At 72.4% G+C, this 55,169-nt stretch carries 51 protein-coding genes, 1 tRNA gene and 1 pseudogene (1 of these 53 running past the window's edge); 26 read left to right on the forward strand and 27 right to left on the reverse strand.

Translation table 11 applies throughout. The features are described from left to right. On the forward strand, positions 1 to 595 hold a 595-nt coding region (locus ACFYY1_RS20980; protein WP_388587584.1), incomplete at its 5' end, for an aldehyde dehydrogenase family protein. Positions 596 to 650: 55 nt separating this feature from the next. Then, positions 651 to 1,733 carry a Zn-dependent alcohol dehydrogenase gene (locus tag ACFYY1_RS20985; protein WP_388587586.1) on the forward strand — a complete coding sequence of 361 codons (1,083 nt, stop codon included), beginning with the start codon at positions 651 to 653 and terminating at the stop codon, positions 1,731 to 1,733. A gap of 203 nt (positions 1,734 to 1,936) precedes the next feature. On the opposite strand, the gene ppk2 is transcribed toward ACFYY1_RS20985, so the two are convergent. The 4 genes from ppk2 to ACFYY1_RS21005 form a co-directional block, all read right to left on the reverse strand. Then, entirely contained in the window at positions 1,937 to 2,881 is a 945-nt protein-coding gene (gene ppk2, locus ACFYY1_RS20990) for a polyphosphate kinase 2 (protein WP_388588089.1), read from the reverse strand. A 76-nt stretch (positions 2,882 to 2,957) separates the two neighbouring features. Then, entirely contained in the window at positions 2,958 to 3,938 is a 981-nt protein-coding gene (locus ACFYY1_RS20995; protein WP_388587589.1) for a DMT family transporter, read from the reverse strand. Between the two features lie 33 nt (positions 3,939 to 3,971). Further along, positions 3,972 to 4,694 (reverse strand): ArsR/SmtB family transcription factor, encoded by a 723-nt coding sequence (locus ACFYY1_RS21000; RefSeq protein WP_388587592.1) that lies wholly within the window; start codon positions 4,692 to 4,694, stop codon positions 3,972 to 3,974. Between the two features lie 15 nt (positions 4,695 to 4,709). Beyond that, entirely contained in the window at positions 4,710 to 5,384 is a 675-nt protein-coding gene (locus ACFYY1_RS21005) for a TetR/AcrR family transcriptional regulator (protein WP_388587594.1), read from the reverse strand. A gap of 65 nt (positions 5,385 to 5,449) precedes the next feature. On the opposite strand from ACFYY1_RS21005, the gene ACFYY1_RS21010 reads away from it, so the two are divergent. The 3 genes from ACFYY1_RS21010 (at position 5,450) to ACFYY1_RS21020 (ending at position 7,688) form a co-directional block, all read left to right on the forward strand. Next, the gene (locus tag ACFYY1_RS21010; RefSeq protein WP_388587597.1) at positions 5,450 to 6,601 is read left to right on the forward strand and encodes an acyl-CoA dehydrogenase family protein; all 1,152 of its coding nucleotides are present in this window, start codon (positions 5,450 to 5,452) and stop codon (positions 6,599 to 6,601) included. A 91-nt stretch (positions 6,602 to 6,692) separates the two neighbouring features. Beyond that, on the forward strand, positions 6,693 to 6,983 hold the full coding sequence (locus ACFYY1_RS21015) for a YiaA/YiaB family inner membrane protein (protein ID WP_266736154.1): 291 nt from the start codon (positions 6,693 to 6,695) through the stop codon (positions 6,981 to 6,983). A gap of 81 nt (positions 6,984 to 7,064) precedes the next feature. Then, a complete protein-coding gene (locus ACFYY1_RS21020; protein WP_266736152.1) occupies positions 7,065 to 7,688 on the forward strand; it encodes a TetR/AcrR family transcriptional regulator in 624 nt (207 codons plus the stop codon). Positions 7,689 to 7,735: 47 nt separating this feature from the next. On the opposite strand, the gene ACFYY1_RS21025 is transcribed toward ACFYY1_RS21020, so the two are convergent. Then, on the reverse strand, positions 7,736 to 8,197 hold the full coding sequence (locus ACFYY1_RS21025; RefSeq protein ID WP_388587600.1) for a MaoC family dehydratase: 462 nt from the start codon (positions 8,195 to 8,197) through the stop codon (positions 7,736 to 7,738). Positions 8,198 to 8,328: 131 nt separating this feature from the next. Here ACFYY1_RS21025 and soxR point away from each other — a divergent pair, with 131 nt between their 5' ends. Then, positions 8,329 to 8,802: a redox-sensitive transcriptional activator SoxR gene (gene soxR / locus ACFYY1_RS21030; RefSeq protein ID WP_388587602.1), complete on the forward strand. Its 474-nt coding sequence runs from the start codon at positions 8,329 to 8,331 to the stop codon at positions 8,800 to 8,802. Positions 8,803 to 8,867: 65 nt separating this feature from the next. Here the strand turns inward: soxR and ACFYY1_RS21035 are convergent, their stop codons facing one another. Beyond that, positions 8,868 to 9,467, reverse strand: coding sequence for a hypothetical protein (locus tag ACFYY1_RS21035; RefSeq protein WP_388587604.1), 600 nt, complete (start codon positions 9,465 to 9,467; stop codon positions 8,868 to 8,870). A gap of 228 nt (positions 9,468 to 9,695) precedes the next feature. Between ACFYY1_RS21035 and ACFYY1_RS21040 the strand changes: the two genes are divergently transcribed. Next, positions 9,696 to 12,518, forward strand: a complete 2,823-nt coding sequence (locus ACFYY1_RS21040) for a penicillin acylase family protein (protein WP_388587606.1) — start codon at positions 9,696 to 9,698, stop codon at positions 12,516 to 12,518. A gap of 57 nt (positions 12,519 to 12,575) precedes the next feature. On the opposite strand, the gene ACFYY1_RS21045 is transcribed toward ACFYY1_RS21040, so the two are convergent. Beyond that, entirely contained in the window at positions 12,576 to 13,841 is a 1,266-nt protein-coding gene (locus ACFYY1_RS21045) for an exo-beta-N-acetylmuramidase NamZ domain-containing protein (protein WP_388587609.1), read from the reverse strand. 185 nt (positions 13,842 to 14,026) lie between these two features. On the opposite strand from ACFYY1_RS21045, the gene ACFYY1_RS21050 reads away from it, so the two are divergent. The 3 genes and pseudogenes from ACFYY1_RS21050 (at position 14,027) to ACFYY1_RS21060 (ending at position 15,685) form a co-directional block, all read left to right on the forward strand. After that, the gene (locus tag ACFYY1_RS21050) at positions 14,027 to 14,791 is read left to right on the forward strand and encodes an SDR family oxidoreductase (RefSeq protein WP_388587611.1); all 765 of its coding nucleotides are present in this window, start codon (positions 14,027 to 14,029) and stop codon (positions 14,789 to 14,791) included. 97 nt (positions 14,792 to 14,888) lie between these two features. Next, positions 14,889 to 15,062: pseudogene (locus ACFYY1_RS21055) on the forward strand (long-chain fatty acid--CoA ligase); the annotation flags it as partial. A 29-nt stretch (positions 15,063 to 15,091) separates the two neighbouring features. Beyond that, positions 15,092 to 15,685 carry a TetR/AcrR family transcriptional regulator gene (locus tag ACFYY1_RS21060; RefSeq protein WP_388587614.1) on the forward strand — a complete coding sequence of 198 codons (594 nt, stop codon included), beginning with the start codon at positions 15,092 to 15,094 and terminating at the stop codon, positions 15,683 to 15,685. On the opposite strand, the gene ACFYY1_RS21065 is transcribed toward ACFYY1_RS21060, so the two are convergent. After that, entirely contained in the window at positions 15,624 to 16,568 is a 945-nt protein-coding gene (locus tag ACFYY1_RS21065; RefSeq protein ID WP_388587616.1) for a LysR family transcriptional regulator, read from the reverse strand. The two genes, ACFYY1_RS21060 and ACFYY1_RS21065, sit on opposite strands and share 62 nt — an antisense overlap. 74 nt (positions 16,569 to 16,642) lie before the next feature. Between ACFYY1_RS21065 and ACFYY1_RS21070 the strand changes: the two genes are divergently transcribed. Further along, on the forward strand, positions 16,643 to 16,807 hold the full coding sequence (locus ACFYY1_RS21070; RefSeq protein ID WP_388587619.1) for a hypothetical protein: 165 nt from the start codon (positions 16,643 to 16,645) through the stop codon (positions 16,805 to 16,807). Positions 16,808 to 16,878: 71 nt separating this feature from the next. Continuing rightward, a complete protein-coding gene (locus ACFYY1_RS21075; protein WP_388587622.1) occupies positions 16,879 to 21,615 on the forward strand; it encodes a HEAT repeat domain-containing protein in 4,737 nt (1,578 codons plus the stop codon). On the opposite strand, the gene ACFYY1_RS21080 is transcribed toward ACFYY1_RS21075, so the two are convergent. Both ACFYY1_RS21080 and ACFYY1_RS21085 read right to left on the reverse strand, forming a co-directional pair. Continuing rightward, on the reverse strand, positions 21,599 to 22,813 hold the full coding sequence (locus ACFYY1_RS21080; protein ID WP_388587625.1) for an acyl-CoA dehydrogenase family protein: 1,215 nt from the start codon (positions 22,811 to 22,813) through the stop codon (positions 21,599 to 21,601). The two genes, ACFYY1_RS21075 and ACFYY1_RS21080, sit on opposite strands and share 17 nt — an antisense overlap. Positions 22,814 to 22,822: 9 nt before the next feature. After that, positions 22,823 to 23,845 (reverse strand): phosphotransferase family protein, encoded by a 1,023-nt coding sequence (locus tag ACFYY1_RS21085; RefSeq protein ID WP_388587627.1) that lies wholly within the window; start codon positions 23,843 to 23,845, stop codon positions 22,823 to 22,825. Between the two features lie 178 nt (positions 23,846 to 24,023). Between ACFYY1_RS21085 and ACFYY1_RS21090 the strand changes: the two genes are divergently transcribed. Both ACFYY1_RS21090 and ACFYY1_RS21095 read left to right on the forward strand, forming a co-directional pair. Beyond that, positions 24,024 to 25,313 (forward strand): glucarate dehydratase family protein, encoded by a 1,290-nt coding sequence (locus ACFYY1_RS21090; RefSeq protein ID WP_388587629.1) that lies wholly within the window; start codon positions 24,024 to 24,026, stop codon positions 25,311 to 25,313. A 244-nt stretch (positions 25,314 to 25,557) separates the two neighbouring features. Next, the gene (locus tag ACFYY1_RS21095; protein ID WP_388587632.1) at positions 25,558 to 26,502 is read left to right on the forward strand and encodes an NADP-dependent oxidoreductase; all 945 of its coding nucleotides are present in this window, start codon (positions 25,558 to 25,560) and stop codon (positions 26,500 to 26,502) included. Positions 26,503 to 26,533: 31 nt separating this feature from the next. On the opposite strand, the gene ACFYY1_RS21100 is transcribed toward ACFYY1_RS21095, so the two are convergent. From ACFYY1_RS21100 to ACFYY1_RS21125, 6 genes are all read right to left on the reverse strand, one after another. Continuing rightward, positions 26,534 to 26,845 carry a DUF202 domain-containing protein gene (locus ACFYY1_RS21100; RefSeq protein ID WP_388587635.1) on the reverse strand — a complete coding sequence of 104 codons (312 nt, stop codon included), beginning with the start codon at positions 26,843 to 26,845 and terminating at the stop codon, positions 26,534 to 26,536. Then, the gene (locus ACFYY1_RS21105; protein ID WP_358940987.1) at positions 26,842 to 27,237 is read right to left on the reverse strand and encodes a DUF202 domain-containing protein; all 396 of its coding nucleotides are present in this window, start codon (positions 27,235 to 27,237) and stop codon (positions 26,842 to 26,844) included. Before ACFYY1_RS21105 ends, ACFYY1_RS21100 begins: the two co-directional genes overlap by 4 nt. A gap of 51 nt (positions 27,238 to 27,288) precedes the next feature. After that, a complete protein-coding gene (locus ACFYY1_RS21110; protein ID WP_388587637.1) occupies positions 27,289 to 27,801 on the reverse strand; it encodes an NUDIX hydrolase in 513 nt (170 codons plus the stop codon). A gap of 33 nt (positions 27,802 to 27,834) precedes the next feature. Beyond that, positions 27,835 to 28,608 carry a glucose 1-dehydrogenase gene (locus ACFYY1_RS21115; protein WP_388587640.1) on the reverse strand — a complete coding sequence of 258 codons (774 nt, stop codon included), beginning with the start codon at positions 28,606 to 28,608 and terminating at the stop codon, positions 27,835 to 27,837. Between the two features lie 43 nt (positions 28,609 to 28,651). Next, positions 28,652 to 29,281: a TetR/AcrR family transcriptional regulator gene (locus tag ACFYY1_RS21120; protein ID WP_388587642.1), complete on the reverse strand. Its 630-nt coding sequence runs from the start codon at positions 29,279 to 29,281 to the stop codon at positions 28,652 to 28,654. Between the two features lie 66 nt (positions 29,282 to 29,347). Then, complete coding sequence (locus tag ACFYY1_RS21125) at positions 29,348 to 30,241, reverse strand: DMT family transporter (RefSeq protein ID WP_388587644.1); 894 nt, start codon at positions 30,239 to 30,241, stop codon at positions 29,348 to 29,350. Positions 30,242 to 30,451: 210 nt separating this feature from the next. Between ACFYY1_RS21125 and ACFYY1_RS21130 the strand changes: the two genes are divergently transcribed. After that, positions 30,452 to 32,107 carry an FAD-binding dehydrogenase gene (locus tag ACFYY1_RS21130; protein WP_388587647.1) on the forward strand — a complete coding sequence of 552 codons (1,656 nt, stop codon included), beginning with the start codon at positions 30,452 to 30,454 and terminating at the stop codon, positions 32,105 to 32,107. Positions 32,108 to 32,244: 137 nt separating this feature from the next. On the opposite strand, the gene ACFYY1_RS21135 is transcribed toward ACFYY1_RS21130, so the two are convergent. Further along, positions 32,245 to 32,694 (reverse strand): ASCH domain-containing protein, encoded by a 450-nt coding sequence (locus tag ACFYY1_RS21135; protein WP_266736125.1) that lies wholly within the window; start codon positions 32,692 to 32,694, stop codon positions 32,245 to 32,247. Between the two features lie 216 nt (positions 32,695 to 32,910). On the opposite strand from ACFYY1_RS21135, the gene ACFYY1_RS21140 reads away from it, so the two are divergent. Beyond that, positions 32,911 to 33,576: a molybdopterin-dependent oxidoreductase gene (locus tag ACFYY1_RS21140; protein ID WP_388588091.1), complete on the forward strand. Its 666-nt coding sequence runs from the start codon at positions 32,911 to 32,913 to the stop codon at positions 33,574 to 33,576. Next, positions 33,527 to 34,207, forward strand: coding sequence for a cytochrome b/b6 domain-containing protein (locus ACFYY1_RS21145; RefSeq protein ID WP_388588094.1), 681 nt, complete (start codon positions 33,527 to 33,529; stop codon positions 34,205 to 34,207). Before ACFYY1_RS21140 ends, ACFYY1_RS21145 begins: the two co-directional genes overlap by 50 nt. On the opposite strand, the gene ACFYY1_RS21150 is transcribed toward ACFYY1_RS21145, so the two are convergent. After that, positions 34,196 to 35,593, reverse strand: coding sequence for a gluconate:H+ symporter (locus ACFYY1_RS21150; RefSeq protein ID WP_388587650.1), 1,398 nt, complete (start codon positions 35,591 to 35,593; stop codon positions 34,196 to 34,198). The genes ACFYY1_RS21145 and ACFYY1_RS21150 overlap by 12 nt on opposite strands. An 11-nt stretch (positions 35,594 to 35,604) precedes the next feature. Next, entirely contained in the window at positions 35,605 to 36,114 is a 510-nt protein-coding gene (locus ACFYY1_RS21155) for a gluconokinase (RefSeq protein ID WP_388587653.1), read from the reverse strand. A 144-nt stretch (positions 36,115 to 36,258) separates the two neighbouring features. Between ACFYY1_RS21155 and ACFYY1_RS21160 the strand changes: the two genes are divergently transcribed. Next, positions 36,259 to 36,960, forward strand: a complete 702-nt coding sequence (locus ACFYY1_RS21160) for a FadR/GntR family transcriptional regulator (RefSeq protein WP_388587655.1) — start codon at positions 36,259 to 36,261, stop codon at positions 36,958 to 36,960. Between the two features lie 110 nt (positions 36,961 to 37,070). Here the strand turns inward: ACFYY1_RS21160 and phsA are convergent, their stop codons facing one another. Continuing rightward, positions 37,071 to 38,963: an O-aminophenol oxidase PhsA gene (gene phsA / locus ACFYY1_RS21165; protein WP_388588097.1), complete on the reverse strand. Its 1,893-nt coding sequence runs from the start codon at positions 38,961 to 38,963 to the stop codon at positions 37,071 to 37,073. A 285-nt stretch (positions 38,964 to 39,248) separates the two neighbouring features. Between phsA and ACFYY1_RS21170 the strand changes: the two genes are divergently transcribed. Both ACFYY1_RS21170 and ACFYY1_RS21175 read left to right on the forward strand, forming a co-directional pair. After that, positions 39,249 to 40,334 (forward strand): S-(hydroxymethyl)mycothiol dehydrogenase, encoded by a 1,086-nt coding sequence (locus ACFYY1_RS21170; RefSeq protein ID WP_388587658.1) that lies wholly within the window; start codon positions 39,249 to 39,251, stop codon positions 40,332 to 40,334. Continuing rightward, positions 40,334 to 40,963, forward strand: coding sequence for an MBL fold metallo-hydrolase (locus ACFYY1_RS21175; protein WP_388587660.1), 630 nt, complete (start codon positions 40,334 to 40,336; stop codon positions 40,961 to 40,963). The genes ACFYY1_RS21170 and ACFYY1_RS21175 overlap by 1 nt, the downstream gene beginning before the upstream one ends. A 45-nt stretch (positions 40,964 to 41,008) precedes the next feature. Here ACFYY1_RS21175 and ACFYY1_RS21180 read toward each other — a convergent pair whose 3' ends face one another. The 3 genes from ACFYY1_RS21180 to ACFYY1_RS21190 all read right to left on the reverse strand — a co-directional run bounded on the left by ACFYY1_RS21180 (position 41,009) and on the right by ACFYY1_RS21190 (position 45,110). Further along, complete coding sequence (locus tag ACFYY1_RS21180) at positions 41,009 to 41,944, reverse strand: RluA family pseudouridine synthase (RefSeq protein WP_388587662.1); 936 nt, start codon at positions 41,942 to 41,944, stop codon at positions 41,009 to 41,011. Positions 41,945 to 42,065: 121 nt separating this feature from the next. Further along, complete coding sequence (locus ACFYY1_RS21185; RefSeq protein WP_388588099.1) at positions 42,066 to 44,912, reverse strand: glycoside hydrolase family 2 TIM barrel-domain containing protein; 2,847 nt, start codon at positions 44,910 to 44,912, stop codon at positions 42,066 to 42,068. A gap of 113 nt (positions 44,913 to 45,025) precedes the next feature. Next, positions 45,026 to 45,110, reverse strand: a tRNA-Leu gene (locus ACFYY1_RS21190). 184 nt (positions 45,111 to 45,294) lie between these two features. Here ACFYY1_RS21190 and ACFYY1_RS21195 point away from each other — a divergent pair. The 3 genes from ACFYY1_RS21195 to ACFYY1_RS21205 all read left to right on the forward strand — a co-directional run bounded on the left by ACFYY1_RS21195 (position 45,295) and on the right by ACFYY1_RS21205 (position 47,912). Then, a complete protein-coding gene (locus ACFYY1_RS21195) occupies positions 45,295 to 46,620 on the forward strand; it encodes a M20/M25/M40 family metallo-hydrolase (protein WP_383709296.1) in 1,326 nt (441 codons plus the stop codon). 164 nt (positions 46,621 to 46,784) lie between these two features. Beyond that, positions 46,785 to 47,018 (forward strand): chaplin ChpH, encoded by a 234-nt coding sequence (gene chpH / locus ACFYY1_RS21200; protein WP_342280777.1) that lies wholly within the window; start codon positions 46,785 to 46,787, stop codon positions 47,016 to 47,018. 138 nt (positions 47,019 to 47,156) lie between these two features. Then, a complete protein-coding gene (locus ACFYY1_RS21205; RefSeq protein ID WP_388587666.1) occupies positions 47,157 to 47,912 on the forward strand; it encodes a chaplin in 756 nt (251 codons plus the stop codon). 67 nt (positions 47,913 to 47,979) lie between these two features. Here the strand turns inward: ACFYY1_RS21205 and ACFYY1_RS21210 are convergent, their stop codons facing one another. After that, on the reverse strand, positions 47,980 to 48,168 hold the full coding sequence (locus tag ACFYY1_RS21210) for a DUF5703 family protein (RefSeq protein ID WP_030918345.1): 189 nt from the start codon (positions 48,166 to 48,168) through the stop codon (positions 47,980 to 47,982). A gap of 47 nt (positions 48,169 to 48,215) precedes the next feature. Here ACFYY1_RS21210 and ACFYY1_RS21215 point away from each other — a divergent pair, with 47 nt between their 5' ends. After that, a complete protein-coding gene (locus ACFYY1_RS21215) occupies positions 48,216 to 48,866 on the forward strand; it encodes a hypothetical protein (RefSeq protein WP_388587668.1) in 651 nt (216 codons plus the stop codon). Between the two features lie 92 nt (positions 48,867 to 48,958). On the opposite strand, the gene ACFYY1_RS21220 is transcribed toward ACFYY1_RS21215, so the two are convergent. Then, complete coding sequence (locus ACFYY1_RS21220; RefSeq protein WP_388587670.1) at positions 48,959 to 51,325, reverse strand: helix-hairpin-helix domain-containing protein; 2,367 nt, start codon at positions 51,323 to 51,325, stop codon at positions 48,959 to 48,961. Then, positions 51,322 to 52,305 (reverse strand): aldo/keto reductase, encoded by a 984-nt coding sequence (locus tag ACFYY1_RS21225; protein WP_388587673.1) that lies wholly within the window; start codon positions 52,303 to 52,305, stop codon positions 51,322 to 51,324. Before ACFYY1_RS21225 ends, ACFYY1_RS21220 begins: the two co-directional genes overlap by 4 nt. Positions 52,306 to 52,445: 140 nt before the next feature. On the opposite strand from ACFYY1_RS21225, the gene ACFYY1_RS21230 reads away from it, so the two are divergent. Together ACFYY1_RS21230 and ACFYY1_RS21235 are read left to right on the forward strand one after the other, a co-directional pair. Further along, entirely contained in the window at positions 52,446 to 53,495 is a 1,050-nt protein-coding gene (locus ACFYY1_RS21230) for an LLM class F420-dependent oxidoreductase (protein ID WP_388587676.1), read from the forward strand. A gap of 200 nt (positions 53,496 to 53,695) precedes the next feature. Continuing rightward, on the forward strand, positions 53,696 to 54,484 hold the full coding sequence (locus tag ACFYY1_RS21235; protein ID WP_388588101.1) for a ferritin-like domain-containing protein: 789 nt from the start codon (positions 53,696 to 53,698) through the stop codon (positions 54,482 to 54,484). 25 nt (positions 54,485 to 54,509) lie between these two features. Here ACFYY1_RS21235 and corA read toward each other — a convergent pair whose 3' ends face one another. Then, positions 54,510 to 55,169, reverse strand: the 3' portion of a protein-coding gene (gene corA / locus ACFYY1_RS21240) for a magnesium/cobalt transporter CorA (protein WP_388587679.1). The gene runs 336 nt beyond the window's last position; only the last 660 of its 996 coding nucleotides appear in the window; its start codon lies beyond the right edge, outside the window — the gene reads right to left on this strand; it ends in the stop codon at positions 54,510 to 54,512.

The raw sequence follows: 55,169 nt of genomic DNA on the forward strand, positions 1-55,169 counted from the left end.
CGTGGGCGTCGCCAACGTCATGGGCAACTCCGGCCAGACATGCAGCGCCTGGACCCGGATGCTGGTGCACACCTCCCGGTACGACGAGGCGGTCGAGCTCGCCGCGGAGGCGGCCGCCAAGTACGGCGACCGCATCGGCCCCCTGGTCAACGCCAAGCAGCACGCACGGGTGCGCGGCTACATCGAGAAGGGAGTGGCGGAGGGCGCCCGCCTCGTCGCGGGCGGCCCCGAGTCCCCGCGCGAACAGGGCTACTTCGTCAGCCCGACCGTGTTCGCCGACGTCACCCCGGAGATGACCATCGCCCAGGAGGAGATCTTCGGCCCCGTCGTCTCGCTCATCCGCTACGAGGACGAGGACGACGCCCTGCGCATCGCCAACGGCACCGTGTACGGCCTGGCGGGCGCGGTCTGGGCGGGAGACGAGGCCGAGGCGGTGGCGTTCGCCCGCCGGATGGACACCGGGCAGGTCGACATCAACGGCGGCCGGTTCAACCCGCTCGCCCCGTTCGGCGGCTACAAGCAGTCCGGCGTCGGCCGCGAACTCGGCTCCCACGGGCTCGCGGAGTACCTCCAGACCAAGTCCCTCCAGTTCTGACCGCCCTGTTCGCCCCGCCCCGTTCCTCCGTCGCCCACCGTCAAGGAGCCTGTCCGTGGTCCGCGCCGCCGTACTGCCCGCCGTCTCAGCTCCCCTGGAGATCACCGGCATCGAACTCCCGGAGCCCGGACCCGGTCAGGTGAGGGTCGCCCTCGCCGCCGCCGGGGTCTGCCACTCCGACCTCTCGCTGTCCAACGGCACCATGCGGGTGCCCGTCCCCGCCGTCCTCGGCCATGAGGGCGCGGGCACCGTCGTCGCGGTCGGCGAGGGCGTCGGCCATGTGGCACCCGGCGACGGCGTCGTCCTCAACTGGGCGCCCTCCTGCGGGAACTGTCACGCCTGTGCGCTGGGCGAGGTCTGGCTCTGCGCGAACGCCCTGAACGGCGCGGGTGCCGTGCACGCCCGGCGGGCGGACGACGGCAGCGAACTGCACCCCGGGCTCAACGTCGCCGCGTTCGCCGAGGAGACGGTCGTACCCGCCGGCTGCGTCCTGCCCGTGCCGGACGGCATCCCGCTCACCGACGCGGCCCTCCTGGGCTGCGCGGTCCTCACCGGATACGGCGCCGTGCACCACTCGGCGCAGCTGCGCGAGGGCGAGACGGTCGCGGTGTTCGGCGCCGGGGGAGTGGGGCTGGCCGCGCTCCAGGCCGCCCGCATCGCCGGTGCCTCGCGCATCGTCGCGGTCGACGTCTCCCCGCAGAAGGAGGAGCTGGCCCGCATCGCCGGTGCCACCGACTACGTGGTGGCCTCGGAGAACACCGCGCGTGAGATCCGGGCCCTCACCGGCAAGCAGGGGGTGGACGCCGCCATCGAGTGCGTGGGCCGCGCCGTCACCATCCGGACCGCCTGGGAGTCGACCCGGCGCGGCGGCCGGACCACGGTCGTCGGCATCGGCGGCAAGGACCAGCAGGTCACCTTCAACGCCCTGGAGCTCTTCCACTGGGGCCGCACGCTCTCCGGCTGCGTCTACGGCAACTCCGATCCCGCACGGGACCTGCTCGTGCTGGCCGCCCACGTCCGGGAGGGCCGGCTCGACCTGGGCGCCCTGGTGACCGAACGCATCACCCTCGACGGCATCCCGGCGGCGTTCGACAACATGATCGCGGGCAAGGGCGGCCGGGCCCTGGTGGTCTTCTGACAGCCGTCCGCGATCCCCGCCGGACACGACCGAGTACACCTAAGGGCTGTCCCGTAATCCCTGGTGGATCAGCGTGCGGCGTCGGACGCGGTGCATCGCAAGGCGGAGGGACGCCCGAATACTGGATGTATTCGGGCGTTCCGACAACGCGGCGAGGTGCCGTGGCCGTCGTCGCGCGCCCGCCAGGGATTACGGGACAGCCCTTAGGGTCTGACCGCCCTGTGCGTGGTGAGCAGCCGGGCGTCCATCTCGCCCTGCTCGAAGAGCCGGGAGGCCGGGCCCACGATCAGCGGGTCCGGCTCATGGGCCACCGCGACGTCCTTGTCCGGGTAGTCGAAGCGGTGCAGCACGTGCCGGATCGCCTCCAGCCTGGCCCGCTTCTTGTCGTTGCTCTTCACCACGGTCCAGGGCGCGTCCGCCGTGTCCGTGTGGAACAGCATCAGCTCCTTGGCCTCCGTGTACGCGTCCCACTTGTCCAGCGAGGCGAGGTCGACCGGGCTGAGCTTCCACTGCCGTACCGGATCGATCTGGCGGATCATGAACCGGTTGCGCTGCTCGTTGCGGGAGACGGAGAACCAGAACTTCACCAGGTGGATGCCGTCCCGGGCGAGCATCCGCTCGAAGCCCGGCGCCTGGTGCATGAATTCGAGGTACTCGCGGGTGGTGCAGAACCCCATCACCCGTTCCACACCGGCCCGGTTGTACCAGGACCTGTCGAACAGCACGATCTCCCCGGCCGACGGCAGATGCGCCGTGTACCGCTGGAAGTACCACTGGGTGCGCTCGCGTTCGGTGGGCTTCTCCAGCGCCACCACCCGCGCGCCACGGGGGTTGAGGTGCTCGGTGAACCGCTTGATCGTGCCGCCCTTGCCGGCCGCGTCCCGCCCCTCGAAGAGGATGACGAGGCGTTCGTCGCGCTCCTTCACCCAGTGCTGGAGCTTGAGCAGTTCGATCTGGAGGGCACGCTTGGACTTCTCGTACGCCCGGCGGCCGAGTTTGTGGTCGTACGGGTAGTTCTCCCGCCAGGCGTCCCGGGCCCGGCCCTCGGGCGTCACCAGGACCGGATCGTCGTCGCCGCTGTCGGCCACCCGGAAGCCTTCGAGCCCGGAGCCGCCGTACCGTGCCGCCTCGGTGAGCGCGTCCAGCATGGCTTCCCGGTCCCCGCTCCGCCGCTTCTTCGCGTCCCGCTGCTCCGTCTTCTTCGCGTCCCGCTGCTCCGTCCGCTCAGCGCCGGTCGGCTTCCCGGTGTTCCGCGTCATGTCGGCGTCCCTCCACCGGCGGTGCCGGATTCTTTCGCGTCAGGCCAGTCTGCGGACGCAGCCGGGAGACCGCCACCCCGGCCAGGCAGAGCAGTCCGCCGCCGACGGTGAGCGGCGCGGGCACCTCGTCCAGCACCAGCCAGGACATCAGCACCACCAGCGCCGGCACCGCGTACGTGGTGGCGCCCATCCGGCCCGCCGTGGTCCGGGCGAGGGCGTAGGCCCAGGTGGTGAAGGCCAGCGCGGTCGGGAAGAGGCCCAGATAGACCATGTTCAGGGTGGCGGACAGCGGTGCGCCGGCGGCGTCGGAGACCAGCGCACCGGAGAACGGCAGACAGGCGACGGTGCCCACCAGGCAGCCGTAGGCGGTGATCTGCAGCGCGGAGCCGTGCCGCAGCGCGGGCTTCTGGCGTACCACCCCGGTCGCGTACGCCACGGCGGCCAGCAGACACAGCGCCACTCCTAGCACCGACGCACCGCCCTCCCCCGACATCGAGAGCCCCACCACCGCGGCGCCCGCGAACGACACGGCCATGCCCGCCACCAGCCTGCGGGGCAGCCCCTCGCCCAGCATCCGGGCACCGAGCAGCGCGATCAGCAGCGGCCCGATGTTCACCACCATCGCGGCCGTGCCCGCGTCGACCTGCTGCTCGCCCCAGTTGAGCACCACCGTGTACAGCCCGAACCAGAGCAGCCCGGACCAGATGATCCCCGGCCAGGCGGCCCGCGAAGGCAGCCCCTCGCGCCGCACCACCAGGAGCACGCCGAGCGCCAGCGAGCCGGCCAGCAGCCGGCCGAGGGCGAGCGCACCGGGCGAGTAGGCCTCGCCGGCGCTGCGGATGGAGACGAAGGCGGAGGCCCAGAGCAGCACGGTGGTGCAGGCCGCGGCGGTGGCCCGCCAGTCGCGGCGGGCGGCGGCGGGGGCGGGGATCGGGGGTGTGGTCATGGCCCCGACAGTAGGGCCGCGACCGTTCGGCCCCTACCGAATTGTCGTCGGCTCGATGCCGAGGTGCTCGTACAGCGCCCGTTCCCCGGCCGGGGTGGCCTTCACCGCACGCCCGGACCCGATCCGTACGCACCACCCGGCGTCCAGCGCATGACGGCACAGCGCGGCGCCCGCCACCCCGGCCAGATGCGGCCTGCGCTCCGTCCAGTCCAGGCAGCCGCGTACGAGGGGACGCCGCGAACCCGTCTCCAGGCCGATGCCCAGCTCGTCGAACCAGCGCAGGCCCTCGCCGGTGAGCGCGAAGCCGGTGTCCTGGGCCAGCAGCCCCCGTACGGTCATGGCATCGGCGATCGCGATGCCGATCCGCCCCGCGAGGTGGTCGTAGCAGGTGCGGCCGCGGGCCATCGCGCTGTCCGCGCCCGCCGCGCCCAGGGTGCGCGGCCGCACGGGTGCGGAGCCGGGGACGACGTGCGCCGCCAGGTCCTCGACGAGGTGCGCGATCCGTTCGTCGGCCAGCCGCAGATAGCGGTGGCGGCCCTGCCGCTCCTCGGCCAGCAGCCCGCCCGCGACGAGCTTGCCGAGGTGTTCGCTGGCGGTCGACGGTGCCACGGAGGCGTACCGGGCCAGTTCACCGGCGGTCCAGGCGCGGCCGTCGAGCAGGGCCAGGCAGAAGGCCGCGCGGGTCTCGTCGGCGAGGAGCGCGGCCAGGGTGGCGAGCCGGGGCGCTGCCGGGTCGGGGTGTGCCATGCGTGCCATGGGAACCAGGATGCGTCAGGGACGCTTCGGCGCCGGCCGAACCGTTCTGGCCGGTGCCAGCAGTTCGTACTGGGCCGAGAGTCCGTCGACCAGGGCCCGCAGCCCGGTCTCGAAGGCCCCCTCGTCGACCTTCCGGCCCCGCTCGGCCAGCAGATGGGCCTGGCCCAGGTGCGGGTAGTCGGCGGGGTCGTACGCCGTCTCGTCGTCGACGAAGCCGCGGGCGAAGGAGCCCAGTGCCGAACCGGTGATGAAGTAGCGCATCAGGGCCCCGATGTACGTGGCCTGGGCGGGCGGCCAGCCGGCCCTGACCATCGCGCCGAACACCGCGTCGGCGACCCGGAGTCCGGCCGGGCGGCGGCCGGGGCCCTGGGCCAGCACCGGAACGATGTGCGGGTGCTCGGTGAGCGCCGCACGATAGGAGACGGCCCAGTCGTGCAGGGCGGCGCGCCAGTCGCGGGTGTCCGACTCGTCGAACATCGACAGATCGACCTGCGCGGACACGGCGTCCGCGACCGCGTCCAGGATCTCGTCCTTGTTGCGGAAGTGGTTGTAGAGCGAGGGTCCGCTGACCCCGAGTTCGGCCGCGAGCCGACGGGTGGAGACGGCGTCGAGCCCCTCGGAGTCCACGAGCGCGCCCGCCGTCTCGACGATGCGGTCTCTGCTGAGGAGGGGCTTGCGCGGTCGGGCCATGCGGCACATAGTAGGGCCTGAAAGCGGAAAACTAGCAGTGCTAATTAAAGTGTGGGAGTCGAAGGATGAACCTGGAGCTCAGCGAGGAGCAGGAAGCCGTCCGGCAGCTCGCCAAGGACTTCGTCGCCCGCGAGGTCGCCCCGAACGCCGTGGCGTGGGACCGCTCCGAGAACGTCGACAAGTCGATCGTGAAGAAGCTGGGCTCCGTCGGCTTCCTCGGACTGACCGTTCCCGAGGAGTACGGCGGCTCCGGTGGCGACCACCTCGCCTACTGCCTGGTCACCGAGGAGCTCGGGCGCGGCGATTCCTCGGTCCGGGGCATCGTCTCCGTCTCCCTCGGCCTCGTCGCCAAGACCATCGCCGCCTGGGGCGACGAGGAGCAGAAGCGGCACTGGCTGCCGAGGCTCACCGCGGGCGAGGCGATCGGCTGCTTCGGCCTCACCGAGCCCGGCACCGGCTCCGACGCCGGGAACCTGACCACCAGGGCCGTCCGGGACGGCGAGGACTACGTCATCAACGGCAGCAAGATGTTCATCACCAACGGCACCTGGGCCGATGTCGTGCTGCTCTTCGCCCGCACCAACGACACCCCGGGCCACAAGGGCATATCCGCCTTCCTGGTCCCCACCGGCACCCCCGGCCTCAGCCGTCGCACCATCCACGGCAAGCTCGGCCTGCGCGGCCAGGCCACCGCCGAAGTGGTCCTGGAGGACGTCCGGGTGCCCGCCTCGGCGCTCATGGGACCGGAGGGCAAGGGCTTCTCCATCGCCATGTCCGCCCTGGCCAAGGGACGGATGTCGGTCGCGGCCGGCTGCGTCGGCATCGCACAGGCCGCCCTCGACGCCGCCGTGGGCTACGCGGGCGAGCGCGAGCAGTTCGGCAAGTCCATCGCGAGCCACCAGCTCGTCCAGGAACTCATCAGTGACATCTCCGTGGACGTCGACGCCGCCCGGCTGCTGACCTGGCGGGTGGCGGACCTCGTCGACCGCGGCGAGGACTTCGCCACCGCCGCCTCCCAGGCGAAGCTCTTCGCGTCCGAGGCCGCCGTCCGCGCCGCCAACAACGCGCTCCAGGTCTTCGGCGGCTACGGCTACATCGACGAGTACCCGGTCGGCAAGCTGCTGCGCGACGCCCGGGTGATGACGCTGTACGAGGGCACCAGCCAGATCCAGAAGCTGATCATCGGCCGTGCGCTCACCGGGGTCTCCGCCTTCTGACGCGGGCTCCGACGCTCGAACGGGCGTCTGAGTACCGGGCTGAGTACCCGAGCGGATGTGGCGCACGCCACCTCGGCCGATGCTGGGCGGCATGAGTGAGACAGCACAGGTCAAGCAGCAGGGCACCGCGGCCTTCTATGGGCAGGCCGTCGCCTCCTTCGGGGTGGCGATGGGCGCGGTGGCCCTCGGTATCTACTTCCTGGACGCCGACGCCTGGGTCCGCGGATTCCTCGCGATCGGCGTCCTCTACCTCGTCACCTCCTGCTTCACCCTGGCCAAGGTCATCCGTGACCGGCAGGAGGAGGGCCGGATCGCCAGCCGGGTCGACCAGGCCCGGCTGGAGAAGATCCTCGCCGAGCACGACCCCTTCCAGAAGCTCTGACGATCCCGCCGGACGGACCCTAAGCGCTTGCTCAGGTTCGGGGTATGGTGTTCGTCCTGCTGATGAGAGGGGCGAGTGACGATGAGCACGGCGGAGGAGACCGACGGCGACAGCGCGCCGTGGGCCGAGGTGACGCCCGAGGCGGCCAGGCGGCTGCTCGTCGCCGCCGTCGACGCCTTCGCCGAGCGCGGGTACCACGCCACCACCACCCGCGACATCGCGGGCCGGGCGGGGATGAGTCCCGCCGCGCTCTACATCCACTACAAGACGAAGGAAGAGCTGCTCCACCGGATCAGCCGGATCGGCCACGACCGTGCCCTGTTCGTCCTGGAGGCGGCCGCCGACAGCGGGGGCACGGCGGCCGAGCGGTTGGCCGAGGCCGTACGGTCCTTCGTCCGCTGGCACGCCGAGCGGCACACCACCGCCCGCGTGGTCCAGTACGAACTCGACGCCCTCGGTGAGGAGCACCGCACCGAGATCGTCGAACTGCGGCGCAGGAGCGACGCGGTGGTGCGCCGGATCATCGGTGAGGGCGTGCAGGCGGGGGAGTTCGACGTCCCCGACGTGCCGGGCACCACGCTCGCCGTGCTCTCGCTCTGCATCGACGTGGCGCGCTGGTTCAACGAGCAGGGCAGCCGGACGCCGGACGAGGTCGGCGAACTCTACGCCGACCTCGTGCTGCGCATGGTCGCGGCCAAGCGGTAGCGGCCGCGGGCCGCTTGTCCGGAAGCGGCGGCGCGTCCTCGGGGGTGTCAGAAGTAGTAGCGGGACACCGACTCGGCCACGCACACCGGCTTGTCGCCGCCCTCGCGCTCGACCGTGACGACGGCGGTGACCTGCACGCCGCCCCCGGCCTCCTCGACGCTCTTCAGGACGGCCGACGCGCGCAGCCGCGAGCCCACCGGCACGGTGGAGGGGAAACGGACCTTGTTCGTCCCGTAGTTGATGCCCATCTTCATGCCCTCGACCCGCATGATCTGCGGTACGAGCGTCGGCAGCAGCGAGAGCGTGAGATAGCCGTGCGCGATCGTCGCGCCGAACGGTCCGGCGGCGGCCCGCTCCGGGTCCACGTGGATCCACTGGTGGTCACCGGTGGCGTCGGCGAAGAGGTCGATCCTCTTCTGTTCGATCTCCAGCCAGTCGCTGTGCCCCAGCTGCTCGCCCACTCCGTCGCTCAGCTCCTGCGCGGACGTGAAGATCCTCGGCTCTGCCATGTCCCTGGTCCCTGCCTTTCCAGCTCTGGGCATCCCTCATCGCACTTTCTAAGCGCTTGCTCAGCATGGTTGGCGGGTGCGTTCCTGTCAACGAGGGACCCGGCGCGAGGCGGGACAGTAGGGTTGGAGGGGTGCCCCAGATCCCACAGACGCTCCACGAGCTCACGGTCGGACAGCTCTCCGCGCGCAGCGGCGCCGCCGTCTCGGCCCTGCATTTCTACGAGGCCAAGGGCCTGATCAGCAGCCGCCGCACCACCGGCAACCAGCGCCGCTACACCAGGGACGCGCTGCGCAGGGTGGCGTTCATCCGCGCGGCACAGCGCGTCGGCATCCCGCTCGCCACGATCCGGGACGCCCTCGCCGAACTCCCCGAGGAGCGCACCCCGAACCGCGAGGACTGGGCACGGCTCTCCGCGGCCTGGCGCTCCGAACTCGACGACCGCATCGCGCGGTTGGGGCGGCTGCGGGACCATCTCACCGACTGCATCGGCTGCGGCTGCCTGTCGCTGGAGAACTGCGTGCTCTCCAACCCCGACGACATCTCCGGCCGGCGGATCAGTGGCTCCCGCCTGATGCCGGAGCACCCGCCGGCCGAGCGCCCGTAGCTCCGGGCGCCGCCGGTGCGGGGGCCGGGCGGCGGGCGCGATCGGGCCGCATGCCCCGGCACGTCTCACGCCACGGATGCCAGGTCTCGCCGCGGGGTGCTCCGGGCCTTCGCCAGTGCCCGCGGGGTCAGTACCGGCTGCGGCACCACGATCCCGCAGTCCGTGCAGACCGGGCCCGACCACGGCTCGTGGAGCCAGCGGAGGTCGGCGCCCGCGCAGACCGGGCAGGACGTGCCGGGGGCCGACTCCAGCGCCGCGATCAGCCGGCTCAGGACCTCGGCGAGCGGCGCCGACGGGTGCACCGCCGGATCCTCGCAGCGGGCGACCCCGTTGCCGCCCCAGCTGCGCCGGTGCCAGTCGTCGAACGCGCCGGGCCGGCGCAGCCCGTCGTGCTTCTCCCGCCTGCGGCGCTCGGCGAACCCCGCCTCGTAACCGAGCCAGACCGCCCGCGCCGCCTCCAGCTCGTCCAGCGCGCGCATCAGCCGCGCCGGATCGGGGGACCGGTCCTCGGGCCCGATGCCGTGCCGCACGCACAGATGGTCCCAGGTCGCCCGATGTCCGTAAGGGGCGAACCTCTCCAGGCACTTGCGCAGCGAATACCGCCGCAGTGCCAGATCGCTCCGTGGATCGCGGACCTGTCTCGCAAGACTCCGGAATCCCGCCACCGCACCGTCACCTCCGTCGCTCGTACTTCGGCGTCGAAGGATGGACGTACGGCCACCCCGATCGGATCCCGCATGGCTGATGTTGTCCGGAATTCGGTGCGGTCCGGCGGTGCGGTGCTGCTGCGGTCGATGCCGTGTGACGATTCGGAGAAGGTGACGGTTGTTCACCTTACTGACGAGTCATATCGCCAGTAACCTCCGGCGCATCGGCCTCCCGGAGGAGCACGCATGCCCCCACGCACCGTCAAGTTCAGAGCCGCCGCCGTCGCCGCGGTTCTCGCCCTCGGCACCACCCTGCTCGCGGCCACGCCGCAGGCCGGCGCCGCAGAACCCGCCCCCGTCACCGACTACTGCCAGGGGCAGTGCGACGACATCCTGCCGCCCGGCGAGAACGGCAACGCCACCCTCGTCGACATCCTCGGCAACAAGGCGTTCGGTACGCACCCCAAGCACAGCGACGACCAGCTCGACCGCTACAACGGCCTGGTGGCCGGACAGTCGGGGCTCACCGACCAGAAGCTGACCGACTTCTTCAACGACGCCTCGTTCGGCGTGCCCGAGAACCAGGTCGAGTCCGTCACCTCGCCCCGGGACGACGTCACCATCACCCGTGACAAGGCGACCGGCGTCCCGCACATCAAGGGCACCACCCGCTACGGCACCGAGTTCGGCGCGGGATTCGCCGCCGGGCAGGACCGGCTCTGGCTGATGGACCTCTTCCGCCACATCGGACGCGGCGAACTGACCTCGTTCGCCGGCGGCGCCCTCGCCAACCAGGGCCTGGAACAGCAGTTCTGGCCGCAGGCCCCGTACACCGAGGCCGATCTCGAAGCCCAGGTCGAGTACATCAGGACCCACGAGGGCGCCCGCGGCAAGCAGGCCATGGCCGATGCCCAGGCGTACGTCGACGGCATCAACGCCTACCGGACGAAGTCCAAGAACGGCCGCTACTTCCCGGGCGAGTACGTCCTCACCGGCAAGGTCGACGCCATCACCAACATCGGCGAGATACAGCCCTTCAAGCTGACCGACCTGATCTCCATCGCCTCGGTGGTCGGCGGTCAGTTCGGCGGTGGCGGTGGCGGGGAGGTGCAGGCGGCGCTCTCGCTGCTGGCCGCCCAGCAGAAGTACGGCGTCGCCGAGGGCACCAAGGTCTGGGAGTCCTTCCGCCAGCGGGAGGACCCCGAGGCCGTGCTGACGATCCATGACGGCACCTCGTTCCCGTACGCGGGCAAGCCCGGCAAGGCGCGCGGCACCGCGCTGCCCGACGCCGGGTCCGTCACCCCGGAGCCCCTGATATACGACCGGACCGGCTCCGCGGGCACTGACCGGAAGGCCCCCGTCAAGGCCCCGGCCCCGCTGAAGAAGGCCCAGGGCATCTACGACGACGGCGTCATCCCCGAGGGCTCGCTGCCCGGTTCGGGATCCGGCGCCCAGAAGCGCGGCATGTCCAACGCCCTGCTGGTCTCCGGGAAGAACACCGCGAGCGGAAACCCCGTCGCCGTGTTCGGGCCGCAGACCGGCTACTTCGCCCCCCAGCTGATGATGCTCCAGGAACTCCAGGGGCCGGGCATCAGCGCCCGCGGCGTCTCCTTCGCCGGTGTCGGCATGTACATCCAGATGGGCCGCGGTCAGGACTACGCCTGGAGCGCCACCTCGGCCGGCCAGGACATCACCGACACCTACGCCATCGAGCTGTGCGAGCCCGACGGCTCCACGCCCGCCAAGGACTCCACGCACTACCTCTACCGCGGCACCTGCACCGCCATGGAGACGCTGGAGCACACCAACTCCTGGAAGCCGACCGTCGCCGACTCCACGGCGAAGGGCTCCTACCGGATGCAGGTGAGGCGCACGAACTACGGCATCGTCACCCACCGCGCCACCGTGGGCGGCAAGCCCGTCGCGTACACCTCGCTGCGCACCACCTACCGCCACGAGGCCGACTCGATCATCGGCTTCCAGATGCTCAACGACCCGTCGTACGTCAAGGACGCCGCCTCCTTCCAGCGGGCGGCGAGCAATATCGACTACGCCTTCAACTGGTTCTACGCCGACTCCCGCACCGCCGCCTACTACAACAGCGGCATGAATCCGGTGCGCGCCGCGGGCGTCGACCCGGCGCTGCCGGTGCGGGCCGCGCGGGCCTACGAGTGGCAGGGGTACGACCCGGCCGCCAACACCGCCGCGTACACCGCGTTCGCCGAGCACCCGCACTCCAGCGGGCAGGACTACTACATCTCCTGGAACAACAAGCAGGCCAAGGGGTACGCGTCCGCCGGCTTCGGGCTCAGCGCCGTGCACCGGGGCGATCTGCTGGACGACCGGGTGGCGAAGCTGGTCGAGGAGGGCGGAGTGACCCGCGCGTCCCTCACCCGGGCCATGGCCGAGGCCGCCGTCACCGATCTGCGCGGTGAGCAGCTGCTGCCCGAACTGCTGAAGGTGATCCGCTCGAAGCCGGTGACCGATTCCGAACTCAACGGCGCGGTACAGCAGTTGGAGTCCTGGCGGGCCTCGGGCTCGCAGCGCCGGGAGAGCAGCCCCGGCTCGCACACGTACACCCACGCCGACGCGGTGCGGATCATGGACGCGTGGTGGCCGGAACTGGTCGAGGCCGAGTTCAGGCCGGGGCTCGGCGACGACCTGTACGGAGCGCTGACCGCCAACGTCGCCACCGACGAGTCCCCGGCGGCGAGCCACGGCGCGAGCGGCGCGCACAGCGGGTCCGCGTTCCAGTACGGCTGGTGGGGCTTCGTCGACAAGGACCTGCGCCAGGTCCTGGGGCAGCCGGTCGAGGGGCCGCTGGCCAGGACGTACTGCGGCAACGGCGATGCGGGCAGCTGCCGTGACGCGCTGCTCGCGTCCCTGAAGCAGGCCGTGGCCCGGCCGGCGACGGAGGTCTACCCCGGGGACGACAACTGCAAGGCGGGCGAGCAGTGGTGCGCCGACTCGATCGTCCACCGGCCGCTCGGCGGGATCGGCCAGAAGGCGATCCACTGGCAGAACCGCCCGACGTACCAGCAGGTGGTGGAGTTCCCCGCCCACCGGTAGGGCGATGAACCGCTGAGCCGGGCGGGTCCGATTTCCTCGGGCCCGCCCGGCGTCGTCTCACCGGTACTGGAGATACTGCTTGCGCACGGCACGGAACGCGGCGAGATCCTGCGCCCAGGCCCCCACCACCTCGTCCGTGTCCGCCCCCGCGTCGATCATCGTGCGGACCCGGGTGTTGCCGGTGAGCTTGTCGATCCAGTTGTCGGCGCGCCAGGCGAACCCGCTCCACGTCTGCTTCGCCGTCACCAGCAGCGCGATCCCGGTGCGTACCGGATCGAAGACCTCGCGGTCCTGGACGTGCAGCTGCACGCCGCCGACCGTCCTGCCCTGGAACTTGGAGAACGTCGGCGCGAAGTACGCCTCGCGGAACGCCACCCCGGGCAGGTCGAGCGCGTTCGCGGCCGCCGCCCAGCGGTGGTCGACGCCCTCCGCGCCGAGCAGTTCGAACGGCCGGGTGGTGCCGCGGCCCTCGGAGAGGTTGGTGCCCTCGAACAGGCAGGTCCCCGAGTAGACGAGCGCCGTGTCGGGCGTCGGCATGTTGGGGCTCGGCGGCACCCACGGCAGCCCGGTCGTGTCGAAGAAGTCCGAGCGCTTCCAGCCGGACATCCTCACGATGCGCAGGTCCACCGGCCGCTCGGCCAGGAACCGGGCGTTGAAGAGCAGGGCCAGCTCGGTGACCGTCATGCCGTGCGCCTGGGCGATCTCCCGGCGGCCCACGAAGGTGCCGAACGCCGGGTCGAGCACCGGACCGAGCGCCGCCCGCCCGGTCACCGGGTTCGGCCGGTCCAGGACGACGAACCGCTTCCCGGCGAGCGCCGCGGCCTCCATGCAGTCGTACAGCGTCCAGATGTACGTGTAGAAGCGGGCGCCCGCGTCCTGGATGTCGAAGACGACCGTGTCCACGCCGGACGCCGTGAAGACATCGGCGAGCGGCCGGCCGCTCTTCAGGTACGTGTCGTAGACCGGCAGTCCGGTCGCCGGGTCGTCGTACCGCCCCTCGGAACCGCCCGCCTGCGCGGTGCCGCGGAAGCCGTGCTCGGGGCCGAAGACGGCGATCAGGTCCACCCGCTCGTCCGAGTGCATCACATCGACGATGTGGCGGACGTCGGAGGTGATCCCGGTCGGGTTGGTGACCACCCCGACCTTCTCGCCCCTCAGCAGCGCGTAGCCGTCCGCCGCCAGCCGGTCGAAGCCGGTACGGACCCGGCCCTGCTTCTTGCCCGCGGAGGGGGCGGCGCTCGCGGCCCCGGTCCCGGCGGCCGTCGCCGCGAGGGCCCCCACCGCACCGCCGGCGGCCAGCAAACCACGTCTGGACAGGCTCATTCGGCTACCTCCATGATCGCGACCTCTGTCATGGTCACGCACGCTAGCGCGCGTTCAGGCCATACGGAACGAGCCGGACGGGACGGTTGTGACGGGAGTGTCTCCGGAGCGGTCTCCGCCCCTTCCGTTCCGGCATACCGACTGGTTAGTCTGCCAGGGCAGTCGGTTGAGAGAGGCGGGTCCCGATGAGTGCGGTGCAGGGCGCGGGCGTGGTGGTCACAGGGGCCGGAGGCGGCATCGGAGCCGCTCTGGCCCGCGGATTCGCCGACCGGGGCGCACGGGTCGTGGTCAACGACCTCGACGAGGCGAGGATCAAGCCGCTGGCCGAGGAGATCGGCGGCGTCGCCGTCGCCGGTGACGCCTCGCGGATCGTGGACGCCGCCAGGGACGCGCTCGACGGCACCGTCGACATCTACTGCGCCAACGCCGGCCTCGCCTCGCCCGGCGACGTCTTCGCGGACGAGGAGGTCTGGGCCGCGGCCTGGGACGTCAACGTGATGGCCCACGTCCGCGCGGCCGGGGCGCTGCTGCCCGACTGGCTGGAGCGCGGCAGCGGGCGCTTCGTCACGACCGCGTCCGCCGCCGGACTGCTGACGATGATCGGCGCCGCGCCGTACAGCGTCACCAAGCACGGTGCCGTCGCCTTCGCCGAATGGCTCTCGCTCACCTACCGCCACCGCGGCGTCAAGGTCCACGCGATCTGCCCGCAGGGCGTACGGACGGACATGCTCACCGCCGCCGGATCGGCCGGGGAACTCGTTCTCGCCCCCGGTGCCATCGAGCCCGAGGCGGTCGCCGGAGCGCTCTTCGACGCCATCGCCGAGGACCGCTTCCTCGTCCTGCCGCACCCCGAGGTCGCCGGGTACTACCAGGCCCGCAGCAAGGACACCGACCGCTGGCTCGGCAGCATGAACCACCTTCAGCAGAAGTGGGAGGAGACCGGCGCATGACCGGGTCCGCCGAGGGGGGATGAGACCGGCGCACGGCCGGGTCCGTCTACGCCGCCAAGCCCTGGACCGCCCTGCTCGGCGAGGCCCGGCGGGCACCCGTCGATACGTCAGCCTCCGGCCCGGTGCCTCGGCCGGGCCCGAAGAGTTGAGTGCGTACTACAAGGAACGGCTCGCCGCGTACAAGTACCCGCGCGAGGTCGAGATCCTGGCCGAACCTCCGAAGACGGCGAGTGGGAAGATCCTCAGGCGGGAACTGCGTTCCCGCCGATGACCGATTCACGCGGAAGGAAGGTGGCGGCAATGGCCAAGGCGACGGACGGGGACACGGCTCCCGTCCCTCAGCGGCTGCTGGCCGCCGCCACCCGGCTCTTCGCCGAGCAGGGCTACGACCGCACCTCGGTCCAGGAGATCGTCGAGGCGGCAGGCGTCACCAAGGGAGCCCTCTACCACTACTTCGGCTCCAAGGAGGACCTCCTCCAGGAGGTCTACGCCCGGGTGCTCCGCCTCCAGCAGGAGCGCCTCGACGCCTTCGCCGACGCCGACGCCCCCGTCGAGCAGCGGCTGCGCGACGCCGCGGCGGACGTGGTCGTCACGACCATCGAGAACCTCGACGACGCCTCGATCTTCTTCCGGTCCATGCACCACCTGAGCCCGGAGAAGAACAAGCAGGTCCGGGTGGAGCGGCGCCGCTACCACGAACGCTTCCGGGCCCTGGTGGAGGAGGGGCAGCGCAGCGGGGTGTTCTCCACGGCCACCCCGGCCGACCTGGTCGTCGACTACCACTTCGGTTCGGTCCACCACCTGTCCACCTGGTACCGCCCCGACGGCCCGCTCAGCCAGCAGGAGGTCGCCGACCACCTGGCCGATCTGCTGCTGCGCGCGCTGCGGCCCTGAGGGCTGTCCCGGCCGGGCTCGTCAGCCGGTCGAGAAGTGCCTCCGCCGCCGGGTTGCCCGGCCGGGGTGCCCGCCCCGCCAGGACCACGGTCCGGCCGGGCTCGGGCTGGCGGATGCTCACACACGGCAGCCCCGCGTCCTCACCGATCCGCCGGGGCACGATCGCCACGCCGATCCCGGCCCGTACGAGATCGACGAGCAGCCGGATCTGGGTGACGTCACAGGTGATCCGGCGCTCAAGACCGCAGTGCGCGGCCAGTCTCCGCACCGCGGTCTCCAGCCCGGTGCCCGCGCGGAAGTCCACGAACGGCTCGTCGGCGAGATCCTTGACCAGGGTGCGTCCTGCGGTCGCCAGCCGGTGGCCCGGCGCGGTGATCAGCACCAGGTCCTCGTGCCAGGTCGCGAACCCGACGATGCCCTCGGGGAGTTCGGCGGCGTCCGGCGCGAGATAGGCGAGATCCAGCTCACCGGCCCGCAGCCCCGAGACCAGCTCCGGCGTGGTCGCCTCGCGCAGCGAGATCTGCACCCCGGGCCACCGCCGGTGGTACGAGGCCAGCTCGGCCGCCAGGTCCACGCAGGTCAGCGTCTGGATGGTGCCGATCCTGACCCGGCCGGTCACCAGCCCCGCCACGGCAGCCACCGCGTGCCGTGCCGCCTCGGTCCCGGCGAGCACCGAACGGGCCGCCGGCAGCAGTGCCCGGCCCGCCTCGGTGAGGATCACCCGCCGGCCGGTCCGGTCGAACAGCTCGGCCCCCAGCTCCCGTTCGAGGTTGCGCACCGAGGTGCTCAACGCGGACTGCACGATCAGCTCGGCACGGGCCGCGGCGGTGAAACCGCCGTGCGTGACGACCGCCATGAAGTGGCGGAGTTGGCGTAGCTCCATCCATCAACGGTATCGATCGCAGCCAGCTGAACCATCTGTTGGACCGATCTCGGATGCGGGCCGAAGCTGGAGGTATGACTCACATCCAGCCGTCCGCACACGTCCCCGCGCTCTGGACCGCGGCGTACGGTCCACACCACGCGCCGGCGGTACGCCTCGCCGCCCGGTGCCTGCTGCGGATCAGGGCCTTCGTCCGTGAGCTGGCACTGGCGGACCACGTGGGATCCGGCGGCTACTGAGCCGGCCGCCGGGCGGGCGCGGGCCCGGAACCCGTTGGTGGGGCCGAAGAGCGCCCGGTTAGCATCCGACGATGCAGACGCCCGCAGACGAACGGTTCCACGCCCTGGAGCGACTGATCGGGCACGAGGACCCCGGGCAGCGTCATCGCGGGCTGGTCCTGCTGACCGAGCACCTCACCGACCGCCCCCCGTCCGACGACGCGGAGGCGGACGCACTCGCCGCCCTGCTGCCCGCGACGCTGACCGGACCGCCGGAGGCGGACCTCCTCCTGGCCGGGCTCCATGAACGGCTCGGCCACCGCCTCGGGGACCGTCCCCGGCCGCCGTGGCGCACGGCCGGGCAACTGCCGGCGGCGGTACGGATCGCCTGGCTGCGCGCCGATGTGCTGCACGACCCCGGGGTGCTCCGCGACGAGACCCCGGGCGAACTCCTCTACCAGGCCGTGCGCGGGGCGGCCGTCACCGGCACGCACCGGCCGGCGCGGCTCGTGGACGAGCTGGCGGGCAGCGGCGATCCGGTGCTCCGGGCCGAGGCGCTGCGGCTGGCCCGGGAGGGGCTGCACGCCGGACTGCTGGCCCCGGCGCTGGTCCGGGAGGACCTGATCGGTCTGCTGGGCTCGGACAACGCCCCGGTCGTCGCCGCGGCGCTGGGCGAGCTCGCCGAACCGTGGGCGGCGACGGATCCGCTGCCGCCCGAAATCCTCGCCCCGTTCCTCGCCGCCGGTCCGGAGCGGGGTTGTCCGGAGCGGGGAGGTCCGGACCGGGCCGGGGCGGAGAAACCGGCGGGGGACGCGGTGCCGGTCCGGCCCGAGGTGGCCGACGCCGCCCTCGTGGCCGCCGCGCGCCACGGCCACCGGGGCCTGCTGCGCCGGGTCGTCGACGACCCCGGCCTTCCGCCGGGCCTGCGCCGGCGCGGCCTGGAACTGCTCGGTGACCTGGCGGAGCGCGACGACATCGGCGAGCTGACGGCCGTCGCCGCGCGCGATCCCCTGCTGCTGGGCGGACCGGCCGTGACCTGCCTGCGCGGACTCCACCGGCGCGGCCACTTCCCGGCCGGTCCGGACGTCCCCGCCGTCGTCGGCCTGGCCCTGGCCGACCACTCGATCCCGCCCCGCGAGGTGGCGACGATCCTCTTCACCGCCCGCAAGGAGACGCTCCGGGTACTGACGGACGCACCGGCCGGCGATCCGGGCTGGCCGCGACGGCTCGCCCTGCTGGTGGCCCTGGCCGGACAAGGTGCCGGCGACCTCCCGATCGGGGACGCGATCGCACGCGTCCTGCCCGCCGCCCCCGCCCCCGGGCCGTTCCTCGAAGCGATCCGCGAACTGTGCCACACGGACGCCGAAGAGGCCGTGATCGCCCTGCTGCCCGTCGCCCCGGCCGCGGCCCTGGACACCCTGGAGGCGATCGGCGGGGACCGCACGGCCGAGGCGCTGCGCGAAGGGCTGGGCCTCACCACCGGCGGGACGGCGCCCCATCTGCGTCCCGTACGCAGGCGCGCACTCGAACTGCTGTGGCTGCTGAACCGCGATCCGGAGCTCCGCCGCGAACTCCTCGCACGGCTGGACCCCGTCGATCTGCCGCCCCGCGTCGCAGCCGGTCTCGGCGGCCCGGACGAGCGGGAACTGGCCCTGCTCGGCTCCCACCTGGACCCGGACGCGCCGGAGGCGGCACTGTGCCGGCTGGCCGCCCACGGCGACGCCGGCACCCTCCCGGTCATTGCCGACCTGCTGCTGCGCATCGTGGCCGAGCTGGCCGCGGCGGGGGAGCCGGGCGCGGCCACCCGGACGGGCGAGTACGGACAGCCGGCCGGTGAGCCGGTGGTGCCGCAGGCGGTCCTGGACGCGGTGAACGCACTGGGCCGCAGACTCCACGCACGGGGCGCGATCCGGCCGGTCTGCCTGCTCGGCGCCGCGGACGAGCACGCAGCGGGGAACGCACTCGCCGCGACCCTGGCACTGGACCTGCTGGACCGGCCCGGACTGTCCGACGGCGAGCGGGCGATCCTGCTCGAAATGCTCCTGCGGACCCCCTGGACGGGCACCCGGGCGAGGGTGCACCGACTGCTGCGCCACCGCGACCGGCACGTACGCAAGCACGTCATCGCCCTGCTCGCCCGCGATGCCACCGGCGAGGACGCCCAGGCCCTGTCGGCGACGCTGATCGCGCTGACCGCCGCGCCGGACATCCAGACCGTCCGGCAGGCGCTGCTCGCCCTGGGCCACGCCCGCGCCCACTGGGCGAGCGCCGCGATCGCCGCCCGTCTCGACCATCCGAACATGAACATCAGGAAGACGGCGGCCCAGGCGCTGGTCCGCGCGGGCACCCCGGCGGCGCTCCCGAAGCTCCTCCTGCGGCTCGGACGCGACGGCAACCCCGGTCTGCGCGGCACCCTCGTCGCGGCCCTGCGAGCGGTTCTCGGCGACGCCTACGCGGCCACCCTCCTCGCCGCAGCCGAGCACAGCCGGGACGACGCCGCCCGGGAACTGCTGCTGGCGGGCCTCGACGGCACCCTCACCGCACGCGCGGTCCTCGCGCTGGAGGACCAGGGCTCACCGGTGGCGGCCACGCTGCTCTCGCTGGTGGCGTCCCGCCGGGTCGCCCTGGCCTCCGGCACGACGCGGGACCTGGCGCCGGCCCTGGCCCGGCACGGGATCACCGTCCCGGCCGCCGAGCAGCCGTCGTCGGCGGCCGACGACGCGGACCGTGACATCAGGGCACTGGCGGCCCGGGGCTGGGACCCGGAGATCGCGCTGCGCGTAGCCGAACGGGACGGGCAGCTCCGCTTCGACCAGTCGGAACAGCTCCGGCCGATGCTGGCCGACTGGCTCCGGCTCGCCGGCTCCCGGCCGGGGCCCGGGGGCGGCGAGACGCGGAACAGGCTGGTGCGGTTCGCGCTGCGGCTCTGCACCGGGCCCGGAGGCATGGCGCGGTTCGAGCTGCGGCTGCGCGACGAGCCCCGGGACGCGGAGCTCATCACGTTCGCCCGGTCCGCCCCGGTCCTGCTGGACGCGCTCGCCGACGCCCGGGACGGCGACCGGCACGACCTGATCGCCCTGCTCGAAGCGGTGGCGCCGGAGCTGACGGCCACCGGGAGACCGGCCGTCGTCGCCGCCGTACGGGAACTGCGCCCCGCGCCCGCGACGCCGAGCCGGTCCACGCTGACGCTGCTGCGCCGCCTCGGTGCGGTCCCGGTCCGCGCCGACCTCGACCGGGCCCTCGCGGACGCCCGGCTCGGCACCGACCCCTGGCGGGCCGAGACCGCCGTGCTGCGAGAGGCATTCGCCCTGCCGGAGACGACCGGCGCCGACGCCCCGCCCGCCGGTACCCGGGCCTGGCGGGCCGCGCTGGACGAGGCGGTCCGCACCCCGGGCACGCTGGAGGAGTTCCGCCGGAGGGACGACGGCTCGGTCCCCTCGCGGGACCGGCTGACCGCCCTGATCGAGGCCCACCGGGATGCCGGCCCCGGGGTCCGGGCCGCACTGCTCGACTGGATGACGGCGCTTCAGCCCATCGACGCACCGCCCTGGACCATCGCCGAGACCGCCCACGCGCCGGCCCCGCCACCACGGGACGTACGCGTCGACGATCCCGGCCGGCCCCGTTCGGCCGCCCTGCGGGAAAGGCTGCTGGCCATGCTGGGATCGGCCGACGCGGACCGCAGACGGACCGCGGCCCTCGCGCTGGCACGGTGGCCCGAACCGGAGGCCGGGCTGCCGGTGCTGCGCGCCTACCTCCACGGCCGGATCGACCTGCCAGGCGGCCCCGGCGCCGGCCCGGCCGGGCTGCTGGGCGCGATCGACGAGGCGGAACTGCGGGAGGAGGGCGTCCTGCCCGACCGGGTGGCGCTCGCCGCCCGGCTCGATCCGTGGGAGCTGGAACGGCTGGTCCCGCTGCTGCTGGAGTGGTGGGAGCACGCCCCGCCCGCGGTGGCCCGGACCGTTGCCGACGCGCTCCGCGCCTGCCCCGCCGACGTGCTGGCCGCAGCCCTGGGCGACCGCCTCGACGCCGGGGCCTGGGGCTTCCTGGACCTGCTCGTCGGCCGTCCGCTCCTGCGCACCCCCGCGCTGACCCGGACCCGCCGGCGCCTGCGCACCGAAGGGCGCGACGACCTCGCCGGCCGGCTTCTGCTCGTCGAGGGCCCGCTGCGCGGGCCGGACGCGGAGCGGGAGGACGCGGCGGCACTGGCGGCGCTCCGCGACCGCGGCACGGCGGTCCCCGCCGGAGCCGGGCGGCGCCCGACCCGGCAGGAACTGCTGGACCTGGCCGCGACCGGGTCACCGGAGCAGATCTGCCGGGCGCTCACGGAGCTGGCCGGGACCCACACCGGCCCGGAGCCGGACCCGGACCGCCGGCTCGTCGGCCTGCTGGGCGAGTTGCTCACCCACCCCCGGTCCAAGGTCCGGCTCCGCGCCCATCGGACCTCACGGACGATGCTCGGCCGGCCGGCCCACCTGCGCCACACCGAACTCCTCCTGGACGACCCGCGTCCGGACGTGGTGCGCATGGCGATCCGTACGCTCTGCCGGGCGGGCTGGGAGCCCGCCCTCCCCGCCGTGACGGCACTGCTCGGACACCCGCACGCCGTCGTGCGCGCCACGGCGGCCGAAGCGCTCGCCGAACTGGGCGGGGCGGCGGTCCCCGCCCTCCGCAAGGCCGCCGCCCACGCCCGGCCCGACCGGCGCTCCCGCTACACGGACGTACTGGACCGGATCAGGGCCGGGGAGGAGCGGGGCCCGTCCGCGGAGCCCGGCCGCCCTGCGGGTGCCGATTGCGTGGAGCCCGGCCGGCCTACAGGTACCGCTTGATCTCCCGCCGGGCCAGCGAGCGCTGATGCACCTCGTCCGGGCCGTCCGCCAGCCGCAAGGTCCGCGCCGCCGCCCACAGTTCGGCCAGCGGGAAGTCCTGGCTCACCCCGCCCGCGCCGTGCAGCTGCACCGCCCGGTCGAGGATGTCGACCACCGCGCGCGGGGTGGCGATCTTGATGGCCTGGATCTCCGTGTGCGCGCCCCGGTTGCCCACCGTGTCCATCAGCCACGCGGTCTTCAGCACCAGCAGCCGCAACTGCTCCACCGTGACCCGCGCGTCCGCGATCCAGTTCTGCACGACGCCCTGCTGGGCGAGCGGCTTGCCGAAGGCCGTACGGGACACCGCCCGCCGGCACATCAGCTCGATGGCCCGCTCGGCCATGCCGATCAGCCGCATGCAGTGGTGGATCCGGCCCGGTCCCAGCCGTGCCTGGGCGATGGCGAAGCCGCCGCCCTCCTCGCCGATCAGGTTCTCCGCCGGTACCCGCACATCGGTGAGGACGACCTCCGCGTGACCGCCGTGGTAGTGGTCCTCGTACCCGTACACCCGCATGGCGCGCCGCACTTCGAGGCCGGGGGTGTCGCGGGGGACCAGGATCATCGACTGCTGACGGCGGACATCGGCGCCCCCGGGGTCCGTCTTGCCCATCACGATGAAGATCTCGCAGTCGGGGTTCATCGCCCCGGAGATGTACCACTTGCGGCCGTTGATGACGTAGTCGCCGCCGTCGCGCACGATCCGGGTCTCGATGTTCGTCGCGTCGGACGAGGCGACCTCGGGCTCCGTCATCGCGAAGGCCGAGCGGATCTCACCGGCGAGCAGCGGCTCCAGCCACCGCTTCTTCTGCTCGTCGGTACCGAACTGGAAGAGCACCTCCATGTTCCCGGTGTCCGGGGCCGCGCAGTTGAGCGCGGTCGGCGCCAGCTGCGGGGAACGGCCGGTGATCTCGGCGAGCGGCGCGTACTGGAGGTTGGTCAGCCCGGCCCCGTACTCCGCGTCCGGCAGGAAGAGGTTCCACAGCCCCTGCCTGCGCGCCTCCGCCTTCAGGTCCTCGACCACCTGCGGGGTGTCCCACGGGGAGGCCAGCAGCGCGCGCTGCTCGTCCGCGGTCCTCTCGGCGGGGTGGACGTACTCGTCCATGAAGGCGAGCAGCTTGCCGCGCAGTTCTTCGGTGCGGGCGTCGAATGCGAAGTCCATGAGGGGTGATCAGCCTTCCTGGAGGGTGGTGAGGCCGTGCTCGATGAAGACGGGGACGAGGTCGCCGATGCGGTCGAAGCCGGCGCCGACGGTCCGGCCGAGGGTGTAGCGGTAGTGGATGCCCTCCAGGATCACGGCGAGCTTGAACCAGGCGAACGCCGTGTACCAGGAGATGGCGGAGGTGTCGCGGCCGGAGCGGGCGGCATAGCGCTCGATCAGTTCGGCGGGGGAGGGGTGGCCCGCCGCGCCGCTGGTGGTGGAGACCGGGGAATCGGCCAGGCCGAGGTCGGAGCTGTACATCACCAGCAGGCCGAGGTCGGTCAGCGGGTCGCCGAGCGTCGACATCTCCCAGTCGAGTACGGCCTTGATCCGGTCGTCGGAGCCGATCAGGACGTTGTCCAGCCGGTAGTCGCCGTGCACGACGGTGGGCGCCGGGGAGACGGGCAGCTCGCGCCCGAGCGCGGCGTGCAGTTCGTCGATGCCGGGCAGCTCGCGGCCCCGCGAGGCGTCCAGCTGCTTGCCCCAGCGGCGCAGCTGCCGGTCGAGGAAGCCCTCCGGCCGCCCGAAGTCGCCGAGGCCGACCGGCTCCGGGTCCACGGCGTGCAGCGCGACCAGGGTGTCGACGAGCCCGAGGACCGCCTCCCGGGTGCGCTCGGCGCCCAGCGGGGCGAGCTGTCCGGCGGTGCGGTACGGGGTGCCCTCGACGTACTCCATGACGTAGAAGGGCGCCCCGGTCACCGAGTCGTCCTCGCAGAGCAGCACCGGTGCGGGCACCGGGACGGCCGTCGGGTGCAGCGCGCTGATCACCCGGTGCTCGCGCTTCATGTCGTGCGCGGTGGCCAGCACATGGCCCAGCGGGGGCCTGCGGACGACCCAGCGGCCGGTGCCGTCCGTGACGACGTACGTCAGGTTCGACCGGCCGCCCTCGATGATCCGCGCTTCGAGCGGTCCGCTCACCAGGCCCGGCCGCTCGCGGTCGAGATGTCCGCGCAGCCGGTCGAGGTCGAGACCTGGCGGGTGGACTGAGCTCATCGTGCGCACCTCCGGGGGTGAAAGACGGTCGGAGCCAATCATGCCGACCAGTCGGTATGTCGTCCAGTACGCGCCCGGGATCCGCCGGGTGGACGCGTGCCCGGGGCCCTCGGGCGGGCTCGGTTCCCACTTGGCCCGGAGTCTGGTTTTCAGTCGCATCTCTGAATATGGTTCACGTATGAATACAGAGCTGCTGATCGACGAAGTCCGGCTGACCCCGATCCTGATTGCCGACCCGCCGCTGCTCAACACCCAGGGCGTCCACCAGCCCTACACGCCGCGTCTGGTCGTGGAGGTCGTCACCCGAGGCGGAGTCACCGGCATCGGCGAGACGTACGGGGACGGCAAGTACCTCGAACTCGCCCGGCCGCTCGCCACGGCGCTCGCCGGTCGCCCGGTCAGCGATCTGAACGGCCTGTTCGCTCTGGCCGACGAGGTGTGCGGCGATTCGCGCGCGGCGGACGACCGGGTCGACGCGGGCGGACTGCGCGGCGTCCAGACCGCCGACAAGCTCCGGCTCTCCGTGGTCTCCGGCTTCGAGGTCGCCTGCCTGGACGCGCTGGGCAAGTCCCTCGGCCTGCCCGTGCACGCCCTGCTCGGCGGAAAGGTCCGCGACAGCGTCGAGTACAGCGCCTACCTCTTCTACCGCTGGGCCGCCCACCCGGACGGGGGTGAGAAGGACGACTGGGGCGCCGCCCTGGACCCGGCCGGTGTCGTCGCCCAGGCCCGGCGCTTCGCCCGCGAGTACGGCTTCTCCTCCTTCAAGCTCAAGGGCGGGGTCTTCGAGCCCGACCGGGAGATCGCCGCGATCCGCGCCCTGGCCGAGGCCTTCCCCGGCCGGCCGCTGCGCCTGGACCCCAACGGTGCCTGGTCGGCCGGGACCTCGCTGTACGTCGCCGAACAGCTGAAGGACGTACTCGAATACCTGGAGGACCCGGCGAGCGGCACGGACCTGATGGCCGAGGTCGCCGCCGGTACCGACGTGCCGCTGGCCACCAACATGTGCGTGACCACCCTCGCGGAGGTGCCGGAGGCCTTCGCCCGGGGCGCCGTGCAGGTGGTCCTCTCCGACCACCACTACTGGGGCGGGCTGCACCGTACCCGCGAACTGGCCGGGATCTGCCGCACCTTCGGCATCGGGCTCTCCATGCACTCCAACACCCACCTCGGCATCAGCCTCGCCGCGATGACCCATGTCGCGGCCACCGTGCCCAACCTCGACTACGCCTGCGACAGCCACTACCCCTGGCAGACCGAGGACGTCATCACCGCCCGCCACGTCTTCCGGGACGGCAGGCTCACCGTGTCGGACGCGCCCGGCCTCGGTGTCGAACTCGACCGCGAGCGCCTGGCCGCCCTGCACCGGCGCTGGCTCGACGACGACGGCACGATGCGCGAGCGCGACGACGCGGCCGCGATGCGCAAGGCCGAGCCGGAGTGGCAGACGCCGACGATCCCGCGCTGGTGAGGGGTTCCCGGGGCCCAGGTCGTGTCCGTGAAGTCCCGCCTGGCTCGCGACGCCTGGCACGCACGCTCGCGGCGTTGCCGGAATCGTCCTCGTACGCCCAGTACGAGAACGATGCTCCGCCTCGCGATCGCACGCACCGGACGCCGCGAGCCACGCCCTCCGGGCGTACGACGGGACTTCACGGACACGCCCCAGGGCGGCGGCCTGACTTGCGGGGGCCCGGACCCGCACCGATGGTCGGTGCATGAAGGCGATCAGCTACAGCGCGTACGGCGGGGCCGACGTCCTGGAGTACGGCGAGCGGCCCGGCCCCAGGGTCGGCCCGGACACCGTCCTGGTGAAGGTACGGGCCGCGGCCGTCAACCCGGTCGACTGGAAGGCCCGCGAGGGCTACCTCGACACCGCTCTGCAGGCCGTGTTCCCGGTGATCCCGGGCTGGGACGTGTCCGGTGTCGTCGTGCAGCCCGGCGCGGCCGTCGACGAGTTCGCGGTCGGCGACGAGGTCATCGGCTATGTGCGGGAGGACTTCCTCTCCCGCGGCACCTTCGCCGAATACGTCGCCGCACCCGTGCGCACCCTCGCCCGCAAGCCGCTGAGCCTCAGCTTCGAGGAGGCGGCCGGGCTGCCGCTGGCCGGTCTCACCGCCTACCAGGTCCTGCACCGCACCCTGCGGATCCGCGAGGGCGACACGGTCCTCGTCCACGCGGCGGCCGGCGGGGTGGGCTCGTTCGCCGTCCAGCTCGCCCGGCACGCCGGCGCCCGCGTCCTCGGTACCGCGAGCGAGCGCAACCACGACCACGTCCGGCAGCTCGGCGGCGAACCCGTGGCCTACGGGGACGGCCTCGCCGAGCGGCTGCGGGCCCTGGCCCCGGACGGCATCGACGCCGCGTTCGACACCGTCGGCGGCGAGGCGCTCCGGGTCTCCGCCGACGTGCTGAAGCCCCAGGGCCGCCTGGCCTCCATCGCGGACGGCGAGGTCCTCGCGTACGGCGGCCACTACGCCTACGTACGCCCGGACGCGGCCGACCTCACCCGGCTGGCCGAACTGGCCGAGCAGGGCATCGTCTCGGTCCATGTGGAGCGGGTCTTCCCGCTGGAACAGGCGGCGGACGCCCACCGGCTCAGCGAGCAGGGGCACACCCGCGGAAAGATCGTCGTCACCGTCCCCTGGGAGGTCCCGGAGCTCTGACGGCCCCCTGCCCGCTCCTGGTGACCGGCCCTCAGAACAGCATGGCGGCGGCGAACACCGCGAGCGCCACCGTGCACGCCGCCGCCGTCAGCGCACCGCGCGCCGACAGCGGACGCGGCCGGGCCGTCCCCATCCCGAGCACCCGCAGATGCGCCACCCGCAGGAAGCCCAGCCAGGCCAGCGCGCTCAGCGACACCGCCACGACCGAGGCCGGGCCCACCCCGCCGTGCAGCGCCTGCTTGACCGCCAGCAGCGCCACCACCGTGCACGACAGCGTCGTACGCCGCCAGGCCAGCCGGGTCCGCTCGGGCTGAAGGCCGGGGTCGCGGTCCACCGTGGTCATCGGCCCTCCCAGCCGAAGAGGACCACCACCACCATCGCCACCGCGACGACCCCGACGGCCAGCGCGAGCAGCGTCGGGAACCGGGAGACCGGCAGGTCCTCGCCGCGCCGCATCGCCCGCTCGCACCGCACCCAGTGGTTGACCGCCCGCAGCGCGCAGAGCACACCGGCCGCCAGCAGCGCGAGCGCCAGGCCGGCGCGGATCCCCCATGCCAGCTCCGGCAGGAACTGGTCGACCGCGAACCCGCCGCCGATCAGCGCCAGAGCCGTCCGGATCCAGGCGAGGAAGGTGCGCTCGTTGGCGAGCGAGAACCGGTAGTCGGGGGTTTCGCCCTCTTCGCGGATCCGCTGCGGCGCGAACCACAGCCGCAGGCTCTGTACGAATTCGTTCACGTGTGAACCTTATCTGCCGCGTTGCCGCCCCGCCGGTACCCGCCGTCCGGCTCAGGCGCCCGCCCGGAAGGCGCGCAGCCGGTGGTATGCCTCGACGCCGTCCGGCACCCACTCCCAGTCGCCGATCCGCCGCGCCAGCTCGTCATCGGTGAGGAAGGCGTACCAGTCGACCTCCTCCACCTGCGGGTTCACCGGCAGCTCGCACCGTACCTGGTAGACGTACGACCACCAGGAGTGCTCGGCGCTCTCGTACAGGAATTTGAAGAGCGGCTCCGGCCGGGGGAGCCCGGACACCCCCAGCTCCTCCTCGGCCTCCCGCAGCGCCGCCTGGTCGTACGACTCACCCGCGCCGACCACCCCGCCGACGAACATGTCGTAGTGGGACGGGAAGACCAGCTTGCCCGGGGTCCTGCGGTGGACGAAGAGCCGGCCCCGCGCGTCCCGGACCTCGATGAAGGCGCAGCGATGGCGAAGGCCCCGCGCGGTGGCCTCACCGCGCGGGGCCTGCCCCACGACCACGTCGTTCTCGTCGACGATGTCCAGGATCTCGTCAGAAGGAGTCATGCCCCTCATCCAACAGCAGACCGCTGTGGACGATCACTGCCCCATGACGTACTTGACGGTCGGGCCGGTGGTCCAGCCGCCGTCCACGGCCAGCTCGGCACCGGTGATGTACGAGGCGGCGTCCGAGAGCAGGAAGGTGACCGCCTCCGCGATCTCGAAGGCCTCGCCGACCCGGCCCATCGGGGTGTTCGGGTAGTTGCCCTCGCCCGACTGGATGCCGACGGCCGCGGTCATCGGCGTGTAGGTCATGCCCGGGTGCACCGAGTTCACCCGGATCCTCGCCGTGCCCAGTTCCACGGCGCCGACCTTCGTCAGACCGCGCACGCCCCACTTCGAGGCGCCGTAGCTGGAGGTCAGGGCGAGGCCCATCAGACCGGCGGCGGAGGAGATGTTGACGATCGAACCGCCACCGTTCTCCTTCATCACCGGGATCACCGTCTTCATACCGATGAAGACGGCCGTCAGGTTGATGTCGATGACCTTGCGGAAGTGCTCGACGCTCTCGCTCTCCAGCATCATGCCGGTGGATACGCCGGCGTTGTTGACCAGGCCGTCGATCCGGCCGAACTCGGCGACCGCGAACTCCGCGACCCGCTGCCAGCCCTCCTCGGAGGTCACGTCGTGGTGCATGAAGCGGGCCTTCGCCCCCAGCTCCGCGGCGGTGGCGGCACCCTCCTCGTCGAGCACGTCGGTGATCACCACATGGGCGCCGCCGGCCACCGCGAGGCGGGCGGCCTCGGCACCCAGGCCCCGGGCGCCGCCGGTGATGATGACGGTCTTGTCGGTGAGGTTGCTCTTGTCGGTCATGTCGTTTCCTTCGTGCGGTACAGATGCCAAGTGGTGCGGTTGGTCACGCGCTGCCCGGTGCGGGGGCGCACAGGAACGCGGTGGTGGTCTCGACGAGATCGGCGAGGAAGAGCTCGTCGCCGGTCAGCGTTTCGATGCCGTCGAGACGCTGGTGGGCGCGGTCGGCCAGGGCCGCGCCGATCAGGGTGAGCGCCAGATCGAGCCGCTCCAGGCGCACCGGGCCGGGCAGCTCGCCCAGCCGGTCCGCCATGCGGCCGATCAGCCGCCCGTAGGCGGTGCCGTCCAGGGCGGGGTGCAGCCGGCCGGTCCGCAGCCCGGTCTGGTGGGTGAGCTGGGCCGAGATCCGCAGGCAGCGGCGGCCCCGGTCGTCGGCGAGCAGGCTCGCCTCGGCCGCGATCAGCACGGCGAGCAGCTCCCGTACGCCGCAGTCCTCGCCCAGCTCGTCGAGGAGGGGGGCCAGCACCTGTTCGGTACGGGCCTGGCGGCCCGCCATCACCGCGTCGAGCAGCCCGGTCCGGGAACCGAAGTGGTACTGGACCGCGGACGGGTTGTTCTGCCCGGCCAGCCGGACGATGTCCCGCAGCTGGGCGCCGTCGGTGCCCTGTGCCGCGAAGACCTCCTCGGCCGCGCGGATCAGCTTCTCCCTGGTCTCCTGACCGGATGTTCGCGCCATGGCGCCATTCTAATGCTGGGCATTATTAAAAACCAGTGGAGGTGCCACCGGCCGGGCGGACCCCGCTCAGTTCGGCTGGAGGCTCTTCTCGCGGCGCCCGCCCACCGGTCCCTCGGGCATCGCCGGATGCAGCCCGAGCAGCACGATCCCGACGACGATCGCCACGAGGCCGACCGCCTGCCAGGCCAGCGCGCCGGCGTCGGTACGCAGCTGGTCGCCGAGGAAACCGATCCCGCAGGCGATCCCGGCCAGCGGCTGGGCGGCGGTCAGCGGCGGCAGCGAGACCCGGAGCGGGCCCGTCTCGAAGGCGCTCTGCACCAGCAGCAGCCCGGTCACCCCCAGCGCCACCACCGCGTACGGCTGCCACCCCGTCACCAGCGTCGCCCACCCCTCGTCGGACAGCCGCTGGCCGGTCACCCGGGTGAGCGCGTCCTGCAGCCCGTACAGCAGCCCGGCGGCCACCGCGAGCAGCGCGGGGGCGGCCCCGGAGCCGGAACGCTTGGCGAAGGCGGTGAGCAGCAACGCGGTGCCCACGACGGCGCCGATCACCAGCCAGTGCCGCAGCGGGCTGGTCTCGGCCTGGCCGCCCTGCGGCCGGCCCGCCAGCAGGAAGGCGGTGACCCCGCCGGCCAGCAGCCAGAGGCCGGCCCAGCCCTGGTGGCCGAGCCGCTGACCGGTGCGATGGCGGGACAGGACCATCGCGAAGAACAGATTGGTCGCGAGGAGGGGTTCGACGACGGACACCTCGCCCTTGCCCAGGGCCAGGGCGCCCAGCGCCATGCCGCAGACCATCAGCCCGATCCCGGCCAGCCAGCTCGGCACCCGCATCAGGTCCAGCAGCAGCCGGGGCGAGAGGTAGTCGCTCCTCGGGGCGTGCGAGGCGGCGGCCTGCTGCAGGACGAAGCCGAATCCCAGGCAGCAGGCGGCGCTCACGGCGAGAACGAGGACCAGCACCGACACGCTTCTACCTCAAGTCAGGCCAGAAGTGGGTGATTTGTCTCGACCATAACGCCTCGGTCCCAGGGGTGCGGCCGGAGCGCCGCCGACCGGGCGGTTGACGCCGCAGCGGCCGGTGCCGAAGATCTGACGCACGAGTAACTTCAGGCGCCGCGACGGTGCCGGAGCCGGACCCGTGGCCGTGACCGGATCGCCCCGACAAGGATGGAACCCATGGCGTACGACGCTGATGTGATCGTGATCGGGGCAGGGCTCGCCGGCCTGGTGGCCACCGCCGAGCTGGTCGACGCGGGCCGCTCGGTGATCCTGCTCGACCAGGAACCCGAGCAGTCGATCGGTGGCCAGGCGCACTGGTCCTTCGGCGGCCTCTTCCTCGTCGACTCGCCCGAGCAGCGCCGGATGCGGGTCAAGGACAGCCATGAGCTGGCCCTCCAGGACTGGCTCGGCACGGCGGGCTTCGACCGCGAGGAGGACCACTGGCCGCGGAAGTGGGCCGAGGCGTACGTCGACTTCGCGGCCGGTGAGAAGCGCTCCTGGCTGCACGCCCAGGGGCTGCGGCTCTTCCCCGTCGTCGGCTGGGCCGAGCGCGGCGGCTACGACGCGAACGGCCACGGCAACTCCGTACCCCGCTTCCACATCACCTGGGGCACCGGCCCCGGCGTCGTCGCCCCCTTCGAGCGCCGGGTCCGCGCGGGCGTCGCCAAGGGCCTCGTACAGTTCCGCTTCCGCCACCGGGTCACCGGCCTCGGCCGCACCGCGGGCGCCGTCGACACGGTGACCGGCGAGGTGCTGGAGCCGAGCGCGGCGGCCCGGGGCACCGCGAGCAGCCGGGAGGCCACCGGCACGTTCGAGCTGCGGGCCCAGGCGGTGATCGTCACCTCCGGCGGCATCGGCGGCAACCACGACCTCGTGCGCAAGCAGTGGCCCGCACGGCTGGGCACCCCGCCCGCGAAGATGCTCTCCGGCGTCCCCGCCCATGTCGACGGGCTGATGCTCGGTATCGCCGAGGAGGCCGGCGCCCACCACATCAACCGCGACCGGATGTGGCACTACACGGAGGGCATCGAGAACTGGAACCCGATCTGGGCCAGGCACGGCATCCGGATCCTGCCCGGACCGTCCTCGCTCTGGCTGGACGCCACCGGCAAGCGCCTCCCGGTCCCGCTCTTCCCGGGCTTCGACACCCTGGGCACCCTCGAACACATCATGCGGTCCGGCCACGACCACACCTGGTTCGTCCTCGACCGGAAGATCATCGGCAAGGAGTTCGCGCTCTCCGGATCCGAGCAGAACCCGGACCTCACCGGAAAATCGATCCGCGACGTCATAGGCCGGGCCCGCGCCGACGTACCAGCCCCGGTGAAGGCGTTCATGGACAACGGCGCGGACTTCGTCGTCGAGAAGGACCTCTCCGCACTCGTCCGGGGCATGAACGCGCTCACCGACGAACCGCTGATCGACGAGGCCGAACTGCGCCGCGAGATCACCGCACGCGACCGCGAGGTCGCCAACCCCTTCACCAAGGACCTCCAGATCACCGCGATCCACGGGGCCCGCGCCTACCTCGGCGACAAACTCATCCGCACCGCCGCGCCGCACCGCATCCTCGACCCCAAGGCCGGCCCGCTGATCGCCGTACGGCTGAACATCCTGACCCGCAAGTCGCTCGGCGGCCTGGAGACGGACCTGTCCTCCCGGGTGCTGACCGAGGACGGCACCCCGCTGGACGGTGTGTACGCGGCGGGGGAGGCGGCCGGCTTCGGCGGCGGCGGGGTGCACGGCTACCGGTCGCTGGAAGGGACCTTCCTCGGCGGCTGCATCTTCTCCGGCCGGGCGGCCGGCCGGGCGGCGGCGAAGGCGGTCGGCTAGGAAGTCGGCCGACCGGAAAGCGGCCGACCGGAAAGCGGCCGACCGGAAAGCGGCCGACCGGAAAGCGGCCGACCGGAAAGCGGCCGACCGGAAAGCGGCCATCCCGGAAGAAGGCCGTCCGGAGCCGACCGGAGGGCCTACCGCTCCTCCGCCCCCACGACGGGGTCCAGCAGCTCGACGACCCGGAACCGTTCGGCGACCACCATGGTGTCGTCGTCGACGGTGAAATCCGGGTCGCCGAGCGCCTCCCGCATCTCCTCGCCGTGCCAGAACCTCTCGTGCCCCGCACGCCACTGGGCGACCGAGGTGTCGCCCTCGCCCTCGTCGATCACGTGCTGGAGGTCGACGTCGCCCAGGCGCAGCACCCGTACCTCCGTCACCTCCAGCACCGCGGTCTCCCGGCCGTCCGAGTCGATCAGCGCGGAGCGCTCACCCACCGGAGGCAGCTCCTCCTTCTCCGCCTCGTACTCCGCGAGCAGCCCGGTCGTCGAGACCTTCGTACCGGCGAGCACCGCCCCCACCAGCTGATCGCGCAGCGGTCCGGGGAAGGCGAGCAGGAAGGGCTTGAGGGGTTCACGGTTCGACATGGCGCCAAGTCTGACATGCCCCCCGGGGCGCGGCGCCGGGCCGATTGCCGGGCCGGGTCGGCCAACTCCGCACCGGGCGGCCGAAGTTGGCCGCACCTGTGGGCGGGCCGCGCCCGGCCCCTGGAAACCGGCGGCCGCAACTGGTCGAATGGCCGGGTGAACAGTCGCCCTCCCGACGCCGAAGGCACCCCCGTGGGCCGCCGTCTCGTCCTGGCCATGCTCGGCCTGGGCGCCGCCGGGGTCGTTGCCGCACCCGTGCTGCAACGCACGCTGGAATCCGGTCTCGGCGCGGTCGCCGACAAGGACCCCACCGGCCTGACCGGGCTGCTGCCCAACGGTGGCGGCTTCCGCTACTACTCCGTCACCTCCTCCGTGCCGGAGAAGAGTGCGGACGACTACCGGCTGACCGTGGACGGCCTGGTCGACCGCCCGGCCACGTACACCCTGGACGACCTGAAGGGCCTCCCGCAGACCCGCATGGTCCGTGACGTCCAGTGCGTCACCGGCTGGCGGGTGCCGGGGACGCCCTTCGAAGGGGTCCGGCTCTCCGCGCTGCTGGACGCGGCGGGCGTACGGCCCGGGGCGAAGGCCGTCCGCTTCACCTGCTTCGACGGCGCCTACAGCGAGAGCCTCACCCTCGCCCAGGCCCGCCGCGCCGACGTACTGGTCGCGCTGCGCATGCGGGACAGCCCACTGACCCACGCGCACGGCGGGCCGGTCCGGCTCTACGTGGCCCCGATGTACTTCTACAAGTCGGCGAAATGGCTCTCCGGGATCACCGTCACCGACTCCGTGCGCCCCGGCTACTGGGAGGAGCTCGGCTATGACGTCGATGCCTGGGTCGGCCGGTCCAACGGCCGCGACGACGCCCCCACCGTCTGACCGCGTCCAGCGCTTCACCCGTGCGGAGCGCTGGGTGCACCGGACCACGGCGGCGCTGATGCTGGTCTGTGTGGCGGGCGCGGCCTGTCTGTACGTGCCCCAGCTCGCCGAGCTCGTCGGCCGCCGCCGGCTCGTGGTCACCGTGCACGAGTGGTCCGGGGTGCTGACCCCGGTGCCCGTCCTGGCCGGTCTGCTGTCCCGGGCTTTCCGGGCCGACCTGTCCCGGCTCAACCGTTTCGGGCCGCACGACCGGCAGTGGCTGCGGGCGGTGCGCCGCCGCGACCACCGGCCGGAATCCCGGCCGGCCGGGAAGTTCAACGCCGGACAGAAGCTCTACGCGGCATGGATCGCGGGTGCCACGCTGGTGATGGCCGGCACCGGCGTACTGATGTGGTTCACCGGCCTCGCCCCGCTGCCCTGGCGCACCGGCGCGACCTTCGTCCACGACTGGCTGGCGCTCGCGGTCGGCATCGTGCTGGCTGGACACATGGCAATGGCGCTCGCCGACCCGGAGGCACGCCGTGGCATGCGCACCGGGTCGGTCGAGCGCCATTGGGCACGGTCACAGCATGCGCTGTGGGGGGAGGACCGTGCGGGCGGCCGCGCGCCGGACCCCGTCCTAGAGGACTAGCGACAGCAGCAGGATGAAGGCCAGCGAGACCACGGAGATGATCGTCTCCATCACCGACCAGGTCTTCACCGTCTGTCCGACGTTCATGCCGAAGTATTCCTTCACCAGCCAGAATCCGGCGTCATTGACATGGCTGAAGAAGAGCGAGCCCGCGCCGACGGCGAGGACCAGCAGAGCGGCGTGGGTCGTCGACATGTCGGCGGCCAGCGGGGCGACCAGACCGGCCGCCGAGATGGTGGCCACGGTCGCCGAACCGGTCGCCAGCCGGATCGCGACGGCGATCAGCCAGCCCAGCAGCAGCGCCGGGATCGACCAGTCCTTGGAGAAGTCCAGGATCATCTGGCCCACGCCGGCGTCGATCAGGGTCTGCTTGAAACCGCCGCCCGCGCCCACGATCAGCAGGACACCGGCGATCGGGGCCAGCGACTTCTCGACGGTGGTGGAGAGCCGGCCCTTGGAGAACCCGGCCGCCCGGCCCAGCGTGAACATGCCGACTATGACGGCCGCGAGCAGCGCGATCAGCGGCGAGCCGATCACATCGGTGACCTTCTGCAGGCCCTGCTCCGGGTCGTCCACCACGATGTCGACCAGGGCCTTGACCAGCATCAGTACGACCGGCAGCAGGATCGTCGCCAGGGTGGCGCCGAAGCTGGGACGACGGTCCAGGTCCTCCGAAGGACGCTGCGGAATCATCTTCTCCGGAGCCTGGATGTCCACCCAGCGCGCCGCGTAGCGGGAGAAGACCGGCCCGGCGATGATCACGGTCGGGATCGCGACCAGCACACCCAGCGCCAGCGTGACCCCGAGGTTGGCGCCGAGGGCGTCGATCGCCACCAGCGGGCCGGGGTGCGGCGGGATCAGGCCGTGCATCACGGAGAGGCCGGCCAGTGCCGGGATACCGATCCGCATCAGGGAGAAGTTGCCGCGCTTGGCGACGAGCAGCACCACCGGGATCAGCAGCACGATGCCGACCTCGAAGAAGAGCGGCAGACCGATGATCGAGGCGATCAGCACCATCGCCCACGGCATGGAACGCCTGCTCGCCCTGGCCAGGATGGTGTCGACGATCTGGTCCGCGCCGCCGGAGTCGGCCAGCAGCTTGCCCAGGATCGCGCCGAGCGCGATCAGCACACCGACGCCCGCGACGGTCGAGCCGAGGCCGGCGGTGAAGCTGGCGATCGTCTTGGCCGGAGCGGCACCGGCGAACGAGCCGAGCGCCAGCGAGCCGATGGTCAGCGCGAGGAACGCGTGCATCTTGAACTTGGTGATGAGCAGAACGATGACGGCGATGCCCGCCAGAACGGCGACACCCAACTGTGCGTTGCCTGCCGAAGTGATCGGTTCGACGGCGTCCGCTGCCAACATCTCGACACTGAGACTGGTCACGGTGGTGATCCTTAGCTATCGAGCCGGCGCAGCGCGGCGACGGCTCGCTCGGTGATTTCTTCAGGGGTGCCGGACACGTCGACCGAGACACCGGCCTCGTCCTCCTGCAGCGGCTGCAGGGTGGCGAACTGCGAGTCGAGCAGCGCGGTGGGCATGAAGTGCCCCTTGCGCTCCGCCATGCGCCGCTCGATCAGAGCCCGGTCGCCGGTCAGGTGGAGGAAGACCGCACCGGGGGCCTCGGCGCGCAGCCGGTCCCGGTAGGCCCGCTTCAGCGCCGAGCTGCTCACCACTCCGCCGAGCCCGGCCCGGCCGTGGGCCCACTGGCCGATCGCGTCGAGCCAGGGCCACCGGTCGGAGTCGTCCAGCGGGATGCCGGCCGACATCTTGGCGATGTTCGCCGCGGGATGGAAGTCATCGCCCTCTGCGTACGGAACGCCGAGTGCGGCGGCGAGCAGGGGGCCGATCGTGGTCTTGCCGGTCCCTGCTACGCCCATCACCACGACGACGTGGGGGGTGCTCATTGGTGGTGCCTCGCAGTCTTGTTCGACGTCTTCCTCGACATCGGTCCGTCGCGCTACTGAAACCTATACGTACGACTTATTCAAGATTCTGTGACGTAAACGTCGTACTTTTTGTTCCTGACGGGCGCCCCGTAGGCTGTGCTCATGACCACACAGGGCGCCGGGCTGCATACACATGTGCTGGACACCCTGGGTCTGGAGATCGCCGCCGGGGTGCACCCGCCGGGACAGGTGCTGCGCACCGACGAGCTGGCCCAGCGCTTCGACGTCTCGCGCACCGTCGTGCGGGAAGTGATCCGCGTCCTGGAGTCCATGCACCTGGTCGAGTCCCGGCGCCGGGTCGGTGTGACGGTGCGGCCGACCGAGGCGTGGAACGTCTACGATCCGCAGGTCATCCGGTGGCGGCTGGCCGGCGCCGACCGCCCGCGCCAGCTGCGCTCCCTGACCGTGCTGCGGTCGGCGATCGAACCGGTCGCGGCCGGCCTCGCCGCCCGCAACGCGAGCCCGGAGCAGTGCGCGGCCCTCACCGAGTGCGCGCTCGGCATGGTCGCCACCTCGCGCGGCCAGCAGCTGGAGGGCTATCTGGAGCACGACATCGCGTTCCACCGGATCGTGCTCAACGCCTCCGGCAACGAGATGTTCGCGCGGCTCGGCGACGTCGTCGCCGAGGTCCTGGCGGGTCGCACCCACCACCAGGTGATGTTCGAGGACCCCGACCCGGCCGCGGTCACCCTCCACGTCCGGCTCGCCGAGGCGGTGCGCGAGGGCGACGCGGTGGCGGCGGAGCGGCTGACGAAGGAGATCGCGGTGGGCGCCCTGCACGAGCTGGACGTGCTCGCCCCCTGAGCCACGGCTCCCCGGGCATACGGCGGCCCCGCGTCCCCGGACACCCGGCGGCCCCCGCGGAATCGCTCCGCGGGGGCCGCCGGTTCGGCCGGTTCGGCCGGTACGCAGGGTCAGCCGCTGTGCCCGTGATGGCCGCCGTGTCCGGCGCCGTGGTCGAACTTCACCGCCTCGGGCGGCATCACGACGAACGGCCGCATCATGCCCATGTCCTCGTGCTCCAGTAGATGGCAGTGGTACATGAACCGCCCGTACGCCCCGTCGAACTTCCCGAGCACCTTCACCAACTGCCCGGCAGGCACCCGGAAGACGTCCTTCCAGCCCTGCTCGTTCGGTGCCGTCGGGATCGTGGTGCCATGGTCGAACGCCACGGGGGAGCGGGTGCCGCCGAGTTCCGGGTCGAAGCCGTCGAGCTCGTACGCCTCCCGGCCCATCACCTGGAAGTCCGCCAGATGGATGTGCATCGGATGCGTCGGACCGCCCAGGTTGAGGAACGACCACTGCTCGAAGGCGCCTTCGCCCACCGTGAAGCCGAGCCCGTCGTTGAAGGTCCGTGCGGTCCTTCGGTACGTACGCACCGTGCCGTCCTCGCCCCGGACCTGGACGACACCGTCCGAGGGCACGTGCACCTCGGCGGCGTCCTCGACCTCCGCCATCTCCCAGATCTCCGGGTGACCGCCGCCGCCGACCGTGCCCGGCACCGTCAGCACCACGAGCCGGTGCCCGTGCTCCACCTGGCCGTGCTCGTACCGCCGGAAGGAACCGGACAGCACCTCGGGCAGCTCGAAACCGTCCAGCTGCCCCGTCTCCCGTACCCGGAACTCCATCACCTGCGGGAACGGCACGTTCGTGGCAGGGTCCGGCACCCCCGGCGCGAGCTTGCCGCGGTTGACCAGCCGGACCCGGCGGCCGGCCAGCGCCGAGAAGTCGATCAGCAGATCCATCCGCTCGGCCGGGGCGATCGTCAGCTGCGGCAGCACCTCGTCGAAGTCGACCGGCACCGGGCGCGGCAACAGCCCGCCGTCACTGCCGATCTGCCGGATCACACCCGGGACCGGGTTGTTGTCCTCGTCGACCAGCACCAGGTCGTAGATCCGCGCGTTGGACGCGTTGACCAGCCGGAAGCGGTACCACGCGTCGTCCACGTCCAGATGGGGCCAGATACGGCCGTTGACCGTCGTGTACGGGCCGAAGAACGGCAACGACACCGGCTTGCCGGTCTCCGGATCGGCCTCCACGAGCACCGTCGTCTTGTGCAGCAGCCGCCCGTTGAGCCGGCCGTCCTCGTCGGTGTCCAGATTGCGGTCGGCCAGGATCAGCGGCAACTCCCGGTCGCCGGACGGCAGACCGAGCGCGTCCTCCTCGTCGTCCCTGATCAGATAGGTGCCGACGAGCCCGGCGTACACGTTCCACCGGGTGATGTTCATGGCGTGGTCGTGGTACCACCACTGGGCGGCCTGATGGTCGTTCGGGTACTCCGAGAGCTGCGCGTCGCCGAAGCCGACCGCGTTGTCCGCCCAGCCGTCGTTGCCGCCACCGGTCTGCGCGCCGTGCAGATGCGTCACCGTCCACGCGGGCAGCGCGGCGACATCCGGGTTCGGCTCGACGCCGTCGCGTCCGGGGCGGTTGTGCGGTGCCGGTTCGCCCTGCTTGACCGGGCCGACCTCCACCGCCGTGACCGGGTACTCGCTGCCCTTGGGAATGCGGTTGGTCCAGGCGATCCTGACCCGCTCCCCGCGCCGCACCTCGATGGTCGGTCCCGGCACCGTGCCGTTGTACCCCCACATCAGGGTCGGCGGCAGTTGCGCGTGCAGCCGCACCCAGGTGGGCGACAGCGCGATCTCCGTCTCGCGGAGCACGTCCCCGGTCCGCGGGCGCAGCACCGGCGGGACGGGCAACGCGTCGGTGTACGGCACGAGTCCGCCGACCGGCGCCACGGGCGGGGCCGCTCCGGAACCCGTTGCCGGCCCGACGGTCCGCGGGCCGGTCCACCCCGACTTCTCCATGATTTCCGTCAAGGTACTTCCCCCATGATCAGTGATTCCACTGCTGACGGACCACACGACCCCTGCCGCCGCAGGTACTGATTCGGCGGCCCCTGTATATCCAAGGACCACCCAGAAAGCACGGCAGTTCACTGATATGCGTAATCTGACCGAAACCGGTACGGCCCGCCGGGCGGTCGGCAGCCGTTTCCCGCCAACGCGGCGCGCCGCCGTGACACCCTCGCGGGGGCGTACGGTTGTTCGCGATCGATCTTCGCAAAGAGACGGAAACAGGGAGACCACGGTATGTCGCAGCAGGTGCAAGGGGTCATCGCACCGGGGAAGAACGAGCCGGTACGGATCGAGACGATCGTGATCCCGGACCCGGGCCCCGGTGAGGCCGTGGTGAAGATCCAGGCGTGCGGCGTCTGCCACACCGACCTCCACTACAAGCAGGGCGGAATCAACGACGACTTCCCCTTCCTGCTCGGCCACGAGGCCTCGGGCGTGGTGGAGTCCGTCGGCGAGGGCGTCACGGACGTCGCCCCCGGCGACTTCGTCATCCTCAACTGGCGTGCCGTGTGCGGCCAGTGCCGCGCCTGTCTGCGCGGCCGCCCCTGGTACTGCTTCGACACCCACAACGCGAAGCAGAAGATGACCCTGCTCGACGGCACGGAGCTGTCGCCGGCCCTCGGCATCGGCGCGTTCGCCGAGAAGACCCTGGTCGCCGCCGGTCAGTGCACCAAGGTCGACCCGGAGGTCTCCCCGGCCGTCGCCGGTCTGCTCGGCTGCGGCGTGATGGCGGGCATCGGCGCCGCCATCAACACCGGACAGGTCGGCCGCGGCGACTCGGTCGCCGTGATCGGCTGCGGCGGTGTCGGTGACGCGGCGATCGCCGGCGCCCGGCTGGCCGGCGCGGCGAAGATCATCGCCGTGGACATCGACGACCGCAAGCTGGAGACGGCGAAGACGATGGGCGCCACGCACACCGTCAACTCCCGCTCCACCGACCCGGTCGAGGCGATCCGCTCCCTGACCGGTGGCAACGGCGCGGACGTCGTCATCGACGCGGTCGGCCGCCCGGAGACGTACAAGCAGGCTTTCTACGCCCGCGACCTCGCCGGCACCGTCGTCCTGGTCGGCGTGCCCACCCCGGACATGCAGCTGGAGCTGCCGCTGATCGACGTCTTCGGGCGCGGCGGCTCGCTCAAGTCCTCCTGGTACGGCGACTGCCTTCCCTCGCGCGACTTCCCGATGCTCATCGACCTGCACCAGCAGGGCCGGATCGACCTCGGCGCGTTCGTCACCGAGACCATCGGACTCGGCGACGTCGAGCAGGCCTTCGCCCGGATGCACGACGGCGACGTGCTGCGCTCGGTGGTGGTCTTCTGATGACCGCCCGCGTCGACCACCTCGTCACCTCCGGCACCTTCGCCCTCGACGGCGGGGAGTGGGACGTCGACAACAACGTCTGGATCGTCGGCGACGACACCGAGGCGATCGTCATCGACGCCGCCCATGACGCCGCCGCCATCGAGGCCGCGCTGAACGGCCGTACGCTGCGCGCCATCGTCTGCACGCACGCGCACAACGACCACATCGACGCCGCCCCGGCCCTCGCCGCGGCGACCGGTGCGCCGGTCCTGCTGCACCCCGACGACCTGCCGCTGTGGAAGCAGACCCACCCGGACCGCCTCCCGGACGGCGAACTGGCCGACGGCCAGGAGCTGGAGATCGCCGGAACGGTCCTCAAGGTCCTGCACACCCCCGGGCACGCCCCGGGCGCCGTCTGCCTCCACGCCCCGGAGCTGGCCACCGTCTTCACCGGGGACACGCTCTTCCAGGGCGGGCCCGGCGCCACCGGACGGTCCTTCTCCCACTTCCCGACGATCGTCGAGTCGATCAGGGACCGGCTGCTCACCCTCCCGCCGGAGACCACCGTCCGTACCGGACACGGCGACTCCACCACCATCGGCGCGGAGGCCCCGCAGTTGGACGAGTGGATCGCCCGCGGTCACTGAGAACCGCGGTCACCGAGAGGCGCGGTCACCGAGAACCGCGCACGCTCACCGGTCCGGCCACGCGGAGAGCCGCAGCCCGCTCTCGAAGCGGCGCGGCTCGCCCGTGACCGGATCGGTGAACTCCAGCACCCGGGCCAGGAGTTGGAGCGGGTGTGCGAAGTCGTCCGGGGCCCCTTCCGCCTCGACCACCGGATAGAGCGGGTCATGGACGATCGGCAGTCCCAGGCCGTTCATGTGGACCCGCAGCTGATGGGTCCGCCCGGTGGCGGGCAGCAGCCGGTAGCGGCCGAGCCCCGCCCGGTGCTCCAGCAGCTCGATCCGGCTCTCGCTGTTCGGCTCGCCCGGCTCCTCGCGGGCGGCGATGACCCCGCGCTCCTTGACGATCCGGCTGCGCACGGTCCTCGGGAAGGCCGACGCCGGATCGTACGGCGCCACCGCCTCGTACTCCTTGCGCACCGCGCGGTCCCGGAACATCGTCTGGTAAGCGCCCCGCTCCCCGGGCCGTACGACGAACAGCACGAGCCCCGCGGTCAGCCGGTCCAGCCGGTGCGCCGGCTGCAGCGAGGGCAGGTCCAGCTCACGGCGCAGCCGGGCCACCGCGGTCTCGGTGATGTGCCGGCCGCGGGGCGTCGTCGCCAGGAAGTGCGGCTTGTCGGCGACGACGAGATGCTCGTCGCGGTGGACGACCCCGACCGGGAACGGCACCGGTTCCTCCGGCGCGAAATCCCGGTGGAACCAGATGTACCGGCCTGTTTCGTACGGCTCGTCGGCGGACACCGGTCCCCGCACCGAGACGAACCGGCCCTCGGCGAACATGGCGTCCACCCGCCGCGTCCCGATGGCGTCCGCGAACCGCGCCAGCAGATGATCACGCATCGTCGGCCACGCCCCGTCCGGATCCTCCGGGAGCCGCAGCCGGACCGGATCGATCCCGTCCCGCTGCGGCAGCGGCGCCGCCGGGGGCTTCGCACGCCCCCTCATCGGGGAACGCCGACCACTACGGCGGTGCTCATGGTGCCGGCTCCTCGCTCCGTCGCCCGGGATGTCCGCACATTATCGCCGGTCACCGGACCGGCCCCCTCACGCGCCCGACCCCCGCCGCTCAGCCCAGCGGCGAGAACACGAAGGCGAACTCCGCGGCCCGCGCGTCGAGCCGGTACTCCGGCAGCACCCCCGGCCCGCACGACCGCGAGCCGATCCCCTGCAGGGCGTGGTCCAGATTGACCCAGACGGTCTCGCCGGCTCGCAACTCCGGTACGTGCCCGGCCGCATCGAGCTGCTCGCTCGTCCATCGCCGCGCGGTGAACCAGAACGGCGCACCGTCCCCCTCGGCCCGGACGCCCGCCCCGCCGCCGTCCGTCAGCTCCGCCCACCGGACGTCGGCCCGCGCCCCGTTCTCCTGGGGCCGCACGTACGGCGTCTGCATCTCGTCCACGGACATCCGCCACCGTCCGAGCACCGAGGCGGCCCGGGTGTCCGGGTACGCCTCACCGGGCCCGCCACCGAACCAGCGCGCCGCGTCGTACGAGGCGGGCAGCCCGAACCGGATGCCCAGGCGGGGCAGCGGCACCCGCCACTCGCCCTCCGGCACCACGGACACCGTCAGCCCCAGCCGCTCCCCGTCGGCCGTCCACCGGTACGCGGCACGCAGCGCCGGCCCGCCCCCGGCAGGCGCCACCCTGGTCCGTACGACCAAGGCGTCCCGGCCGGCCTCGACCGCGTCGACCCGGTGCCGCATCCGGTGCAGCCCCGCCTCCCGCCACCGCGCCCCGTACCGCTCGTCCGGCAGCCACGCCGCGCCGTTGTCGTTGTCGGTGGGCGCCCGCCAGACGTCCAGCCGCAACCCTTCCAGCGGTACGGCACCCAGCCGCACCGGAGCCCCGGTCACCGCGTCGAAGACCCCCGGCCCGAGGGTGATCAGCCCCTCGCCCCGCTGCGGCCGCGCACCCACCGGGGCGGCCGGAACGACGGCCGCGCCCGTCTGCGCCTGCCCCCACGCCACCACGTGCCCGCGTCCGCCCCAGGCGGTGTCCCGGGCCAGCACCGCCCGTACGGTCCACGTTCCGGCACCGTCCATCGGCAGCCGCACCTCGGCCGACGCGCCGGGCGCCAGTTCCGGCACGTCGAGCGTGCCCGCTCCGGCGGGCACCCCGTCCACCTCGTGCGACCACTCGAAGTCCAGGTGGGCCGTCCCCGCGAAGTCGTACCCGTTGGCGATCCGGACCGAGCCCGCACCGGCCAGGGGCTCGATCCGTACCGGCTCGACGACCTTCTTGTACTCGATCAGCCCGGGGGAGGGCGTGCGGTCGGGGAAGAGCAGTCCGTCGCAGACGAAGTTCCCGTCGTGCAGCTCCTCGCCGAAGTCCCCGCCGTAGGCGAACCCGTGCCGGGGGTGGGCGAGGCCGTGGTCGATCCACTCCCAGACGAATCCGCCCTGGCAGCGCTCGTACCGCTCGAACAGCCGCTGGTACTCGGAGAGTCCGCCCGGACCGTTGCCCATCGCGTGCGCGTACTCGCACATCAGGAACGGCATCGCACGCCGCCGCGCGTCCGCCTCCGGGTCGGCCAGCGGTTCCTCCGCCCGGCGGCCGATCAGCTCCACCTCGGCGTGCGTCGGGTACATCCGCGAGTACAGGTCGACGTCCCGGCAGGAGGGATCGCCCTCGTAGTGCACCAGCCGCTCCGGGTCCCGTGCCCGGATCCACCCGGCCATCGCGCCCAGCCCGCGCCCCGTCCCGCACTCGTTGCCGAGCGACCAGATGATCACGGAGGGGTGGTTCTTGTCGCGCTCCACCATCCGCGCGGCCCGGTCGAGCAGCGCCGGGGTCCACCGGTCGTCGTCCACCGGGTTGCCGCGCCACTGGAGGCCAAAGAAGCCGTGCGTCTCCAGATCGCACTCGTCGATCACCCAGAGCCCCAGCTCGTCGCAGAGATCGAGGAAGGCGGGATGCGGCGGATAGTGGCTGGTCCGCACGGCGTTGATGTTGTGCCGCTTCATCAGCACCAGATCGCGCCGCATGGTCGCCGCGTCCACGGCCCGCCCGGTCTCCGGATGGAACTCGTGCCGGTTCACCCCGCGGAAGAGCACCCGCCGCCCGTTGACCCGTACGAGCCCGTCCTCCACCGCGACGCTGCGGAAGCCCACCCGCAGCCCGATCCGTTCGCCGGAGGTCACCAGCTCCCCGTCGTACAGCCGGGGTGTCTCGGCCGTCCACGGCTCGACCGCGACGGTCACCGACTCACCCGTCGCGGCATCGATCCCCAGCTCGGGCACGAGGACCCGCCCCGTCGCCCCCTCGCACTCCACCCGCAGGGTCCCGGACCCGTCGCGGTGGTCGTACCCGGCGTGCACGAAGAAGTCCCGGGGCGCGCCCGACGGCCGCTCCAGCAGCGTCACGTCCCGGAAGATCCCGGGCAGCCACCACTGGTCCTGGTCCTCCAGATAGCTGCCCGACGACCACTGGTGCACCCGCACGGCCAGCACATTGCCCTCGGGCCGCAGCAGCTCGCCGACGGCGAACTCGTGCGGCAGCCGTGACCCCTTGAAGTCGCCCAGCTCCCGGCCGTTGAGCCAGACCCGGGCACAGGACTCCACCCCGTCGAAACGGAGCACCACCTCCCCGTCCCCGGACCACCCGGCCGGCAGATCGAAGCTCCGCAGATGGTCGCCCGTCGGATTCTCGTCCGGCACCCTCGGCGGATCGACCGGGAAGGGGTACACCACGTTCGTGTAGGCCGGAGCCCCGCCGGCCCCCTGGAGCACCCAGTGCCCGGGAACCGTGATGGCCGCCCACCCCGAGGCGTCGAACCCGGGGCGCGCGAACGACTCGTCCAGGCCCGCGGGGCCCGGCGAGAGCCGGAACAGCCACTCCCCGTTCAGCGACATCCGCCCGGCGTCCGACCTCGCGTACCAGGCCCGTGGCGCCGTCCCGCCCGATCCGGGGCCCATGTCCTCGTACCAGGGCAGAGCGGGTGCGTACGTGCGGATCACAGGGGACTCCTCACCGGGGGCGCAACGCGAAAGCGCCGATCAGGATCACTCCTGATCGGCGCTTTGCCTTGTGTCCGAGGGGGGACTTGAACCCCCACGCCCGATAAAGGGCACTAGCACCTCAAGCTAGCGCGTCTGCCATTCCGCCACCCGGACTAGGTGTCTGTCTCGCGGGCTCCGGCCCGTTCCGACGTGGAAAACAATAGCAAACATTCGGGGGTGCTCGATCACGCCCCGGACCGTGCGAAGGGCGCATGACGAGGGGTGGGTGCCCTTGGGCGCGCGGGCCGGGCGCGGGAGGATGAGGGGGAGCACCACAGCGACGGTGGAAGGAAGCAGCGTGAGCGAGACCAGCACGGCTCGGACCGGCTCCGGCGAGGACGAGGTCGTGGACCTCTGTCGTGAGCTGATCCGGATCGACACCAGCAACTACGGGGACCATTCGGGACCGGGGGAGCGGGGCGCGGCCGAGTACGTCGCGGAGAAGCTCGCCGAGGTCGGGCTGGAGCCCCAGATCTTCGAGTCCCACAAGGGCCGCGCCTCGACCGTGGCCCGGATCGAGGGCGAGGACCCGTCCAGGCCCGCGCTGCTCATCCACGGTCACACCGACGTGGTTCCGGCCAATGCCCACGACTGGACCCACCACCCCTTCTCGGGCGAGGTCGCGGACGGCTGCGTGTGGGGCCGGGGCGCGGTCGACATGAAGGACATGGACGCGATGACCCTCGCGGTCGTCCGCGACCGGATGCGCAGCGGCCGCAAGCCCCCGCGCGACATCGTGCTGGCCTTCGTCGCGGACGAGGAGGCGGGCGGCACGTACGGCGCGCGGTACCTCGTGGACAAGCACCCCGGCCTCTTCGAGGGGGTCACCGAGGCGATCGGCGAGGTAGGCGGCTTCTCCTTCACGGTGAACGAGAAGCTGCGGCTCTACCTCGTCGAGACGGCCCAGAAGGGCATGCACTGGATGCGGCTCACCGTGGACGGCACCGCCGGCCACGGCTCGATGACCAACGACGACAACGCGATCACCGAGCTCTGCGAGGCGGTCGGACGGCTCGGGCGGCACAAGTGGCCGGTCCGGGTGACCAAGACCGTGCGGTCCTTCCTGGACGAGCTGTCCGACGCGCTCGGCACCCCGCTCGACCCGGAGGACATGGAGGCCACGCTCGCCAAGCTGGGCGGCATCGCCAAGATGGTCGGCGCCACGCTCCGCAACTCCGCCGCCCCCACCATGCTGGGTGCCGGCTACAAGGTGAACGTCATCCCCGGCCAGGCCATCGCCCATGTCGACGGCCGGTTCCTGCCCGGTTACGAGGAGGAGTTCCTGGCCGATCTGGACCGGATCCTCGGCCCGCGCGTGAAGCGCGAGGACGTGCACGGCGACAAGGCGCTGGAGACCAGCTTCGACGGCTCGCTCGTCGACGCGATGCAGGTCGCCCTGAAGGCGGAGGACCCGATCGCCCGTGCCGTGCCGTACATGCTCTCGGGCGGCACCGACGCCAAGTCCTTCGACGACCTGGGCATCCGCTGCTTCGGATTCGCCCCGCTGAAGCTGCCCCCGGAGCTCGACTTCGCGGGCATGTTCCACGGCGTCGACGAGCGGGTGCCGGTGGACGGTCTGAAGTTCGGCGTGCGGGTGCTCGACCGTTTCATCGACAACTGCTGACGCCGTGCCGGTTTTTCGCCGACTTCCGACACCAACAATCGCCAGCGTGTGCGTATATGACCGGAACGGGTGAAAGGGGGTGCACGCTCGTAGCCCGATTACCTCTTCCTCGTTACAGGTGATGCGGTCCGCGGCTGGGACCGCATTGCCAACTAGGAGGAATAATGATCAAGAAGGTCGTCGCTGCTGCGGCTGTCACTGGTGGTCTGGTGCTCGCTGGTGCGGGCATGGCCGTCGCGGACTCCGGTGCCCAGGGCGCCGCGGTCGGCAGCCCCGGCGTGATCTCGGGCAACAACATCCAGGTGCCCATCCACGTGCCGGTGAACGTGTGCGGAAACACGATCTCCGTGATCGGGCTGCTGAACCCCGCCTTCGGCAACACCTGCGTCAACGCCTGACGTCGTGCGTCAACCCGTAAGGGTTTGAATCCGGTCGGCCCCGGAGTGCACACCATGCACTCCGGGGCTGCTGGGTACTCCGCCCCCGCACGGTCGAGTCCGGGGGTTTTCCGGAAGGCAGAAGGCAGGAAACAACGTATGCGACAGGTCACGCGTAAAGGCCTGATCACCATGGCGGCGGCGGGCGGGGCGCTCGCGCTGAGTGGCGGTTACGCGCACGCGGACGCGGGAGCGTCCGGCGAGGCGACGAATTCCCCGGGGGTGCTGTCCGGGAATTCGGTACAGATCCCGGTCCATGTACCGGTCAACGTGTGCGGCAACTCCGTGGACGTCGTGGCACTGCTCAACCCGGCGTTCGGAAACACCTGCGGAAACGGTTCGCAGGACGACTCCCAGGGCAGGCACGTCTCCGGCAGTCATGTCGCCGGCGACCTCACCCAGGCGAGCCGGCCCGGAACGGGCAAGCACCGGGCCCCGATCGGCGGCGGGTCGACGGCCGGGAGCGGGGCGACGGCCCAGGGCGTCACGACGGGCTCGCCGGGGGTGCTGTCCGGCAACAACATCCAGGTGCCCATCGACATCCCCGTGAACGCCTGCGGGAACAGCATCACCATCGGTGGTCTGCTCAACCCCACCTTCGGCAACGACTGCGAGAACGGCCCGGACGCCGTCACGCCGCCCATCGGTACGCCACCCCCGGTCACCCCGGTCACCGAACCGCCGGCTCCCGGACGGACCGTGCCGAACGCGCCCGAGGTCCGGAACGTCGCAGACGTCGCGGAGCTCGCACACACCGGAGCGGGCGGGCTCGACCTGCTGATCCCGGCGAGCGCGGGCCTGCTGCTGGCAGGCGCGGGCACCGTGCTCTACCGCCGCGCCCGGACGTCCGCGTAACGGACCGGGACGGCACAGCGAGCAGCACGAAGGGAGCGGGCCCCGCGGATGCCGGGCCCGCTCCGGCTCACCAGGTGGCCCGGAGCTGGCGGATGATCCGCCGCCGCAGGCGCACCCTCCGGCTGCCGTCGCGACGCAGCGTCAGCCGGTCCAACTCCCAGTGACCGTACTCGGCATGGTCGGTCAGCAGACGGGCCGTCTCCTTCCGGGAAACCCCGCGCGGCACGTACACATCGACAAATTCGTATTCCGGCATCGCATCTATTGTGCGGGCAGAGCCCGTGTACGGATAGCGTCTGCACTATGTCTGATGCTGCGCAGCCCACCGCTGCCGAGGTACGCGCCGCCGCCGAGGCGGTCAAAGCCGCGCTCGACCACCACCTCGCGGCCGTCGAACGCCGGACCGGGGACGACGACGTGGCCGTCTATGACGCGTTCAACGCACTGGCCGCTGCCGCCGAGTTCTACGACGAACTGCTCTACGACCGGTACGACGAAGTCACTCCTTTCGAGATCCCGGGTGCGGAGGATTCGCTGCCGCCGTACACCGGCCCCGAGGAGCCGAACGCTCTCAGTGTGCTGATCCGGCGCGACTACGCGGTGGTGGAGCCGCCGAGGCTGCTCGCACAGGCCCAGCGGATCGCCGACCTCGACCAGGACGAGCGCAGCGGGAGCGCCGCGGTGGTCGGCTCCAGTGTCCACGCGGCGCTCGGTGTGCTCTTCGGGGAGTACGAACCCGACGAGATCGCTTCCCGGCACACGGAGTTCGGGCTGGAGGAGGGGGACTCCACGCTCTGGGTCACGGCCGCCGAGGAGCTCCCCGAGGCGGGGGAGTGGCTCGGTGCGCCCTTCGACGACGCGGATCCGCAACTGGTGGTCTGCCGCTTCGACGTCAGCGCCGTCTTCGACGAGGACGAAGCGGACGAGGAACCGGCCCGCCTGGACCCCGTCTGACCCCTGCCGTCCGGTGGCGGGGTCGCCGATCCGCGGGGCGGACGGGCTCGGTGCCGAGCCCGTCCGGTCCGGGCGTCCCCGACGGGACCCGGTCAGCGGGCCGGGGTCTCCAGCAGGGTGCGCAGCCGCGTCGTGCGGTCCTGGGCCGGGGGCTGGGCGACCGCGCGCGGCAGCGCCTGATCCACCCCGTGCACCACGGACAGATGGCGCTCGCCGCGGCTGAAGGCGGTGTACACCCATGAGCGGCTCAGTCCCTGCGCCGCGTCGCCCGGCAGCACGACGACCACCGCGGGCCACCGCATCCCGGCTGCCTGGTGGGCGCTGAGGGCCCAGCCGTGGCGCACGGAGGACTCCACCCGCTCCTGGGCCACGACGACCTCCGTGCCCGCGCAGTCCAGATGCAGGCCCTCGGCGTCCGCCGAGACGACCACCGCGGGCTCGGCCCTGCCCGGCGCCGGGACGTGGACGACCCGGTCGCCCGGGTCGAAGCCGCCGAACCGGCCGGGCCCGGGGTTGAGCCGCTGCTTCAGCGCCGCGTTCAGTGCCCGGGTGCCCGCCGAGCCGCCGTGGCCGACGGTGATCACCTGGGTGTCGGACGACGGTACGCCGATGGCGCGCGGCACCGAGTCGGCCACCAGCTGCACGGTGCGGTGCACCGCCTCGCCCGCATCGCGCACGGGGACGATCACCACCTCCTTGCCGGGCGCCTCGACCTGGTTCAGCTCACCGATGCCGATGCCGGAGACCAGCTCGCCGATCGGTCCCGGATCCGGCGTACGGGAGACGATCTGCGGGCACGCGCGGGCCGCCAGCACATCCGCGAACACCCGCCCCGCACCGGCCGATCCCAGCACCCCGGGATCGCCGCTGAGCACCAGCCGGGTGCCGTCGGCCAGCGACTCGACCAGCATCGCGCCGGTCTCCACGTCCAGCTGCGGGGCGTCCAGCACGACGAGCAGGTCGACGGCGACGGCGCCTTCCTCGTCGCGCCCCGGGCCCTGCTCGCCCGAGAGCAGACCGGCGAGGGTGACGGCCGTCTCCGGGGCACCGGTCGCCGCGGCCAGCCGACGCCTGCCGTCGGCGCTGTGCGCGGCGCCCAGGGCGCGCAGCCCGAGAGCGCGGGCCGCGGTGATCAGGGCGGCGGGCTCGGCCCTGGCGGCCTCGCCCCCGGTGTGTGCCACCAGGCCGTGGCCCGCGACCGCGCGGATCAGCTCGGCCGCCGACGGGGAACTCGCGGCCGCGGCCGCCTCCGTCCAGTCGGCGTCCTTCTCGCAGGCGTTGACCAGCCGGGCCAGGCCGTCGGCGAGGCTCTCCTCGGCGAGTGCGTAGCGGTCGAGGCCGAGCAGCACCTGCACCGGCTCCTGCCCGGCGCCCGCGCCGGGTTCCTCGCCGGACTGCGCGGGTGCCCCGGCCGCCTGCCCGTCGTGGTCCTGTCCGTCGTGGTCCTGCCCGTCCTGTTCGTCGTCCTGGAAGACCAGGACGACGCCCTCGGCGACGGCGTGCTGCACGGCCGCGCCGGGATCGGTCACCGCACGCTCGGCGAGCGCGGCCCGTACCTCCGACGCGTCCAGCGCCGTGTGGCCCCGCAGCGCGGCCCGCTCCAGCAGCCAGCCGACCAGGGCGGCGGTCCGCCGCTCGTCGTCCGGGCCGCACCCGGCACCGAGCAGGGCCCGCGCGAACCCGTCCGCCTGCTCGGGCCTGACCCCCGGCACGGCCAGCAGCTGCCACGGGTCCGCGCGCAGGGCGTCGGCCGCCTGCGCCCCGAGGGCTTCGGCCGCCGGTCCCGCCAGCGCCGCCGGAGCCCCGCCCTCGGCCAGCACGGCGGCGGTCGCGGCGACGGCCTCGGGCGAGGCGCTCTGCGGCACCCGCGCCGGTTCGGGGGCGCGGGGGCGGGCCGGGGCGGGCTCGGGTGCCGTCCGGCGGGGGACGGCGGGTGCGGGCGAGTCGAAGAACGTGGTGGCGGACTGCTCGCCGCTCTCCACCGCGCGCACGGCCGCCAGCAGGTCCGCCGCCTTGCCGCTCAGCTTCCCCCCGGCCGCGATGGGGCCCGCCTTCTCGGCCTTGCGCTTCTCGATCCGCTCCCGGAGCTCACGCTGGGCGGCGAGCTCGGCCTCGGCCTCGGAGAGCTGCGCGGGGGCCTCGTCCGCCGCGGTCCCGGTGCTGTCGGCCTCGTCCGCCGCGTCGTCGGTTCCGCCGTCCGTCGCTCCGTCCGCCGCGTCGTCGGCCTCGGCCGCGCCGTCGGTCCCGTCGTCCGCCGCGTCGTCGGTCGCTTCGGCCGGTCCGCCGGTGCCGGGGGCCGGCTCCGGGTCGCCCGCCCCGGTGGGCCCGGGGGCGCCGTCCTCCGTCTCCGTGCCGTCCCCGGCGGACGGGGCGGGCACGTCGGCGGAGGGGGGCGCGACGACGGCGTCGTCGTCGGCGGCCGGGGAGCCGGGGGTTTCCCCCCGGGGCAGCGCAGTCACAGTGTGCTCCAGTCCTGGTCGGGATAGCGGTGCACGGGCGCCGACACGTCGTCGAGCGCCTGGCAGATCTCGTCAGGAAGACTAAGCGCCTCCACTGACAACGCCTCCGCGAGCTGCTGCGCGTTGCGCGCGCCGACGATCGGGGCCACCACGCCGGGCCGGTCCCGCACCCAGGCGAGAGCCACCTGGAGCGGCGTCGTGGCCAGCCCGTCCGCCGCCGTCGCCACCGCGTCCACCACGCGGCTCGCGGCCTCGTCGAGATACGGCTCGACGAACGGGGCCAGCAGTTCCGATGCACCGCGCGAGTCCGCCGGCGTGCCCGACCGGTACTTCCCGGTGAGGACCCCGCGGCCCAGCGGGGACGAGGGCAGCAGCCCGACACCGAGATCGAGGGCGGCGGGCAGCACCTCCCGCTCCACCCCCCGCTGCAACAGCGAGTACTCCATCTGTGTGCTCGCCAGCCGGGTGCGCACCCCGGGCGAGGCGAGCTGCCAGGTCGCCGCCTTGGCCAGCTGCCAGCCGCAGAAGTTCGACACCCCCGCGTACCGGGCACGCCCGCTGGACACCGCCAGATCCACCGCCTGAAGGGTCTCCTCCAGCGGGGTCACCGGGTCGAAGGCGTGGATCTGCCACAGATCCACGTGATCCGTGCCGAGCCGTTCCAGGGAGGCGTCCAGCGCGGCCAGCAGGTGCCCGCGCGATCCGTCGAACCGGTGGTAGGGATCGGCCACGCTGCCGGCCTTCGTCGCGATGACCAGATCGCGCCGTGGCACCAGGCCGCCGACGAGCTGGCCGAGCAGATATTCGGCCTCCCCACCGCCGTAGACGTCGGCCGTGTCGACCAGTGTGCCGCCCGCCTCCCAGAAGGCCTTCAGCTGTTCGGCGGCGTCGTGCTCATCGGTGTCCCGGCCCCAGGTGAGGGTGCCGAGCCCGATCCGGGACACTCGAAGGCCGGTGCGGCCGAGATGCCTCTGCTCCATGGGCGCTGAGATTACTGGCCATGACCCCACCGGGCGGAAGCCTGTGGACAGCGCGGCGTCAAGTCGCCCCTGCCGGATCGCGCCGCCGCGCGCTAGAGTCCGGAGCTCAGGGACGTTACTGATCGGTAAGGGGAGCGGCTATGCGGCTCGGCATCAATCTCGGCTACTGGGGTGCGGGAATGGACGGCGACAATCTCGCCGTCGCCCAGGAGGCCGACCGGCTCGGATACGACGTCTGCTGGGCGGCCGAGGCCTACGGCTCCGACGCGCCGACCGTGCTCTCCTGGGTCGCCGCCCGGACCGAGTCCATCGACGTCGGCTCCGCGATCATGCAGATCCCGGCCCGCCAGCCGGCCATGACGGCGATGACCGCCGCCACCCTCGACTCGCTCTCCGGCGGCCGCTTCCGGCTCGGCCTCGGCGTGTCCGGACCGCAGGTCTCCGAGGGCTGGTACGGCGTCAAGTTCGACAAGCCGCTGGCCCGCACCCGGGAGTACGTCGAGATCGTCCGCAGGGCCATGTCCCGCGAGCGGCTCTCCTACGAGGGACAGCACTGGACGCTGCCGCTGCCGGACGGTCCCGGCAAGCCGCTCAAGCTGACCGTCCACCCGCAGCGCGAGCACATCCCGCTCTACATCGCCGCGATCGGCCCGAAGAACCTGGAACAGACCGGCGAGATCGCCGACGGCTCGCTGCTGATCTTCCCCTCCGCCGAGCACCTGGAGGACACGGCGGTGAAGTACCTGCGGGCGGGCCGGGAGAAGGCCGGTCTGACCATGGAGGGCTTCGACGTCTGCCCGACCCTGCCGCTCGCCGTCGGCGACGACGTCAACGGCCTCGCGGACATGTTCCGTCCGTACACCGCCCTGTACGTGGGCGGCATGGGCAGCCGGAAGCAGAACTTCTACAACCAGCTCGCGCAGCGCATGGGCTACGAGAAGGAAGCCGCCGAGATCCAGGACAAGTACCTGTCCGGCGACAAGAGCGGCGCCGCCGCCGCCGTACCGCACCAGCTGATCGACCAGACCACGCTGCTCGGTCCGGTCGAGCGGATCGCCGAGCGGATGCAGGCCTACGCCGCCGCGGGGGTCACGACACTGACCCTCGCCCCGGCCGGATTCACCCTGGAGGAGCGGCTCACGGCCCTGCGGGCCGGTACGGACGCGCTGGAGCGCTCCGGGCTCGCGTAGCGGCCCGGAAGGCAGCACTACGGCCGTGGTGGGGGCTCGGGGGCTCCCCGCCACGGCCGTCACGCGTATCAACGCGCGCACGGGCGGGGGGTTACGCCGGGTCGCACCCCATCCGGCGTAGCCGGAGCCCGTTCCTGTTGCCCGCGTGGGCGTGCCGCACTTGACTGTCGCTCGGTGGATGCGGCATGGAGGTGGCAGTGATGCTCTCGGCAAGGAACCTGTTCCAGGAGATTCTCGACAACGACGAGTCGTTCCGGCTGTTCTGCTCCATCGCGGCCGGCGGGGAGTCCCAGGGCGGCTGGGAGAACGGCCGTATCGCCGCCCTGGTGCCCGAGAGCCAGCGCGCCCTGGCGCCCAAGATCGCCCGGCACGGTGCCGACGAGGACAAGCACGGCCGGATCTTCAACGCGCTGCTGAGGAAGCGCGGGCTCCAGCCGGCGGAGGTCCCGCACGAGACCGACTACACGATGCTGCTGGAGAAGCACGGCATCGGCCTCGCCCATGAGCAGCTGCGGAGCGAGGAACGGCTCTCCGAGGGCGACATCATCACCTACCTCGCCCACAGCCGGGTCACCGAGCAGCGCGCCTCCGAGCAGATGGCCCTGCTGCGCAAGCACTTCGCCGACCACCCCGACCTCGGCCGCGCCGTGAAGATGATCTCGAACGACGAGGACAACCACCTGGCGTACTGCCACGAGGAACTGCTCCGCCTCGCCCGTGCCGGGCACGGGCGCACCATCCAGCGCACCCTGCGCGAGTGCGCCCTCGCCGAGATCCGGGTCTACCGCGACGTCAGCCTCGCCGTGATGGACCACATGGGCCGCATCCTGGGCTGGCCCCGCCTCAGGTCGGCGGTGCTGGCCGCCGGGATCCATGCCGTCTACGCGTACGAACGGCTCGTCGGGTGGCGGCGCATGGTGAGCCTGGAACAGCCCGAGCGGCGCGACGCGCTGGGCGGGCCCGCCGCGCCGGAGCCCGGGTTCGCCTGAACCGGGCGGGGCGCCCGCCGGTCCGTCAGAGCCAGCCGCGGCGCTTGAACTGCCGGTACAGCCCGAAGACCGCGGCGGCCATCAGCGCGATCACCGCCGGATAGGCCCACACCCAGCGGAGCTCCGGCATGTGCTCGAAGTTCATGCCGTAGATCCCCGCCACCATCGTCGGCACGGCGGCCATCGCCGCCCAGGCCGAGATCTTGCGCATGTCGTCGTTCTGCCGCACGCCCACCTGGGCCAGATGGGCCGAGAGGATGTCGGAGAGCAGCCGGTCCAGCCCCTCCACGTACTCGTTGGCGCGCGTCAGATGGTCGCTGACGTCCCGGAAGAACGGCTGCGAGTGTTCATGGACGAACGGCACGTCCGCGCTCGCCAGCCGGGTCATGGGGGAGCTCAGCGGTCCGGCCGCCCGGCGGAACTCCAGGATCTGCCGCTTGAAGGTGTAGATGCGGGACGCGGTGCTCTTGGTGTCGCCGACGCCGGTCGGCGCGAACACCTCGGTCTCCAGCTCCTCCAGGTCGACCTGGAGCTCGCCCGCGACCACTATGTAGTGGTCGACGACGGCGTCGCTGATCGCGTACAGCACCGCCGTCGGCCCGTGCTTGAGCACCTCCGGCTCGGACTCCAGGCGGCGGCGCACCGCGGCCAGCGGCGCGCCCTCCCCGTGCCGGACCGTCACGAC

It is taken from the genome of Streptomyces sp. NPDC001890 (assembly GCF_042891445.1).
Classification (GTDB): Bacteria; Actinomycetota; Actinomycetes; order Streptomycetales; family Streptomycetaceae; genus Streptomyces.

What these genes read in the sequence shown, in the direction of transcription:
- ppk2 (WP_388588089.1), bottom strand. Translation starts at nt 2,881, where the DNA reads ATGCTGGACGCGCTCACCGAGGCGGCACGGTACGGCGGCTCCGGGCTC.
- ACFYY1_RS20995 (WP_388587589.1), bottom strand. Translation starts at nt 3,938, where the DNA reads ATGACCACACCCCCGATCCCCGCCCCCGCCGCCGCCCGCCGCGACTGG.
- ACFYY1_RS21000 (WP_388587592.1), bottom strand. Translation starts at nt 4,694, where the DNA reads ATGGCACGCATGGCACACCCCGACCCGGCAGCGCCCCGGCTCGCCACC.
- ACFYY1_RS21005 (WP_388587594.1), bottom strand. Translation starts at nt 5,384, where the DNA reads ATGGCCCGACCGCGCAAGCCCCTCCTCAGCAGAGACCGCATCGTCGAG.
- ACFYY1_RS21010 (WP_388587597.1), top strand. Translation starts at nt 5,450, where the DNA reads ATGAACCTGGAGCTCAGCGAGGAGCAGGAAGCCGTCCGGCAGCTCGCC.
- ACFYY1_RS21015 (WP_266736154.1), top strand. Translation starts at nt 6,693, where the DNA reads ATGAGTGAGACAGCACAGGTCAAGCAGCAGGGCACCGCGGCCTTCTAT.
- ACFYY1_RS21020 (WP_266736152.1), top strand. Translation starts at nt 7,065, where the DNA reads ATGAGCACGGCGGAGGAGACCGACGGCGACAGCGCGCCGTGGGCCGAG.
- ACFYY1_RS21025 (WP_388587600.1), bottom strand. Translation starts at nt 8,197, where the DNA reads ATGGCAGAGCCGAGGATCTTCACGTCCGCGCAGGAGCTGAGCGACGGA.
- ACFYY1_RS21040 (WP_388587606.1), top strand. Translation starts at nt 9,696, where the DNA reads ATGCCCCCACGCACCGTCAAGTTCAGAGCCGCCGCCGTCGCCGCGGTT.
- ACFYY1_RS21045 (WP_388587609.1), bottom strand. Translation starts at nt 13,841, where the DNA reads ATGAGCCTGTCCAGACGTGGTTTGCTGGCCGCCGGCGGTGCGGTGGGG.
- ACFYY1_RS21050 (WP_388587611.1), top strand. Translation starts at nt 14,027, where the DNA reads ATGAGTGCGGTGCAGGGCGCGGGCGTGGTGGTCACAGGGGCCGGAGGC.
- ACFYY1_RS21060 (WP_388587614.1), top strand. Translation starts at nt 15,092, where the DNA reads ATGGCCAAGGCGACGGACGGGGACACGGCTCCCGTCCCTCAGCGGCTG.
- ACFYY1_RS21065 (WP_388587616.1), bottom strand. Translation starts at nt 16,568, where the DNA reads ATGGAGCTACGCCAACTCCGCCACTTCATGGCGGTCGTCACGCACGGC.
- ACFYY1_RS21070 (WP_388587619.1), top strand. Translation starts at nt 16,643, where the DNA reads ATGACTCACATCCAGCCGTCCGCACACGTCCCCGCGCTCTGGACCGCG.
- ACFYY1_RS21075 (WP_388587622.1), top strand. Translation starts at nt 16,879, where the DNA reads ATGCAGACGCCCGCAGACGAACGGTTCCACGCCCTGGAGCGACTGATC.
- ACFYY1_RS21080 (WP_388587625.1), bottom strand. Translation starts at nt 22,813, where the DNA reads ATGGACTTCGCATTCGACGCCCGCACCGAAGAACTGCGCGGCAAGCTG.
- ACFYY1_RS21085 (WP_388587627.1), bottom strand. Translation starts at nt 23,845, where the DNA reads ATGAGCTCAGTCCACCCGCCAGGTCTCGACCTCGACCGGCTGCGCGGA.
- ACFYY1_RS21090 (WP_388587629.1), top strand. Translation starts at nt 24,024, where the DNA reads ATGAATACAGAGCTGCTGATCGACGAAGTCCGGCTGACCCCGATCCTG.
- ACFYY1_RS21095 (WP_388587632.1), top strand. Translation starts at nt 25,558, where the DNA reads ATGAAGGCGATCAGCTACAGCGCGTACGGCGGGGCCGACGTCCTGGAG.
- ACFYY1_RS21100 (WP_388587635.1), bottom strand. Translation starts at nt 26,845, where the DNA reads ATGACCACGGTGGACCGCGACCCCGGCCTTCAGCCCGAGCGGACCCGG.
- ACFYY1_RS21110 (WP_388587637.1), bottom strand. Translation starts at nt 27,801, where the DNA reads ATGACTCCTTCTGACGAGATCCTGGACATCGTCGACGAGAACGACGTG.
- ACFYY1_RS21115 (WP_388587640.1), bottom strand. Translation starts at nt 28,608, where the DNA reads ATGACCGACAAGAGCAACCTCACCGACAAGACCGTCATCATCACCGGC.
- ACFYY1_RS21120 (WP_388587642.1), bottom strand. Translation starts at nt 29,281, where the DNA reads ATGGCGCGAACATCCGGTCAGGAGACCAGGGAGAAGCTGATCCGCGCG.
- ACFYY1_RS21130 (WP_388587647.1), top strand. Translation starts at nt 30,452, where the DNA reads ATGGCGTACGACGCTGATGTGATCGTGATCGGGGCAGGGCTCGCCGGC.
- ACFYY1_RS21135 (WP_266736125.1), bottom strand. Translation starts at nt 32,694, where the DNA reads ATGTCGAACCGTGAACCCCTCAAGCCCTTCCTGCTCGCCTTCCCCGGA.
- ACFYY1_RS21140 (WP_388588091.1), top strand. Translation starts at nt 32,911, where the DNA reads ATGCTCGGCCTGGGCGCCGCCGGGGTCGTTGCCGCACCCGTGCTGCAA.
- ACFYY1_RS21145 (WP_388588094.1), top strand. Translation starts at nt 33,527, where the DNA reads ATGCCTGGGTCGGCCGGTCCAACGGCCGCGACGACGCCCCCACCGTCT.
- ACFYY1_RS21155 (WP_388587653.1), bottom strand. Translation starts at nt 36,114, where the DNA reads ATGAGCACCCCCCACGTCGTCGTGGTGATGGGCGTAGCAGGGACCGGC.
- ACFYY1_RS21160 (WP_388587655.1), top strand. Translation starts at nt 36,259, where the DNA reads ATGACCACACAGGGCGCCGGGCTGCATACACATGTGCTGGACACCCTG.
- phsA (WP_388588097.1), bottom strand. Translation starts at nt 38,963, where the DNA reads ATGGAGAAGTCGGGGTGGACCGGCCCGCGGACCGTCGGGCCGGCAACG.
- ACFYY1_RS21170 (WP_388587658.1), top strand. Translation starts at nt 39,249, where the DNA reads ATGTCGCAGCAGGTGCAAGGGGTCATCGCACCGGGGAAGAACGAGCCG.
- ACFYY1_RS21175 (WP_388587660.1), top strand. Translation starts at nt 40,334, where the DNA reads ATGACCGCCCGCGTCGACCACCTCGTCACCTCCGGCACCTTCGCCCTC.
- ACFYY1_RS21180 (WP_388587662.1), bottom strand. Translation starts at nt 41,944, where the DNA reads ATGAGGGGGCGTGCGAAGCCCCCGGCGGCGCCGCTGCCGCAGCGGGAC.
- ACFYY1_RS21185 (WP_388588099.1), bottom strand. Translation starts at nt 44,912, where the DNA reads ATGGGCCCCGGATCGGGCGGGACGGCGCCACGGGCCTGGTACGCGAGG.
- chpH (WP_342280777.1), top strand. Translation starts at nt 46,785, where the DNA reads ATGATCAAGAAGGTCGTCGCTGCTGCGGCTGTCACTGGTGGTCTGGTG.
- ACFYY1_RS21205 (WP_388587666.1), top strand. Translation starts at nt 47,157, where the DNA reads ATGCGACAGGTCACGCGTAAAGGCCTGATCACCATGGCGGCGGCGGGC.
- ACFYY1_RS21210 (WP_030918345.1), bottom strand. Translation starts at nt 48,168, where the DNA reads ATGCCGGAATACGAATTTGTCGATGTGTACGTGCCGCGCGGGGTTTCC.
- ACFYY1_RS21215 (WP_388587668.1), top strand. Translation starts at nt 48,216, where the DNA reads ATGTCTGATGCTGCGCAGCCCACCGCTGCCGAGGTACGCGCCGCCGCC.
- ACFYY1_RS21225 (WP_388587673.1), bottom strand. Translation starts at nt 52,305, where the DNA reads ATGGAGCAGAGGCATCTCGGCCGCACCGGCCTTCGAGTGTCCCGGATC.
- ACFYY1_RS21230 (WP_388587676.1), top strand. Translation starts at nt 52,446, where the DNA reads ATGCGGCTCGGCATCAATCTCGGCTACTGGGGTGCGGGAATGGACGGC.
- ACFYY1_RS21235 (WP_388588101.1), top strand. Translation starts at nt 53,696, where the DNA reads ATGCTCTCGGCAAGGAACCTGTTCCAGGAGATTCTCGACAACGACGAG.